The organism is Acetobacter sp., assembly GCF_052102375.1.
Lineage (GTDB): Bacteria > Pseudomonadota > Alphaproteobacteria > Acetobacterales > Acetobacteraceae > Acetobacter.
This window is the reverse complement of the sequence record NZ_JBQDXI010000020.1, coordinates 1-41,429: the sequence shown is the minus strand read 5'-3', so window position 1 is coordinate 41,429 and position 41,429 is coordinate 1. Positions and strand designations below refer to the sequence as shown.

38 protein-coding genes and 1 other RNA gene are annotated in these 41,429 nt (G+C 55.0%); 15 read left to right on the top strand and 24 right to left on the bottom strand.

The genetic code is table 11. The features are described from left to right. From ACTIDN_RS09630 to ACTIDN_RS09605, 6 genes are all read right to left on the bottom strand, one after another. On the bottom strand, positions 1-688 hold a 688-nt coding region (locus ACTIDN_RS09630), incomplete at its 3' end, for a hypothetical protein (protein WP_441376865.1). Between the two features lie 142 nt (positions 689-830). After that, entirely contained in the window at positions 831-2,165 is a 1,335-nt protein-coding gene (locus ACTIDN_RS09625; protein ID WP_441376864.1) for an autotransporter strand-loop-strand O-heptosyltransferase, read from the bottom strand. Positions 2,166-2,632: 467 nt separating this feature from the next. Beyond that, positions 2,633-3,619 carry a quinone oxidoreductase family protein gene (locus ACTIDN_RS09620; protein ID WP_441376863.1) on the bottom strand — a complete coding sequence of 329 codons (987 nt, stop codon included), beginning with the start codon at positions 3,617-3,619 and terminating at the stop codon, positions 2,633-2,635. A 27-nt stretch (positions 3,620-3,646) separates the two neighbouring features. After that, entirely contained in the window at positions 3,647-4,675 is a 1,029-nt protein-coding gene (locus tag ACTIDN_RS09615; RefSeq protein ID WP_441376868.1) for an FUSC family protein, read from the bottom strand. Positions 4,676-4,701: 26 nt separating this feature from the next. Further along, positions 4,702-6,276, bottom strand: a complete 1,575-nt coding sequence (locus ACTIDN_RS09610; protein WP_441376862.1) for a DegQ family serine endoprotease — start codon at positions 6,274-6,276, stop codon at positions 4,702-4,704. A 91-nt stretch (positions 6,277-6,367) separates the two neighbouring features. Further along, on the bottom strand, positions 6,368-7,531 hold the full coding sequence (locus tag ACTIDN_RS09605; protein ID WP_441376861.1) for an OpgC family protein: 1,164 nt from the start codon (positions 7,529-7,531) through the stop codon (positions 6,368-6,370). 241 nt (positions 7,532-7,772) lie between these two features. Here ACTIDN_RS09605 and ACTIDN_RS09600 point away from each other — a divergent pair, with 241 nt between their 5' ends. Further along, entirely contained in the window at positions 7,773-8,906 is a 1,134-nt protein-coding gene (locus ACTIDN_RS09600; protein ID WP_441376860.1) for a P-loop NTPase, read from the top strand. A 72-nt stretch (positions 8,907-8,978) separates the two neighbouring features. On the opposite strand, the gene ACTIDN_RS09595 is transcribed toward ACTIDN_RS09600, so the two are convergent. Further along, positions 8,979-9,200 (bottom strand): hypothetical protein, encoded by a 222-nt coding sequence (locus ACTIDN_RS09595; RefSeq protein WP_415508871.1) that lies wholly within the window; start codon positions 9,198-9,200, stop codon positions 8,979-8,981. Between the two features lie 335 nt (positions 9,201-9,535). On the opposite strand from ACTIDN_RS09595, the gene ACTIDN_RS09590 reads away from it, so the two are divergent. From ACTIDN_RS09590 to ACTIDN_RS09580, 3 genes are read left to right on the top strand one after another with little or no spacing between them, the layout of a single operon-like run. Then, positions 9,536-10,348, top strand: coding sequence for a MetQ/NlpA family ABC transporter substrate-binding protein (locus ACTIDN_RS09590; protein ID WP_441376859.1), 813 nt, complete (start codon positions 9,536-9,538; stop codon positions 10,346-10,348). Beyond that, the gene (locus tag ACTIDN_RS09585; protein ID WP_441376858.1) at positions 10,345-11,322 is read left to right on the top strand and encodes a methionine ABC transporter ATP-binding protein; all 978 of its coding nucleotides are present in this window, start codon (positions 10,345-10,347) and stop codon (positions 11,320-11,322) included. Before ACTIDN_RS09590 ends, ACTIDN_RS09585 begins: the two co-directional genes overlap by 4 nt. Continuing rightward, a complete protein-coding gene (locus ACTIDN_RS09580; RefSeq protein WP_441376857.1) occupies positions 11,303-11,962 on the top strand; it encodes a methionine ABC transporter permease in 660 nt (219 codons plus the stop codon). The genes ACTIDN_RS09585 and ACTIDN_RS09580 overlap by 20 nt, the downstream gene beginning before the upstream one ends. 5 nt (positions 11,963-11,967) lie before the next feature. Here ACTIDN_RS09580 and ACTIDN_RS09575 read toward each other — a convergent pair whose 3' ends face one another. Together ACTIDN_RS09575 and thyX are read right to left on the bottom strand one after the other, a co-directional pair. Then, a complete protein-coding gene (locus ACTIDN_RS09575) occupies positions 11,968-12,231 on the bottom strand; it encodes a hypothetical protein (protein WP_415508867.1) in 264 nt (87 codons plus the stop codon). Positions 12,232-12,259: 28 nt separating this feature from the next. After that, a complete protein-coding gene (gene thyX / locus ACTIDN_RS09570) occupies positions 12,260-13,168 on the bottom strand; it encodes an FAD-dependent thymidylate synthase (RefSeq protein ID WP_415508868.1) in 909 nt (302 codons plus the stop codon). 302 nt (positions 13,169-13,470) lie between these two features. Here thyX and ACTIDN_RS09565 point away from each other — a divergent pair, with 302 nt between their 5' ends. The 5 genes from ACTIDN_RS09565 to ACTIDN_RS09545 all read left to right on the top strand — a co-directional run bounded on the left by ACTIDN_RS09565 (position 13,471) and on the right by ACTIDN_RS09545 (position 17,315). After that, positions 13,471-14,100, top strand: a complete 630-nt coding sequence (locus ACTIDN_RS09565) for an HPP family protein (RefSeq protein WP_441376856.1) — start codon at positions 13,471-13,473, stop codon at positions 14,098-14,100. Continuing rightward, positions 14,088-14,419, top strand: a transfer-messenger RNA (tmRNA) gene (ssrA, locus tag ACTIDN_RS09560). The genes ACTIDN_RS09565 and ssrA overlap by 13 nt, the downstream gene beginning before the upstream one ends. A 196-nt stretch (positions 14,420-14,615) precedes the next feature. Continuing rightward, the gene (locus ACTIDN_RS09555) at positions 14,616-15,155 is read left to right on the top strand and encodes an SspB family protein (RefSeq protein WP_441376855.1); all 540 of its coding nucleotides are present in this window, start codon (positions 14,616-14,618) and stop codon (positions 15,153-15,155) included. A 50-nt stretch (positions 15,156-15,205) separates the two neighbouring features. Beyond that, a complete protein-coding gene (locus ACTIDN_RS09550; protein ID WP_441376854.1) occupies positions 15,206-16,861 on the top strand; it encodes a fumarate hydratase in 1,656 nt (551 codons plus the stop codon). 61 nt (positions 16,862-16,922) lie between these two features. After that, positions 16,923-17,315 carry a VOC family protein gene (locus ACTIDN_RS09545; RefSeq protein ID WP_415508681.1) on the top strand — a complete coding sequence of 131 codons (393 nt, stop codon included), beginning with the start codon at positions 16,923-16,925 and terminating at the stop codon, positions 17,313-17,315. A gap of 64 nt (positions 17,316-17,379) precedes the next feature. On the opposite strand, the gene ACTIDN_RS09540 is transcribed toward ACTIDN_RS09545, so the two are convergent. The 3 genes from ACTIDN_RS09540 to alr all read right to left on the bottom strand — a co-directional run bounded on the left by ACTIDN_RS09540 (position 17,380) and on the right by alr (position 21,581). Then, positions 17,380-18,960: a glucoamylase family protein gene (locus ACTIDN_RS09540; protein ID WP_441376853.1), complete on the bottom strand. Its 1,581-nt coding sequence runs from the start codon at positions 18,958-18,960 to the stop codon at positions 17,380-17,382. A gap of 195 nt (positions 18,961-19,155) precedes the next feature. Next, positions 19,156-20,415 (bottom strand): D-amino acid dehydrogenase, encoded by a 1,260-nt coding sequence (locus ACTIDN_RS09535; RefSeq protein ID WP_415508664.1) that lies wholly within the window; start codon positions 20,413-20,415, stop codon positions 19,156-19,158. Positions 20,416-20,444: 29 nt separating this feature from the next. After that, positions 20,445-21,581 carry an alanine racemase gene (gene alr, locus ACTIDN_RS09530; protein ID WP_441376852.1) on the bottom strand — a complete coding sequence of 379 codons (1,137 nt, stop codon included), beginning with the start codon at positions 21,579-21,581 and terminating at the stop codon, positions 20,445-20,447. 136 nt (positions 21,582-21,717) lie between these two features. On the opposite strand from alr, the gene ACTIDN_RS09525 reads away from it, so the two are divergent. Further along, positions 21,718-22,197, top strand: a complete 480-nt coding sequence (locus ACTIDN_RS09525) for an Lrp/AsnC family transcriptional regulator (RefSeq protein ID WP_441376851.1) — start codon at positions 21,718-21,720, stop codon at positions 22,195-22,197. A gap of 77 nt (positions 22,198-22,274) precedes the next feature. On the opposite strand, the gene rbfA is transcribed toward ACTIDN_RS09525, so the two are convergent. The 5 genes from rbfA to rimP are packed head-to-tail and all read right to left on the bottom strand — an operon-like array spanning position 22,275 to position 28,252. Further along, positions 22,275-22,748, bottom strand: a complete 474-nt coding sequence (gene rbfA, locus ACTIDN_RS09520; protein WP_048837587.1) for a 30S ribosome-binding factor RbfA — start codon at positions 22,746-22,748, stop codon at positions 22,275-22,277. Further along, entirely contained in the window at positions 22,745-25,426 is a 2,682-nt protein-coding gene (gene infB, locus ACTIDN_RS09515) for a translation initiation factor IF-2 (RefSeq protein WP_415508668.1), read from the bottom strand. The genes rbfA and infB overlap by 4 nt, the downstream gene beginning before the upstream one ends. Continuing rightward, the gene (locus ACTIDN_RS09510) at positions 25,423-26,079 is read right to left on the bottom strand and encodes an RNA-binding protein (protein WP_441376850.1); all 657 of its coding nucleotides are present in this window, start codon (positions 26,077-26,079) and stop codon (positions 25,423-25,425) included. Before ACTIDN_RS09510 ends, infB begins: the two co-directional genes overlap by 4 nt. A gap of 25 nt (positions 26,080-26,104) precedes the next feature. Further along, a complete protein-coding gene (nusA, locus tag ACTIDN_RS09505) occupies positions 26,105-27,637 on the bottom strand; it encodes a transcription termination factor NusA (protein ID WP_415508669.1) in 1,533 nt (510 codons plus the stop codon). Between the two features lie 30 nt (positions 27,638-27,667). Beyond that, positions 27,668-28,252 carry a ribosome maturation factor RimP gene (gene rimP / locus ACTIDN_RS09500; protein WP_415508670.1) on the bottom strand — a complete coding sequence of 195 codons (585 nt, stop codon included), beginning with the start codon at positions 28,250-28,252 and terminating at the stop codon, positions 27,668-27,670. Between the two features lie 225 nt (positions 28,253-28,477). Here rimP and ACTIDN_RS09495 point away from each other — a divergent pair, with 225 nt between their 5' ends. Genes ACTIDN_RS09495 through ACTIDN_RS09485 form a run of 3 tightly spaced genes read left to right on the top strand, consistent with a single transcriptional unit; the run spans position 28,478 to position 31,313 of the window. Further along, positions 28,478-29,065 (top strand): hypothetical protein, encoded by a 588-nt coding sequence (locus ACTIDN_RS09495; protein ID WP_441376849.1) that lies wholly within the window; start codon positions 28,478-28,480, stop codon positions 29,063-29,065. Next, entirely contained in the window at positions 29,062-30,342 is a 1,281-nt protein-coding gene (locus ACTIDN_RS09490) for an AAA family ATPase (RefSeq protein ID WP_415508672.1), read from the top strand. The genes ACTIDN_RS09495 and ACTIDN_RS09490 overlap by 4 nt, the downstream gene beginning before the upstream one ends. Before the next feature lie 11 nt (positions 30,343-30,353). Next, positions 30,354-31,313, top strand: a complete 960-nt coding sequence (locus tag ACTIDN_RS09485) for a hypothetical protein (RefSeq protein WP_415508673.1) — start codon at positions 30,354-30,356, stop codon at positions 31,311-31,313. 39 nt (positions 31,314-31,352) lie between these two features. Here the strand turns inward: ACTIDN_RS09485 and ACTIDN_RS09480 are convergent, their stop codons facing one another. From ACTIDN_RS09480 to acnA, 4 genes are all read right to left on the bottom strand, one after another. Next, complete coding sequence (locus ACTIDN_RS09480; RefSeq protein WP_048837595.1) at positions 31,353-32,255, bottom strand: LysR family transcriptional regulator; 903 nt, start codon at positions 32,253-32,255, stop codon at positions 31,353-31,355. A gap of 205 nt (positions 32,256-32,460) precedes the next feature. Beyond that, a complete protein-coding gene (locus ACTIDN_RS09475) occupies positions 32,461-33,939 on the bottom strand; it encodes an ABC transporter substrate-binding protein/permease (protein WP_441376867.1) in 1,479 nt (492 codons plus the stop codon). A 68-nt stretch (positions 33,940-34,007) separates the two neighbouring features. Next, complete coding sequence (locus tag ACTIDN_RS09470) at positions 34,008-34,751, bottom strand: amino acid ABC transporter ATP-binding protein (protein ID WP_048837596.1); 744 nt, start codon at positions 34,749-34,751, stop codon at positions 34,008-34,010. A gap of 85 nt (positions 34,752-34,836) precedes the next feature. Then, positions 34,837-37,530 (bottom strand): aconitate hydratase AcnA, encoded by a 2,694-nt coding sequence (gene acnA, locus ACTIDN_RS09465; protein ID WP_441376848.1) that lies wholly within the window; start codon positions 37,528-37,530, stop codon positions 34,837-34,839. A 282-nt stretch (positions 37,531-37,812) separates the two neighbouring features. On the opposite strand from acnA, the gene ccmA reads away from it, so the two are divergent. Both ccmA and ccmB read left to right on the top strand, forming a co-directional pair. After that, a complete protein-coding gene (ccmA, locus tag ACTIDN_RS09460; RefSeq protein ID WP_441376847.1) occupies positions 37,813-38,508 on the top strand; it encodes a heme ABC exporter ATP-binding protein CcmA in 696 nt (231 codons plus the stop codon). After that, a complete protein-coding gene (gene ccmB, locus ACTIDN_RS09455; RefSeq protein WP_415508676.1) occupies positions 38,505-39,173 on the top strand; it encodes a heme exporter protein CcmB in 669 nt (222 codons plus the stop codon). The genes ccmA and ccmB overlap by 4 nt, the downstream gene beginning before the upstream one ends. A gap of 32 nt (positions 39,174-39,205) precedes the next feature. On the opposite strand, the gene ACTIDN_RS09450 is transcribed toward ccmB, so the two are convergent. From ACTIDN_RS09450 to ACTIDN_RS09440, 3 genes are all read right to left on the bottom strand, one after another. Further along, positions 39,206-40,252 (bottom strand): aldo/keto reductase, encoded by a 1,047-nt coding sequence (locus ACTIDN_RS09450; RefSeq protein ID WP_441376846.1) that lies wholly within the window; start codon positions 40,250-40,252, stop codon positions 39,206-39,208. Between the two features lie 388 nt (positions 40,253-40,640). Next, entirely contained in the window at positions 40,641-41,021 is a 381-nt protein-coding gene (locus ACTIDN_RS09445) for an aspartate/glutamate racemase family protein (protein WP_441376866.1), read from the bottom strand. A gap of 28 nt (positions 41,022-41,049) precedes the next feature. Continuing rightward, positions 41,050-41,334, bottom strand: a complete 285-nt coding sequence (locus ACTIDN_RS09440) for an aspartate/glutamate racemase family protein (RefSeq protein ID WP_441376845.1) — start codon at positions 41,332-41,334, stop codon at positions 41,050-41,052. Positions 41,335-41,429 lie beyond the last annotated feature (95 nt).

Here is a 41,429-nt window from a genome sequence, read left to right as displayed (position 1 = left end):
CTGGAGCTGCTGGAGCTGCTGGAGCTGCTGGAGCTGCTGGAGCTGCTGGAGCTGCGCTATCAGACTGCACACCGGCTGCAACAGGATTCTGCGAAGCTACCGTATCGTTTTTGATAATATAAGAGATGGATTCCATCCGGGTAATATCAATAACGTCACCAACTTTCAGGGTGCTCAGGAAATCCCGCATCGCTTTGGTGCGCAGAACGGCCACGTGAGACGTATCGTCTTCTGTTACAAAGGAGACGGTATGTGTCGGCAGATCTATCGTTTCAATTTTTGCACGTTCACGACGGAAAGACGCGATAACACCACGAGGATGCCCATGCACATACCCACGAGCTGTTGTGAGCGTTGACTCTGGCAGCGGGCTACCCGGCTGCGCGAGGTCTGCACCCAGTGTTTCCACAAAACTGATGCTCAGCTTGTCGCCTGGATTTACGCGCGGCAGGTCCCGTACAGCAGAACCATATTCAATCGTAATCAGATGACCATTGGCTTCGCGCAGCAGAAGCTCGCGCGCATCGTGGTCGACAGTTTCCACCACAGCTTGGGCGGTCTGGTGCTTCAGGAGCACTGATGCCTGAGCATGAGCCTGCGTAGACAGCCCCACACCCCCTAAAGAAAGGGTGCAAACTGCTACGGAACCAGCGGCCAGAGAAGCAAGACGGGAGAGGAGAGACTGCAATGCCTTTTTCCTTTCTTAAAAAATGTCTGAACAGCTTACGGCGTCAGACACGAGAGTGAAGAACAGTCGGTTACTAAACTACAGCATAACACGGACTTAATGGTACGCATTGCTCTGTATCATTAACAACACACTCCAGCAGTTAGGCTTCCACAAATTTCTGAAGCTGGCCAATAACCTGCTGACCGGTAATCAGGCGCGAGCATTCAAACTGGCGGGGCGTGTTTTCATGCCGGGGGCACCACAGGAAATTATTGTGGTCAAACCGCACACGGGGGTCATTCCAGCAGGAATTACAGGTGTGCCAGTTCATAACCCGGTAGGGCGTATCAAACTCGTTGGTGGGATGCGTGAAGCCGGAGATCATGACAACCTTGGTGCCTGCACCCCATGCAAGCCATGCCTGACCGGAACTGACGCCAATAAAAGCCTCCGCATGTTTCAGCCACCGCACACGTTCGGATAAAGGCCGATTGCCTGTCTGGTCTTCTGCCCCATGCGGAATATGGTTCCAGACAATCCCCGTGCCATGCACTGGGCGCTGGTCAATACAGATAACCCTGTAACCATGCTGTTTGAGGTAGGTAATAACCTCAGCCCATCCGGTAGGGTTGTTCCAGTATTTGCACTGTGTGCTGGCCTGCACGGCAATGCAGATATATTTTTCTTCTATTGGTCGTGTGTCATCTTCTGCCGTCAGCCGTGTGGGTTCTTCCTGTGGGGAAACACCCAGAATATACCCTGCTGTGCGGTGAAGCCCTACAAAACGGAAGTCCGTTGGTTGCTGAATATTGGCTTCATCATCAAAAAACAGACCAATGCAGTAAGTGGCATAAGCTGTAGCGCAAACGCCTTCTTTCTCCGCATCGTCTGACGTCATGAGGCGTAGATGTGGGTAGTTATCTTTAAGCAGCGGTAAAATCAGCCCTGACAGCAGGCAGGTTACGCGTGCACCCCGTTCTTCTGCAAACCGGCTGACGTAAGGGAACCATGCCAGCGTGTCACCCAATGTTCCCACAGGAAGCTGAATGACAATCTCCTTGTCACGAGCATCATATTCATGGGTTAGGCAAACCGTTTCTGTGCCATCCGCCTTGATATCCACGACATCCAAAGCAAAACGGACATAATAACGTTTGGCTGAAGCAATGGTGGCTCCGGTATTCTCGTTCTGGAATAGAATATTGCCGGTATCGAGGTCACGCAGGGTAACGCGCCACTTTCCCTCTGTCCGCTGAGGCAGGAAAACCCGGGCACCTAAATTGAAGTCAAAGAAAATGCCGTTTCCGCCATCCTGAGTCGGCTTGTCTGGCGGACTAAGATAGGCAGGCTTACCTGTCGGTGCCACAGGCTGCTGGGCCTCCGGGGCTGCCTGCTGCTCAGGCGTAGCAGAACCAGATGGGGCAACCGCCGCATTGTCTGCCGTGGAAGGTGTGGTTGCTGATGGCGGCGGGCTTTGTACTTCGGTGGGGGCCAACGGATGCTCCTGAAGAAAAGCCCGCCCAGTTATACCAGGCAGGCTGTCACTTTATCTTTGGTGTTAACGTCTCTCACCAAATACAAATTTTGAATTGGGTCAACTGTTAGTTGCAGCACTTCTTTTTACGAAAGAAGTAAACCACCGTTGCCACCAGCCCGATAAGAATAAGGCCACGTGCACAAGGGGATTTAGGGCATTTTGAAAGACATTTTTTCATAGCTAACTATCCTTGTCATTCTGTCACGTTCCGAGAGGCCAGAACGTACTTGGCAAGCCTACCGCATCTGGACGCCCTCGTCATGTCCACACATGACATAATGGCAATACATCTGCTGCACCAGACCCCAGAGTGTTTTTAAAAGTTCAACACTAAGGTGCGGCCGGCACCCCTTGAGCCTTAACAGGCCGCTTTCAGGCACAATCAGACGCCCCTTACCAACCCAAGCACCTTTTGAGATAGCCTTTTACAGGGTCAGAATTGTGCTGCCTGTCGTTTTGCGCCCTTCAAGAGCTGCATGAGCCTGTGCCGTTTCCGCCAAGGCAAAATGCTGCCCAATAGTGGGTTTGAGAATACCCTTCGCCAGAACCTCAAACAGGGCTTTGGCGGAAGCCTGCAACTCCTGTGGCTTGGCAATATAGGTCATCAGGGTTGGGCGGGTCAGATACAGACTGCCGTGTGCGCTAAGGGCGGCAATATTAAAATTTTCAACCGGACCTGAGGCATTCCCATAACTAACCATAAGGCCGCGTGGCGCCAGACAGTTCAGGCTTGTTTCAAACGTGTCCCGCCCCACGCTGTCATAGACCACCGGAACCATGGCCCCGTTGGTGATACGCCGCACCTGCTCAGGCAGAGTATCCGTCCCGACAATAACGTCTGCCGCGCCACAGGCCCGTATAATGTCAGCCTTTTCTGGGCTGGATGTTACACCAATAACATGGGCACCCAGATGCCTGCCCCACTGGCACATAAGCTGCCCCACCCCTCCAGCAGCAGCATACACCAGAATGGGGTCTCCTTTTTTGACGTTATAGACCTGACGGAGCAGCATATGCGCTGACAAACCACGCAGCATAATGCCTGCCGCCAGTTCAAAACTGATGCTTTCTGGAATCTCAACCAAACGGTCCGCGGCAATCGTCCGGTAGTGTGCATAAGCACCCAGAACCCCTGCATAAGCCACACGCGCACCGGGCTTAAGGGTTGTTACCCCTTCCCCCACAGCTTCAACAATCCCAGCCCCTTCCATGCCCGGTATGGCTGGCAGAGTGGGAAATTTGTAGAGGCCGCTCCGGAAATAGGTATCAATAAAATTGACGCCCAGTGCCACCTGACGCAGCAACACTTCCCCTTTACCAGGCTGCGGTATTGGAAGTGTTTCAACCTGAAGAACCTCTGGCCCTCCGGTCTCGTGCACTCTTACAACTTGGTTGGCGGAAGCGGATGTCATGGCAAGCTCCTTACTGGTCTGTCTGGTTCAGCTACGTTCAGTATCATCATCCCCCAACAGCCTAATAAGGGCTATCAGGTCAGTACGCAGAATTGTGAGGACAAAACGAATAATCTCATCCGTCTGCCCATCCTCGGTTGGCAGGGCGCTGATAACCCCTGCGGCCACGCGGTATTCTTCACCAGACCGGGCAATGGCTTCTTTTTCACACCGGCTGATAATCCAGTCAAAAGCCCGGCGCATTGCAGCCCGCAGGGCCTCATTTGTGTCCTGCGTTATAACCTGATGCTCTGTTGGCGGGCTGCGCATAATGGCTCTGGCAACAATCAGCGTGTCCATCTGCAACTGGCGCAGTGTTTTGGGCAAGTCGGCCAGCATGGGGTCGCGTTGCTCAAGTGGCTTCCACCGCTCCCGGCGGGCTTCTTCTACCGCCGCCTGCACCTTGCGTAACGAGGCCGCACACTCATCATTCATGTCCTGAATAGCCGCCCAGTCACACGCGCCTGTGCGGGCCTGCTCAAGAATAGTGACAATCTTACGCACGGTAGCGGCTGCATTCCGGAAGGCCTCCCTCCGGGCCTGTTCATGCAACACGACGTAAGACACCAGCATGGATACGCTTACGCCGAACAGAATGGACAGCACACGTTCCACCGGCCGAAGATAGGGGTCATCCTGCGTAGGGAACAGAGTCGCTATCATCAATGTAACAAGCGCCATGCGCGTGTTAGGCCGCCATGATGCCAGCACTGCCAGCGGTATAAACACCACCCCAAAACTAAACCATAAGGGGAAACGAAACACGATCAGGGTAATCGTGATCACACTCACCACAGCCCCGATCAGTGTGCCAACAAGCTGATACCGCCCGCTGGACATGGTCTCGGTAATGCTGCTCTGGGTCACAATCACGGCGGTGATCAATGCCCAGCCGGGTTCCTGCAAATGGGCAAGCTGCGCCACCAGCCCTGCCAAAGCTACAGAAACCAGCAGGCGGATTGTCTGCCGTACCGTAGCATTACCCAGCCACGGCACGGAGAGCGAGAAAGTGGGAATACGCAACGCTTATGCGCTCCGCAGTGCTATTGCGCGTCATCCCCATTCAGCGGGAAGGGTACCCAACGCAGGCCATCAGCATCGTGCACCAGCAGCAGAACGGATTTCTTTTTTGCTTTCTGGGCAGCCTCAATCCGTTTTTTCAAATCTGCCGGAGTGGTCACTTCCGCCTGCTGCACCTCTGTCACCACGTCGCCTTCTTTCAGGCCACGGTCAGACGCCAGCCCACCATCCTTGACGGATGTAATGAGCACACCTTTCTGGGTTGCAGGCAGATTATATTTCTGGCGGGCTGCATCATCCAACTGGCCAGCGCTGAATCCTAGAGCCGCAAAGCTGACATCCTTGGCATTCTTTGCCGCTGGAGCCTCTTTCTTCTCTGGCTCAGCCGCAGCCTCTGGCAACGCGGCAATGGTCACTGGCAGATCCAGCACCTTGCCATGACGCCACACGCCAAGATGCGCCACCGCTCCCACCGGCAACTGTGCGGACAAGCGCGGTAGGGCTTTACCTTCAATGGCAACACCGTTCAGGGTCTGGATAACGTCCCCTGTCTGCAACTTGGCTTTGGCGGCAGGACCGTCCTTTTCAACCCCGGCAACAAGCGCACCGCGTGCAGGGGTCAGGTTCAGGCCTTCTGCAATCTCTTCCGTCACATTCTGGATACGTACACCCAGCCAGCCGCGAGAGACCTTACCGGTTTTGCGCAACTGGTCAATAATACCCTGTGCCTCGTTAGCGGGAATGGAAAAACCAATCCCGACCGAGCCACCGGAGGGGGAATAAATGGCGGTGTTCACACCAATAACATTGCCATCCATATCAAAAAGTGGGCCGCCGGAGTTGCCTTTATTGATGGGCGCATCTGTCTGGATAAAGTCATCATACGGGCCTTGGTCAATATTCCGCCCGCGGGAGGAAATAATGCCAGCCGTCACCGTACCGGAGAGACCAAACGGGTTACCAATAGCCAGTACCCAGTCCCCTACCCGGCGTTTGTCGCTATCCCCAAAATGCACGAAAGGCAGAGGTTTTTTGCTCTCTACTTTTAGCAAAGCAAGGTCTGTCCGGTCGTCATGCCCAATCTGTTTGGCAGTCAGAACCGTGTTGTCCTGTAGCGTTACTGTCACCTTATCTGCATGGCGAATAACGTGATTGTTTGTGACAATATAGCCGCTGGCATCAATGATGAAGCCTGACCCCAGCGCCTGCATCCGGCGTGGTGGCGCATCAGGGCTGCTCTGGCGGTTCATGAAGTCATGAAAAAACTTCTCAAAGGGTGAACCCTGCGGGAAATTCGGCATCTGGGGCAGCTGGTCATCCCCGCCTCCATCCTCATCGTCTTCATCATCCGTGCTGCCACTTTTAACTGTCTGAGTGGTAGACACATTAACGACCGCTGGAAGCAGACGGGCCGCTAGGTCAGCAAAGCTGTCTGGCACACCATGGCGCATACTGACAGCCGGCGCCGCAGCAGGTGGAGTGACCGCAGCAGGTGCAGCAGCGGAGTCTGAGGCCCAGGCCACGACCGGGCTGGCAACCCCTGCCAGCAGCAGGCAGGACAGGGACGCAGCGCAAAAAAGGCGAACGGGCAGACGCATGGGTGACATCACTCTCACTAATCCGGACACGATAGAAGCCTCCTCTATCGCACGATCTGGAGCAGACGTCAGCCTTTACCGCTTGAACGTATTACAGTTTAGCTGTTGCCACGTGTTTGCTGCGGCTACGCCGCTTGTCCAGCCACGCAGCCAAAGCAAACAGGATGGTCAGGCCTGTCACATTGACCAGCACCTGTAACAGAAGGCCGTCACCAAACGTGTTGAAGACAAGCCGAGCGTACAGATCAAGCAACGTCCCCACGACAAAAATTTCCAGCGAGTGCCGCCCAACCCGTGCCAGAATTTGCCCTGTGGCAGACTGGGCAGCCCATGCACGCGCCCTGTTTGACGACTGCACCAGATAGAAAATGGCCATGACATCCAGAAGCCGTAGGGGGGAAAGCCAGCTTTTTTCTGGGGTTGTCATCTGCCCAAAGGGGCGCAGGTCAGGCAGGTGCCACTGTGCCCACGGAAATGCCTGAAGCGCTGAAAAGACAAGATAGGTCCCACACAACCAGACCAGCGGCCTGATACGGGGAAAGTCCGCACCGCGCTGCTCTGTCTGGGCTGAGGCCGCCACTCCCAAGGCAAACAGGAACTGCCAGGCCAGCGGGTTGAAGTACCAGCCGTCCGGGTCAAGCCAGTTAGGAAAATTCAGCCCGGGGTCCAGATTAACCAGCATCCACAACGCACCTGACAGAAGCAAAGCCAAGGAACGCTGCGCACGCATCAGCAGGTAGAACACCGGAAAACCGCCCAGCAGCACAATATAAAGGGGTAAAATATTCAGGTTGCTTGGCAGGGCATCGAACATCATGACCCGCCAGACCCAACTAAGGCCGTGAGCAAGCTCTGGCTCCAAAAAATCAACCGGCACAGGGGTATAAGACCGCCATAACCGAATGCTGATAACGGACACGAACACCATAATAGCCTGCCCGATATAAAGCTGAAGGCAGCGCCGATAGATCCGTTTGAGGCACTCCACCGTGCCGTACTTCCTGAACCCACGGCCGTAAGCCAGCCATGACGCATAGCCCGCGAGCAGCACAAAAACCTCCGCTGCATCGGCAAACCCGACATTTCGCATGGTAAAACGGTTGAGCAGACTTTGGGGGATATGGTCCACAAACATCATCAGCAGCGCTACCCCCCGCACGGCGTCTATGCGGTGGTCCCGGCTGCTACTTACCGCAGGTTTGGCTGGTAGAGAGGGCTGTTGAGACGCAACTGGCGGGTGGTGCTGTACCGTCATGAACTTACGCGTTATCCCCAATGGTGCGTGGGCTACCTGCTGTTATACTCTGCCCGACACGGGGTGTCTGCCATATCGTGCAAAATCCTGCCGCTGTCTTTACGCTGTATGACTGGCAGTACAAAACTGGCAGAACCAAGGCAGTTGCTTACACCGCCTCTTGACGCAGGGGCCCTGTTGCTGTTGCCAACACTCTCCTTATCAAGTTGTGCCTCCCATTTTTCATCAGGACCTTCATACCGTGACCCAGACCCCACCTTCCCTGCATCATGATGATATCGCCAAGGTTCTGGATTCCGTACTGGACAACCAGACCGGCCATTCCCTGCTGGCCCTTGGCAAGCTGGAAGGCTTCCGTCTGGAAGAGGGCAAGCTGTCCGTAGCTCTCTCCGTTCCACGTGAAAAAGCAGCCGCCCTATCCCCCCTGTGCGATGAGGCAGCCCTCCGCCTGAAACAATTTCCCGGTGTGCAGGATGCAACACTGATCCTCACCGCACATCGTCCCGCAGGCCCGGCAGCCCCCACACCGGGGCGCACCGCCCCGGCGGCGGGCGGCGGGCATCGCCCCTTTGGCGGCGCCCCCCCGGCCGGCCCCAACGCACCGGTATTGCCGGACGTAAAAGCCATTATTGCCGTAGCATCCGGTAAGGGCGGAGTCGGGAAATCCACCACAGCGACAAATCTTGCCGTAGCACTCGCGCAGCAGGGGCTGAAAGTTGGCCTGCTGGATGCGGATATTTATGGCCCTTCATTGCACCGTATGTTGGGCACATCCAATAAACCTGTAGCGCTGCAAGGCCGTCTGCAACCCTTGGAGGTATGGGGCCTGAAAGCTGTTTCCATCGGCATGCTGGTTGATGAAAAACAGGCCATGATCTGGCGTGGCCCCATGGTTATGGGGGCCATCACCCAGTTTCTGACTGATGTGGATTGGGGACCACTGGATGTCATGGTTGTCGATATGCCGCCCGGTACGGGTGATGCCCAGCTCTCCCTTATGCAAAAAGTACCGCTGGCCGGGGCGGTTATTGTCTCCACCCCGCAGGACATTGCCCTGATTGATGCGCGCCGCGGTGTCAGCATGTTTGAGAAAATGAAGGTGCCTGTTCTCGGTCTGATTGAGAACATGTCCTACTTCTGCTGCCCCAACTGCGGGCATAATACGGAGCTATTCGGGCACGGCGGCGCCCGCAAGGAAGCTGAAGCCTTGCAAGTACCCTTTTTGGGAGAAGTCCCGCTTTTGGCATCCATCCGTTCAAGTGGTGATGACGGCACTCCTATCGTGGCGAGCGCACCAGAGAGTGATGCCGCGCAGGCATTCCGCCGCATTGCACAGGCTACAGCGGAAAGTTTGAAAGACCGCCTGACCCCCTGAGCGTAACCCTAAAAAAAACGCCGCTCCCGCTAGCCAGAAAGCTTAGCGAGAGCGGCGTTGGCAGAATGGGTGTTATTTGCCCGCTGTTTTTTTGCCGCTTGTGCCTTTGTCAAAAAAAGCACGGCATTTTGGGCTGAGCTTATCCTTCTTTTTTTCCATGCAACGGGTAATTTTTTCTTCGTTGGGAATGGCGAAGGTGCAGAGTTTGACGGCATCACCTTTACAGGCTGCTGTCTGCTTTGCACGCAGGCTGTCGTCCGCCTGTGCCGGGCTTACTGTTGCCAGAAGCCCCATAACTGCTGCCAGAGCCCCAACAGAGCGCACAGATACCTGTTTTAAAATAAGCATTCTCTCAATCCCACTCAAACCGTAATGGCATCTAACATATACCAGTCGTCAGTATTGTTTGCACGAAATGTTAAGGCATTTAACACGCGTTGGTTGCAGGCATCTGGCTACATGGCAAATATGTGAGGGGTGCACGGCCCCCTGAGTACGGCATTTTCCACTATTTTTTCCGTGTTATGATGATGTATTTTCTTTATATCGCTTGACATCGTTATTCTCTTACATTCAATCAAACGCCTTCGTTATATCTATACCCAATCCATCTCACAGGGCGGTACGTCATGTCCTTTTCTGTTCTTTCCCGTCGGTCAGCCCTTGCTCTGCTTGGGAGCGCACCATTGCTATGCCGTGCAGGACAGGCCGCCACCCCCCAGACCCTGCGTATTGGCATCATGTCCGGCGAAGATGAGGATGTGTGGCGCGTGGCCGCTGAAAATGCGGCCAAAGCGGGCCTCACGCTCAAAATCATTCCTTTCACAGACTATAATGCGCCGAATGAAGCCCTCTTTGAGCATGAGTTGGACGCCAATGCCTTCCAGCATGGGCCTTTTCTAAAAGCACAGAATGATGCCAAGAATTTTCATATTGTTCCTGTAGGCGACACCTATTTTACCCCTATCGGTCTTTATTCCCGCCGCTGGAAGAAGCTCGCTGCCCTGCCGCAGAACGCGACCATTGGCGTTCCCAATGACCCGAGCAATGAAGGCCGTGCGCTACTGCTCCTCCAAACGCTGGGCCTTCTCAAAATTTCAAAAGAGGCTGGCCTGACGCCCACCGCGTTGGATATTACCGAAAACCCGCGCAACATCACCATCAAGGAACTTGATGCCGGGGTGGTGGGACGCGCTCTGCCTGACTTGGATGGCGCCATTATCAACACCGACTGGGCCAAGAAGGCCGGGGTGGATGTGGAGAAAGAGCGCATTGGTCAGGAAAGTCTGGAGCACAACCCCTATGTTTGTTTCATAGCGGTTAATGAGGCTGACCAGAAAGCACCGTGGGTACAAACACTGGTAACGGCCTTTCACCAGCCCAACGTCCGCCAGTCCCTCATTGACGTATATCATGGGGCCATTGTGCCAGCCTGGTCATGAGCCTTCTTGTTGTTGAACAGATAAGCCGCCAATTTGGCGGCCAGACCGCCTTGCAGAATATCAGCTTTACTGTGCAGCGAGGCGACAGTCTGGGCATTATAGGCCGGTCCGGAGCGGGTAAATCCACCCTCCTGCGGTGCCTTAACGGGTTGGAACGCCCCGATAGCGGGCGCATCCTGTTTGAAGGGGAAGATCTGGCGGCCGTACCAGACAAAAAACTTGTTATGCTACGCCGAAAAATTGGTGTTGTTTTCCAGCATTTTAATCTTCTCTCCTCCCGTACAGTTGCCAGCAACATTGCCCTGCCGCTGGAAATTACCGGCACACCCGCCCCCCAGCGCAAAAAACGTGTTGCCGAACTTTTGGACCTTGTGGGGCTGAGCGACCACGCCAGCAAATATCCAGCCCTGCTCTCTGGCGGTCAAAAACAGCGTGTTGGTATTGCTCGCGCTCTGGCCGCCAACCCGGCCCTTCTGCTGTGTGATGAAGCCACATCTGCACTGGACCCAGAGACCACTAGTTCCATCCTCAAACTTTTATCAGACATCAACCAAACCCTTGGGCTGACACTGGTTTTCATTACGCATGAAATGGATGTAGTGCGGCAGTTGGGGCGTCATGTCGTCGTGCTGGAACATGGCCGTATCATTGCACGCGGCACGCCGGACAGCGTTTTGCAAAATGACCCTCCCCTGCGCCTGCCCGCCGCCCTGAGTTCGACCGCCCGCGCAGGCGACCATACCGTGTTACGGCTGACACTGGATACTCAGACCCTCCTAGGCCCTCTGCTGTCACACAGTGCCGCACACGCCGTGCAGGCAACCGTGCTTGATGCCCAGACACGCCAGACTGGCAGCACACAGGCACTCGAAGCCATCGTGCAGCTTTCCACCAGCACCCCGGATGCTCTCTCCCTTCTTCAGGCCACGGCGCAATCCGTTGAGGTTATTGGTTATGTCCCGTCTGATACTTGATCTTTTACTCCGCGCTACTGCCGAGACACTGGAAATGGTTCTGGCATCGGGTCTTCTCGCTGTCATAGGCGGCCTGCCTTTAGCTGTGCTTATGATGCTGACTGGCCCCTCCGGCCTCTGCCGTATGCCTTGGCTGTCCCGCCCGCTAGGGCTGCTGACAGATGCAGTTCGCGCCGTGCCTTTTATTATTCTGCTTGTTCTGCTCATCCCTTTTACACGCTATGTCGTTGGCACGTCCCTTGGCACAACTGCCGCAATTGTGCCGTTGGCCATTGCCGCCATTCCCTATTTTGCACGTATTGCAGAAGTATCCCTGCGGGAAGTTGACCCCGGCCTGATAGACGCAGTCCGCGCCATGGGGGGCACCCGCTGGATGGTTGTACGCTATGTACTGCTCCCTGAAAGCCTGCCCGGCCTTATTTCCGGCTTTACAGTAACACTTGTCACGCTGGTTGGCGCATCCGCCATGGCGGGGGCAATTGGTGCTGGCGGTCTGGGAGACCTTGCCATCCGCTATGGGTATCAGCGGTTTAATACACCCGTCATGCTCGGGGTCGTACTGGTACTTATAGTGCTGGTAACAGGGTTGCAGGCACTGGGTAATTTAGGCTCCCGCGTAGCGCGGCACGGTAGCCGGTAGGCTTTTTAGTCTACACAAACACCAGTGCTGCTTTGCGCGCTGCCCGCAGCGCAGAGATGAAAATGCTTAACAGGCTGATTTTTGGCGGTGCTGAGCCATAAGCCTAACCATGCAAGCACCAGCACCACAGCAACAACCACAAATGGGGTAAAACCCGGCAGGCGCGATGAGGGGGGAAGAATCTCCCCTTCCAGCACCGGCGGGTCATCCCGCAGCGCATCCAGCCCGACAGGGGAAGCAGACCCTTTGTCATCATGACGATGCGGCATTGCATCCCCTTCTGCCATAATGGCGTGCTCAGCCTTTGAGCGTTGCCATCATTTCATCCCATTCACGCTTGCTCAGCCCCGTGCCTTCACGCTCTACGGTTTCACCAGCCAGCATACGGCGCACAACCTTCATCATGCTGGCAGAGAATGTCACCGCACCACGGCGATATTCTTCAAACGCTGTTGCAGCTTGTGGCACCCACGCATGAAGAACCTGAAGCATGACTTCAGCATAGGCCCGAATTTCATACTGGGCATGGGGGTCAAGGCGGAGGGCTAGGAAGTGCATGAAGTTATGCAGGTCTATCTTCCAGTACCACTGCGTATACGTGTTCACGGTCAGGTTGATGCGGGCCAGCTCACGCGCCAGACCGGGGCCTTCTTCCGTATCCAGCATTTTTTCGTAATTGCTGTAGGTACGCATGGCGTCGCTACGCAGAATATCCAGCACCTCAGCCGCGGCCTGTGGGTCCAGCACATCACCACGGCCCTGCCGGTTCACTTCGCTCTGGGCTGCCATATGCTCTGGTGCAGGTAAATAGAACTCACTGTCCAGAATGGAGTAGCGGGCCGAATATTCATTCACGCTTGCCATACGATGGCGAATCCACTGCCGGGCAATGAAGATGGGCAATTTCACATGAAATTTGATTTCGCACATTTCAAACGGTGAAGAGTGGCGGTGCCGCATCAGGTAACGGATCAGGCCTGCATCTTCAGACACCTTGCGCGTACCGCGCCCGTAAGACACACGCGCTGCCTGCACAATTGCGGAGTCATCCCCCATATAGTCCACCACCCGCAGGAACCCATGGTCCAGCACCGGCTGGGCTTCATACAGCATGGCTTCAAGGGCAGGTACGGTAGGACGGCGCGTAGGGCTGGAGTCTTTGGCGTGCGCGGCTATTTCCGCACGCTGGGCATCAGTCAGTGGCATAGTGTTCCCCCTATCGCAAACGCAGGCAAATTAACGTCCCCTCCTATACACCGGGGCATTGCAGAAGCGGAAGGCGGGAAATCACTCCTCATAATTATTCTTTATTACATGATAATTTTTACTATTTGGACAGCTCTCTTGGCCTATGACATGTCATAGCATCAGGAAAGAAAGTTTACATTGCAGTTTCGATACTTTTTTTCTCGATGAAATTGTTTCTTTTCTTAAAATGGTCTTTTTCCTTGAGAAATATTCATAATTTTTCCTCTCTTTTAAAGAAAAAAACCTTACATTCTCCCCTCATGATTGCTGCGGGCCTTGGTGCATGTCTTGCCATTATCGTGGCTATGGCTGTTACGGGATGGGTAGTGCCCACATCTTTGCCAGCAATTGTCGCCCCTATCGGGGCTTCAAGTGTGCTGGTCTTTGCCATACCTGCCAGCCCGCTTGCCTCACCGCGTGCCGTGATTGGCGGCAATACGCTCTCAGCCCTGCTGGGCATTATGGTTGGCCTGTTGATCCCTAACCCCCTTCTGGCAGCCGGAGTAGCCGTTGGGCTGGCCATCATAGCCATGGCCGCCACTGGTACACTTCATCCGCCCGGCGGGGCAGCCGCACTCACTGCCGTCTTGCTCCATCCACAAACGCTGGATCTCCAAGCGGTCCTGACCTTTCCTTTTGTTCCCGTATGCCTGAACTCTGCCGTGCTGGTTGGGGTTGGCCTGCTGTTCCACCGCTTTTCAGGCCACTCCTACCCACATAAGGCAGCCCCTCTGCCGCCTCAGCCTCCTACTGGCCCCCATGTTCAGCGGGAGGATGTTCTCTCGGCTTTAGAAAACGCTGAGGATGTGTTTGACATTGCGGTGAGTGATCTTGAACGCCTGCTGGTTCTGGCCGAGCAGCATGCTCATGCAAGACAGGCCTTGCCATAACAGTGCTCGGCTCCTATATTTGTCGGTGCAGGAGGGGCTTGCCCCTTGGCTATGGCGATAAACGGAACGTGGAATAAGCGTAGTGGACCCGGGGGCAGTACCCGGCGTCTCCACCATAAAAATCCGGCTTTTGCGAGCATGGACAGATGGGGACGAAACAGGCTCGACACGCGTGGTAAAGACCTTCCTTTTGCCCGGTATTGTACCACCGTTATCGGGCTAAACTTACAAGTGCCAATGATAACACAAAGGTGCTCGCTGTCGCTGCATAAGCGATAAGCGCGGTTCGGGAGGGCACCGGGCAACAGAAGCCCTCCCACCTTATGTGATCTGCATTTTCCCCGCACCCTCCGTTGTTTTTTCTGTTTGTGCTTTTTTGTCAGCGCTGCTGTGCGAAGGCAAAGAATTGCGCCTCCATCCCTTGCACTTGCGCCGCCTTTCCCGCATGGCTGACACCAGATGTGTTACAGCAATGGCAGGGCAAACCCCCAGCCACGCAAACAAGGAGAGTCGGCATGGCAGACGACCACGACAACACCCCCGAAGACGGCGTTTTCCCACTGGAAAGCAAACTGCCTTACGAGAAGTGGCTGGAAGACGCCTACCGCACCGTCATGCTCAGCGCACTGGACCATGTCAGCCGCGAAGGGTTTGAAGGCGAGCATCACTTTTACCTGACCTTCCGGACCGACATGCCAGGCGTAAACATTCCTGCCCGGTTGAGTGCACAATACCCGCATGAGATGACCATTGTGCTGCAACACCAGTTCTGGGACCTCAAGGTTGACCGGGATGCTGGGACTGTCTCTGTTGGGCTGTCTTTCGGGGGCGTTGGCTCTATCCTGACCATACCCATCCGGGCCTTTACCGGCTTTGCTGACCCGGCCATCCACTTAAGTCTGCACTTCTCCGCCGGTGAGCCCGAAGAGGAGCTTGAGGCACCGGATACCACTCCGGAAGCAGCAGCCCCGGCGGACGATACAGCAGAAAGTGATGCCTCTTCTCAGGTGGTGAGTCTTGACGCTTTTCGTAAGAAAGGGCCATCACCCGGTTAAAGCCCCCGGCGCATGAACCAAGGGGGCGCGGCCATGGAGATGATGCACACATGAACAGCCAGCCCCCCCGCCCGCCTGTGCCTGCTTTTACCTACACGCCAGTTTTCCCGCTGGGAGAAGACACAACTACCTACCGCAAGGTGGATATTGAGGGCGTGAGCACATCGCACTTCGGTGGCAAAACCGTTTTGCACATTACGCCAGAAGCCCTGACAGAATTCACTGCGCAGGCGTTCCATGAGGTGGCGCACTATCTGCGTCCCAAGCATCTGGAACAGCTTGCCCGCATTCTCAAAGACCCAGAAGCTTCGGACAACGACCGCTTTGTAGCGCTAGACCTGCTCAAAAATGCGTGTATTGCGGCAGGGGGCGTGCTGCCCATGTGTCAGGATACCGGCACCGCCATTGTGTTTGGCAAAAAAGGCCAGCGCGTATGGGTGGAAGGGGACGAGGAAGTCGCCTTCTCCAAAGGTGTGTACGAAACCTACACCCGCACCAATTTGCGCTATTCGCAAATGGCACCGCTGAGCATGTTTGAAGAAAAGAACACCGGCACCAACCTGCCAGTACAATGCGATATTTTTGCAAGCCCTGCCACGCATCATGATGAACAGTTTGACCTGATGTTTGTGGCCAAGGGCGGTGGCTCTGCCAACAAAACCTTCCTGTTTCAGGAAACCCGCGCCCTGCTGGGGTCTGAACAGAAGTTGCTTGACTGGCTGGACGTAAAAATCAAGACACTCGGCACCTCAGCCTGCCCGCCTTACCATCTGGCCATTGTCGTTGGCGGCATGTCAGCCGAACAAACGCTAAAAACGGTCAAGCTGGCCTCTACCCACTGGTATGATAGCCTGCCAACCAGCGGCAGCCCGACCGGCCACGCCTTCCGTGATGTAGAAATGGAACAGAAAATTCTGGGCCTAACCCGCAAACTGGGTATTGGCGCACAGTTTGGTGGCAAATATTTCTGTCACGATGTGCGCGTTATTCGCCTGCCGCGCCACGGAGCCTCTCTGCCGGTGGGCATGGGAGTATCCTGCTCGGCTGACAGGCAGATCAAGGCCCGCATTACAGCAGATGGCTTCTTTTTAGAACAATTGGAGCATGACCCTGCACGCTTCCTGCCCGAAACCACGGACGAGCATCTGGACGGCGAGGCCGTGCAGATCAACCTCAACCGTCCGATGGATGAGATCCGCAAGGAGCTGTCTCGCTATCCTGTTAAAACCCGTCTGGCGCTGACCGGCACCGTTGTTGTTGCGCGTGATATTGCCCACGCCAAGTTCAAGGAACGGTTGGACCGGGGTGAAGGTCTGCCACAATACCTGAAAGACCATCCGGTTTATTATGCAGGCCCGGCCAAAACCCCGGAAGGCATGCCCACCGGCTCTTTTGGCCCGACCACCGCAGGCCGTATGGATTCCTACGTTGCTGAGCTTCAGGCCAACGGCGGGTCCTTTATCATGCTTGCCAAAGGCAACCGCTCCAAAGCCGTGAAGGATGCCTGCCAGACCTATGGCGGTTTTTACCTTGGCTCCGTTGGTGGCCCGGCAGCACGGTTGGCTCAGGACTGCATCCGCAAGGTAGAGGTGCTGGAATATCCTGAACTTGGTATGGAAGCCGTGTGGAAAATTGAGGTTGAGAACTTTCCTGCGTTTATTGTTATCGACGACAAGGGCAATGACTTCTACGCTGAATTAAGCTGAACCCGTCAGCAGCCTGACCGGGCTTATGCCCGGCAGGCCAACCAGAGGAGCCGTGCTGTTCATGCGCTTTACCGTTGACCGGATGGACCATGCTGTCCTGACCGTTAGGGACGTTGATATTTCCGCCTCTTGGTACCAGCGTGTGCTGGGCATGGAGCGCGAGGAATACGGGCGCAACAACCGCACCGCCCTACGTTTTGGGGGCCAGAAGCTTAACCTGCGCCCGCAGGATGCCTCCGGCTGGGATACAGCCGTACACGCCCTGCCCGGCGGCAATGACCTGTGTTTTGTCACGGCCGTCACCAGTGATGACGTGGTGGAACATTTAAAAAAATGTGGTGTCTCTCTGGTAGAAGGACCAGTCGCGCGCTTGGGCGCACTCGGCCCGATTACATCAGTCTATTGCCATGACCCTGACCAGAACCTGATAGAAATAGCGTCCTACCAAGGATAAGAAAAAAGGCCTGCCCGGCACTAAAACCCGGCAGGCCTTTTTCTTTTATGCTGCGCCCCTCAGCCTATCCGGCCTGATGGGCATCAGCAGCCTTATCAGTTGGGGCCGCAATTGGTGTGGCTGCCGCGGGGCCATTTCCCAGCCACCCGCCACGGAACCCTGCCCGCTCCAACCCATTCCGAATAGAGGCATTACGTTTCATGACAGACCAGACAAACCCGCTGCGTCTGTTTTCCAGCATAAGCAGGATTGGTCCCTGATCTATCCCCAGATACGCTGTGTCTGACCAGAGTTTCTGGTTGTTATGGTGGAAACTTGGGTTGAACGCATCCACAAACCCATATTGCCCGTAAATGCTTTTCCCATACCGACGCTTCATTTCCTTAAGGGCGGGAATTGCAATTTCCGGCGCAAACGCAACGGCGCCACCAGCTGCTGTTGGGGCAATGGTCCCGTCATCCTGCGTATAGTCACGACCAGCGCCACGTGCAGCATAAGAGAGGAAGTGGCGGGTTATGCCATTCTGCACTTCTGTCAGCTCGCCCGGCCCGTCACTGGCTGTCAGACCCCACACCTCTGGCCCGTAATCCTGCCATTTACCGGGATTGGCAATGGCGTAAGAGCGCTGCGCATACACCGCGCGGCGGCTATTTTCGAAATAATCAATGCCCTTTTCGCGGTTCCAGTCATCCTGAATACCCCGAAAATCAATCCATGAATGGCTGTATTGATGGCCAAACAAGGGTGCAAAATTCAGGAGGGTCTGACCATAGTACTCGCCCCACCGTTTATCGTTTGTGGTCAGCCACGCCTGCCAGGACGCGGGTTGCAGCGGATGTTTGGTTGAACCAAGGCCCAGAACATAGGCCATCATGCCCTCACTATAGCCTTCCCAGTAATTAGGAAGAAGCTGGTGCTCAGGAGACCACCCCATGCTCAGCCTCTGGTCTGGCCGACGCAACCAAGGCCAGTCCACATCCTGATACAGCGTGTTGGCCAGTGTGCGTATTTCACGCTCCTGCGCCGTATCTGCCGTATAATAGCTTTCCGTGAACAAGATACCCTGCATAAGCAAAGCCGTATCAATGCTGGACAGTTCAATATCCTTATTAAACCGCAGGCCCGTATTACGATCAAGGAAATGATAAAAGAAGCCGTGATATCCTGAAGCTTTGTCAGGCGTATCATTCTGCGGCAAACTGCTAAGATAACGCAGAGTGGTCAGTGTGCGCTCAACAGCCTGTGCATGGGTAATGTATCCGCGCTCAGCGCCTATGCCATAGGCTGTCAAACCAAAGCCAATGGATGCCACGCTGGCCTGCGTCTGGTCCGAGGGATAGCGGTCTGGCACCAAGCCTGTACGCGGGTCTCCTGCCTCCCAGAACCATTGAAATGTGCGGTGTTCCAGATCATCCAACAAAGCCATGTCAGACGATGTCAGAGCAAACTCATTTGCTGCTTTAACAACTGCATGGGGCTGCGGGGCGCTCTGTGGGGCTGTGGTTGCATGAGCATTCCCCACAACACCTGCCGCTAAAGCTGAAACAGCTACAAAAGAGCAACCAACACCCAAAGCCGAACCATAAAAACGCTGCCACAAACTATGAGACAGAACAGAGTGACTAAAGAAGCGCTGTTTTATCATATCGTGTGCCGCGTGCCTTTTCCTGAATGTCAGACCGTTCTTTCAGTCATAACATCATCATGCAAAGGAGGCATATCCATGACAGAGCGATAACCCTGTCAGGATACTGTTGTGCCGGTGCGCCTACACAAAACCAGTTACAGACACTGTGCCCACTTGGTTTTGCAGGCTCCAGCCACGGTAAAACGCCAGATATCAGGCGCGTGTGTACCGGAACACATTAAGATCTTCATAGGCAATATCAGGCTTTTTTCCAGACATAATGTCCGCCAGAACCCGGCCGGATCCACACGCCATCGTCCAACCCAGCGTACCATGACCCGTATTTAAAAACAGATTTTCAAGCTTTGTACGCCCGATAATAGGGGTGCCATCGGGGGTCATGGGCCGTAAACCCGTCCAGAATGTTGCGCCGGGCACATCGCAGCAATTCGGAAATAAATCTGTTACAGAGTGCTCAAGCGTATCACGCCGGGGTTTGCGCAACCGTTTGCTGAACCCTGCCAACTCCGCAGTACCCCCAACACGCACACGGTCACCAAGGCGGGTAATACCAATCTTGAAGGTTTCGTCCATAACGGTGGAGACTGGAGCACGGTCAGCATCCGTAATAGCAGCGGTCAAGGAATAGCCTTTTACCGGATAGATTGGCAGGTCCATTCCCAACGGTCGCGCCAGTTCAGGCGAGAAACTTCCCAAAGACAGCACGTAAGAGTCTGCTGTCATGACGCCACGGCTGGTTTCTACCGCCGTTACACGTCCCGTATCAGACAAAATTTGCTTTATTTTGGTATTATACAGGAACGTCACCCCTTCCTGTTCCGCCATAGCAGCCAGACGCTGCGTAAACAGGAAAGCATCCCCGGTTTCGTCACCGGGCAGGCGCAGACCGCCAACAATTTTCTGGGCAGCATCGGCCAGACCCGGCTCCGCCTTGATACAACCTTCACGGTCCAGCACCTCGTACGGCACCTGATATTGCTTCAGCACAGCAATATCCAACGCGGCACCGTCAAGCTGCTTTTGTGTACGGAAAACCTGCAATGTGCCCTGCTGGCGGTCATCATAATGGATGCCCACCTCTTTGCGTAAATCGCACATAACATCGCGGCTATATTCTGCCAGCCGCACCATACGGCCCTTGTTACGGTCATAGGCTGGAGTGGTGCAGTTTTCCAGCATCTGCATCAGCCATTTCCACAAATGTGGGTCTGGCATAGGCCAGAATACAAATGGCCTATGCGCCATTGACAGCCATTTTATGGCCTTAAGCGGCACACCCGGTCCGGCCCATGGCGCAGAATACCCCGGAGATACCTGCCCGGCATTGGCAAAGCTGGTTTCCATACCCGCTGCGGGCTGACGATCAATAACTGTCACCTCGTGTCCGGCTTTTGCCAGATACCAAGCAGACGTAACCCCAACAACACCACCACCAAGAACAAGAACTTTCATGCCTGTAGCGCCTATTTTATAATTATTAATCAGGAGATGGACGGTGTGTTCTGATAAACACGATGGTAGCGCCGCCCAAGGGAAGTCAGAACTTCGTACCCTATTGTGCCTTCTGCTGCGGCAACGTCATCCACGCCATACTGCTCGTTCAGCAGATCTACCAGCGTGTCTGCTCCCAGTGCGTCCTCAGAAAGAGCCGAGACATCAACTGTCATGGAATCCATTGAAATACGGCCAAGTATGGGCAGCCTGTGGCCCTTGAACCACGCACATCCGGTTGCAGCCCCTTGGCGCGCAAAACCATCTGCGTAGCCAGTGGCTAGTGTAGCAATCCGACACGGCCCCTCTGCCTGCCAACTCAGCCCATACCCTACGCGGTCCCTTTTTGAGAGGGTGCGTGTTTGCAGAACATGCGCCTGCAACCGCACAACAGGTCTGAGCGGGTTGGGCTGGTTCTGGTTAGGGGCAACGCCGTAAAGTGCAGCGCCAGGCCGTACCAGATTACGATGAAAAGCGTCCCCTATAAAAATACCAGAAGAGGCTGCAAGGCTCAGTGGGGCTTTGGGCAAAAGCGCAGCATAGGCTGTAAGACGTTCAAGCTGCTGGACATTGGCTTCATTATCCGGCGTGTCCGCACAGGCCAGATGGCTCATGATGAGCGAGAGCGAAATACCGTCAAGCAAACTTGGTTTTTCAGCCAGCAGTGCCACATCCTGCCCTGACAACCCGAAACGGGACATACCCGTATCCAGCTGTAAAACGGCATCCTGCCTCTGACCCGTCTGCTGCGCAAAAGCTTGAAGCTGCGCCACCTGCTCTAAAGAATTCAGTACAGGGCGCAAGCCCGCCGCCACACAGTCTTTCAATGCATGAGGCCGCGCACCATGCAAAACGGTAATCCGCACATGCGGAGAGACAAACGCTTTAAGCGCGAGTCCTTCATCAACATGGGCCACAAAAAATTCGCGTGCACCGGCTTGCTCAAGCACTGGGGCAACTTGTGCAGCCCCAAGGCCGTAAGCGTCTGCCTTCACCACCGCAGCACAGGTTGCGTTGCCCACTTTTTCCGCCAGAAACCGATAATTTGCAGCAATGGCTGCAAGATCAACTGTCAGGACAGCACCCGCTCTGGAGGCAGGCCACGATGCGGCAATGGATGAAGACATAAACGGTGCACTCACACTGTTTCGATTTAAAAACTTTAGCAGGAATAGTATGGCATATCCTGCCCATTTATCGCATAATCATGCACTATAAGGAAAATTTTTCGCATATTATGCGTAAAACGCCGAAAGTCACCTCATGATCTTCGACCGGGTTACAGACGCCATCATCCGCCATCTTCAGCACGATGGACGCATGAGCAATGCAGAGCTGGCCCAGAAGGTGGGTCTTTCCCCTTCCGCCTGTTTGCGGCGCGTCAAGCTGTTGGAAAAAAACGGAATTATTCAAGGTTATCGGGCGGTTGTAGACCGCAACGCAACCCGCGCCATGGCTACCGTAATTATCCAGATTACCGTGGAAAGACAGACAGAAGACTGCCTCCGCCGCTTTGAAAGCAGGGTTCGTGAGTGCCCGGACGTGAAAGAATGCTACCTGATGACAGGGGATGCAGACTACCTGCTGCGTGTTGAAGCGCAGGATATGTCAGATTATGAGCGCATTCATAAAGAAGAACTGTCCCGACTACCCGGTGTTGTACGTATCCAGAGTAATTTTGCCATTCGCCCCGTCGTGGCAGGTTGGAAAGGCACCATGACTCAGCCGCCGCGCGACTCATAAAAAAAAGCGGCTGATACGGCAGCATTATGCGCCATATCAGCCGCTTTATTCTAGGCTAGCTTTGAGAATAACCCCGCTTAGTGCTCGGAGTCGTCCTCAGCCTTGTTCTCTTCTGCCTCAAGATCTCTCTTCACGTCGGGAGACTTGAGAAGCGTATCCATATACATGGCATAATCAAGCGCTGTATCTGGCTGGAAATGCAGCTCTGGCGCTACGCGCAACCGCAGTTTATGCGACATTTGCGTCCGCAACCACGGCGCAACACGCTTCAAGCCGGGAAGAAGAACTTCAATATCACTCCGCCCCAACCGCGCGACGAAAACCGTGGCGTGTTTGAAGTCTGGTGAAAGCCGTACTTCTGTCACGGTAACACGTGCATCTGCCAGTTCCGGATCGCGAAAGGTGGTACGGGCAAACAACTCTGCCAGAACCCGCCTTACTTCTTCTCCAACCCGAAGCTGGCGCTGAGACGGCCCTGATGGTGAAAGACCGGCGAGATATCCCGCCGGTCCATTCAGTGCTGCCTTGCCTGATCCGTTGCGGCGGCTCATGCAGGCACCAGTTCACTTTCGAAGCACTCAACCACGTCGCCTTCGCGCAGGTCATTATACCCTGCAAAGGAAAGACCACATTCGTAGCCTTTAGCCACTTCTTTGACATCGTCTTTGAAGCGTTTGAGCTGGCTGAGGTCACCTTCGTGAATAACCACACCGTCACGCAGCAAGCGCACACCACAGCCGCGTTTGACAACGCCTTCCGTAATGTAGCAACCGGCCACTTTGCCAACCTTGGTGATGTTGAAAACCTGACGGATTTCTGCGTAACCAAGGAACTTTTCGCGGTGCTTCGGCGCAATCTTGCCACGGACAAGCTGCTCTACATCGTCCGTTACCTGATAGATAATGGAGTAGTAGCGAATTTCCACACCTTCGCGCTGGGCAAGGGTGCGGGCCTGAGCTGTTGCACGCACGTTAAAGGCGATGATGAGGGCATCAGATGCCTTGGCAAACTGCACATCACTTTCTGTGATCTGGCCTACCGTGGCGTTCAGAACGCGCACACCAACTTCTTCATGTGCCAGCTTGAGCACAGAGGCCTGCAATGCTTCTGCAGAACCCTGAACGTCAGCTTTGATAAGAACAGCAACTTCTTTCTGCACACCAGCCTGAATACGGGCCAGCATCTGGTCCAGCGTACCACGTGCAGCAACCTGCCCGGCAACCTGATGTTCTTTCAGCTTACGCTGACGGAACTCAGAAATTTCACGGGCGCGGTTTTCGTTCTCAACCACAACAAACGGTGCACCAGCAGAGGGCACGCCTGTAAGGCCAAGAATTTCCACCGGCATGGAAGGCGTTGCTTCTTCAACCTGACGGGCACGGTCATCAACCAGCGCACGAACACGGCCCCATTCAGCACCGGCAACAACAATGTCACCTTTACGCAGGGTCCCTTTCTGCACCAGTACAGACGCCACAGAACCACGACCGCGGTCCAGACGGCTTTCGATCACAGCACCTTCGGCAGAACGATCCGGGTTTGACTTCAGGTCCAGAATTTCAGCCTGAAGCAGGATTGCTTCTTCAAGCTTGTCGAGGCCTTCGCGTTTCTTTGCAGACACTTCAATGTCCTGCACGTCACCGCTCAGGGATTCCACAACAATATCGTGGCTCAACAGGTCCTGACGAACACGGTCCGGATTTGCACCAGGTTTGTCGATCTTGTTGATGGCAACAATAATCGGCGCATTAGCAGCCTTGGCATGCTTAATGGCTTCAATTGTCTGCGGCATGACGCCGTCATCAGCAGCAACAACCAGCACCACCACGTCTGTAATAGACGCGCCACGCGCACGCATGGACGTGAAGGCTTCATGTCCCGGCGTATCAAGGAAGGTGATTTTGGCACCAGAAGCCAGTGTTACCTGATAGGCACCAATATGCTGGGTAATACCACCGGCTTCGCCTGCTGCCACGTCTGTGGTGCGCAGTGCGTCAAGCAGAGAGGTTTTACCATGGTCAACATGTCCCATGATGGTAACAACGGGTGGCCGTGGCAGCAGTTCTTCGGGCTGATCTTCCACACCTTCAATGCCAAGCTCAACGTCACTTTCAGCAACACGGCGCACACGGTGGCCGAATTCTTCAATGATCAGTTCAGCCGTATCAGCATCAATGGTCTGAGTAACCGTTGCCATGACACCGTTTTTCATCAGTGCCTTGATAACTTCACCCTGACGGGCCGCCATACGGTTTGCCAGTTCCTGCACCGTGATGGTTTCAGGCAGGACCACATCACGCACAACGCGGACCTGATCAGCACGCAGGCGTTCAAGCTCAGCCTGACGACGTTCACGCTCACGCTGGCGACGGACAGAAGCGAGTGAACGCGTCTTGTCGTCATCACCTTCAATGGCGGCCTGCACGTCAATACGGCCTGTACGACGTCCACCACCATCAGCCTTGCGAGACCCGGCGTTTTTACGCGGGGGCACACCACTGTTGCCACCTGGGCGGCGAGCCGGACCACTGCTGCGACGCGGTTCATCTTCACCCTCTGCACCACGGCCACGCAGACGCAGAGTCTGGGCAGCGGCAGGTTCAGCGGCAGCAGCTTTAGGCTGCGGGCGTGGCGCTGCTGGCTTAAGGGGTTTGGCAGGCATGATAGCGCGTTCGGCCAGAGGCGTAAGGCGGCTAACAGGCGGTGCCAGCGTCACTTCACCAGGAATCGGCACGGAAGAAACAACCGGACCTTTTGATTCGATTGGCTTTATAGCGTCGATACGTTCTTTACGCTCAGCTTCATCTGCTGCAACTTTAGCTGCAGCAGCTTCTTCAGCGGCACGCTTTTCGTCTTCTTCACGACGGCGGGCTTCTTCAGCGGCGGAAAGAATTTGAATCTTTTCCTGCTCGCGCCGTTCAGCTTCACGCAGTTCGGCTTCTTCAGCCGCTTTTTTCTGTTCCTGCAGCACGCGCTGGCGAATTGCCAGCTCAGCAGCCGTCAGGGTGCGACCGCCCCCTGCACGTCCACCAGCGCCACGGCCATTTGCTCCACCGCCAGCGCCAGGGCCACGCTTTTTGCGCACCTCAACCTGCACGACCTTGGAGCGGCCATGGCTGAAACTCTGCCGCACGGACCCGGCATCAACCGTCCGTCCGACGTCCGTACGTCCTGCCGGCCGTAGGGACAAACGCCCCTTGCCCTGATCCTGATCCTTGCCTTCGCTCATTGACCCGCCTGTTCAAACCCATCCGCCGGAAAGGTCCGACGAACCCGAGAGCCACCTTGGGCAACCCCCGAAAAACGCTCATTCTCGCAGCACAGGCGGGAGGCCAGACCTCCTGGTACCAATGCTACGTTTACAACACGCTCCCGCCCAAAAACCTTTGACAGATCTTGAGCTGAAAGCACCTCAATCACAGGTAAATTCCTGGCACCCGACACCAGCCGGCCCAGCTCATCCCCGCTTCCATCCGATGCGTGAATGATAACAGCAGCCTGACGCCGCGTTACCAGTTCCCGCACCTTCATAAAACCGCTTACGGACTGCCCGGCACGCCGTGCCAGCCCTAAAACGTCTATCATGCGCCGGTGCAGACCGGCTTCTATCTGGGAGACCAGATCATCCGGCACCTGTACCTGACAGCGTGCAGCCCGCGCAAACACTCCGCGCGTGCGGGCCTGTTCTATCACATCCCGCTGGGCACTCAACCATATTCCCCGTCCGGGAAGTTTTGCATCCAGATCAGGGACAATAACAGAGGATGGTGATACCACGAAACGAACCATTTCAGTAGGCCTACCCTGCTGCCGTGTCACGGCACAACGCCGCTGGGGGCCTTTTTCATCGGTATCTGTTTCTGGCAAAAATTCACTATCCACTGTTCATCAGGCCTTTAAACTGGCCTTATTCTCCTTCCTTGGGGGAAGACTGACCCTCTTCGCCGTCAAACCAGTGAGCACGTGCTGCCATGATGATTTCATTGGCGGCATCTTCCTCAATGGCATCGGTGCCAAGAATCTCAACCAGCTCATCGCCAGCCAGATCTGCAAGGTCGTCCAGAGTTTTTACACCCTTTTCACCCAAAGTCACAAGCATCTGGTTGGTAAATACGCCCATGTCTGCAATGTCGTCAGACACGCCCAGCTCACAGCGCTTGGTATTCAGGTTTTCTTCCTGCTTCACCAAATAGGCTTCAGCGCGCTGTACCAGCTCACTTACCACCGATTCGTCAAATCCTTCAATACCAATCAGCTCATCGGGGTCTGCGTAAGCCAATTCCTCGACGGAATGGAAGCCTTCTGTCACCAGCAGGCTTGCAATAACATCATCAACGTCAAGTGCTTCAACAAACAGGTTGGTACGGCGGCGGAATTCTTCCTGACGGCGCTCGGATTCTTCCGCTTCCGTCAGAATATCAATATCCCAGCGCGTCAACTGGCTAGCCAGACGCACATTCTGCCCACGGCGGCCAATAGCAAGGGAAAGCTGCTCGTCAGGTACAACCACTTCCACGCGGCCAGCTTCTTCGTCCATCACAACCTTGCTGACTTCAGCAGGAGCCAGAGCGTTCACAACAAAGGTTGCTGCCTGTGGGCTCCAGGGAATGATGTCGATTTTCTCGCCCTGCAATTCTGCCACAACGGCCTGCACGCGGGAGCCGCGCATACCAACGCACGCCCCTACAGGGTCAATGGAGGCATCACGGGACACAACAGCCATTTTTGCACGGGACCCGGGGTCACGCGCCACAGCCTTGATTTCGATAATGCCATCATAAATTTCAGGCACTTCCTGCGCAAACAGCTTAGCCAAGAAGGCCGGATGCGTGCGGGACAGGAAGATCTGCGGGCCGCGCGGCTCGTCACGCACATCGTAGATGTAAGCGCGCACACGGTCAGAGTTACGGAAGGTCTCACGGGCAATCAGCTCATCGCGGCGCAGGAGCGCTTCGGTAGAGCCAATTTCAACCATAAGGTTACCGTACTCGGTCCGCTTGACGGTACCGTTTACAATCTCACCTACGCGATCTTTAAATTCGTTGTACTGGCGCTTGCGTTCATATTCACGCACGCGCTGCACAATAACCTGCTTGGCAGTCTGGGCCGCAATACGCCCGAAGTCGATTGGCGGCAGTGGGTCAACCAGATACTCGCCAGCCTTGATTTCGGGCTGGAACTTACGGGCGATTGCCAGAGGAATCTGAGTTTCCTCATTTTCCACAGCATCAACCACTTCCGTCCAGCGGGACAGGCGCACTTCGCCGCTGCGGCGGTCGATTGTAGCGCGAATATCCTTTTCATGCCCGTATTTGGCACGACCAGCCTTCTGGATGGCCTGCTCCATGGCTTCCAGCACTTCTTCGCGGTCGATTCCTTTCTCGCGCGAGACAGCGTCTGCAACCAGCAGCAGTTCAGGACGGGAAACAGAGGTATCCATACTCTCAGCTCTCCAAAGCAGGCGGCTTGATCAGTGTAACTTGCGCCCGGCGGGGTTTTCTGCCCCAGCCTTGCTCTCTTCATGTTCGCCCTCAGCGACAGGGCGGGGGCTTGGAGCACTCGCCTCTATCAGGGCATCTGTCAGCACCAGCCTTGCACGGCGGATTTCCGCCAGCGGCAAGACGGCCTCGGTCCCATCATCCAGCCGCATCCGGGCATTCTCGGTATCTGCGCCAAGCACAATACCGGCAAAGCGGCGGCGGCCATCAATGGGAACCAGAACTTCCGCCTTGGCCTGATGCCCGGCAAAGCGGTTCCAGTCTTTCGCACGGGTCAGGGGACGGTCTATCCCGGCTGAGGACACTTCAAGCGTCCACACACCAGGTATAGGGTCTTCCACATCAAGCACTGCGCCAACTGCACGGCTGATGCGTTCGCAGTCTTCTACACTGATGAGTGTTCCGTCTTTGCGGTCGGCCATGATCTGCACTGTCGGGCTTTCACGCCCCAGCACCGCCACGCGGACAATTTCATACCCCAGATCGTCCACGGTCGGGGCGATAAGGGCTATGAGCCGGGCCTCAAGGCCGGAATGAGCAGGCAGGTCAGCGTCCAATGCAAAAAAGGCGGCCCGTCAAGGCCACCCCCCAATTTTCTTATACGATGAAAGGATGATGTCTCATGTAGGATATACAGCACCGTGCTGCAAGACTTGAAACTGACCGCCTGTCTACTTTTATCCGATTCGTGAAAAAGAAATTACTTTATCATCCGTCATTTCAAGGCTTCTTTGCTGTTTCATGTCTTGCGCGCCCCTACCTGATATGCCTGACTGGACTCCATGAGCACACAGCCCGATCCTGCCTACAAGGCCGAGCTAGAAGAAGAGAACAAACCTTCTCATTTTCGCACGGCCTGTATCATTTTGGCCACCTGCACACTGCTGGCAGGTGCCGGAGTCCATTTTTCCGGCATTGGCGGAAAGTCCTCTGCCATTCCCGCCGCAGGATCAACACAGGGTGCTGACAGCACCGAGCAACGGATTGGGGTGCAGATGTCCCTGATCGCTCCGGAAAAAGCGGCGGAAGCCCTAGCCTCTTCCGGCTATTCCGAGAAAGAGCAGGCCGATATTCTGGCAGGCATAAAGCGCCGAGACCTCCGGCTGGTTGCCATGCCCGTCTTTGATGCGACCGGGGCCGGCGGGACCGTGACAATAGCCTGCGGAACAACACACCGCACCGTTAGCCTGACACCCACTCCTCAGGTTCTGGTTTTACCCATTACGGTAGCCGGAAATGTTGATATGGTGCCGGTGTCAGACCCGGGGGTAACGGGGATTGGTGCTGGTGTTGTCACCATGTTTGGCCCGGAAGCATTGCCAGTAATGCATCAGGGCGACTCTCTTGGTCTGACGGTGATTGCACAATGAAGGGTCTTCTTCCTGCCCTTAACCGGCTGATGCCGCTGATGATGGTGGTCTTTCTGGTGCTGGCCAGCATCCAGATGGCTATCAGCCTCCATCTTTCCTTAGGGTCACTGACGCATTTCATGGAATGGTGCGCACCCGCTTGGCCTGTTATTGCCGGACTGAGCGGCCTGCTCACCATTGGTGGCCTTCTTTTTGAAACACGCGCCGAGCGGCTTGCACGCAAAGGCTTACTACGCCGACGGGGGTGGATCATGGACGTTCTTGCCAGACTGACAAACCGCAATGCGCTGGAAGAAATGCTGGCGCGTGAACAGCGCGAAACAACAATCGATGCCGAGGAACTGGCCGCCAACCTGCGGGCCCGCGTTATTGGCCAGGACCAAGTGTGCGAAGATATTGCCATGCAGCTCCGCCGCCGTCTGGCCCTTCAGGTACGCGGCAAGCCTGTCGGGATCTTCCTGCTGGCTGGCCCGCCCGGCACCGGCAAGACCTATCTGGCCAAACAGATGGCCCGCCAGCTTGAACGCCCCCTGCTGCACTTTGACATGACGCAGATGAGCAGCCCGCATGCAGCAACCCAGCTTTTTGGCTCTCCCAAAGGTTATGTAGGGTCAGATACCTACGGCAAGCTGACGGGCGGCCTTAAAGAGAAGCCCGATGCCGTTGTGCTGCTGGACGAAATTGAAAAGGCGCACCCGGATGTCTTCAAGAAATTTCTGACCGCGTGGAACGATGGCCACGTAACCGAAGCCTCCACCGGCCAGCAGATTTCCACCGTACGCGCCATTTTTGTGCTGACCTCCAACATTGCCACAGAAGCGCTCACAGAAATTGCTGACCGCCTGCATGATGATCCTGACAGAATGCGCGCCGAGTCGGTTGAAGCCTTGCGCCAAGCTGGTTTTGCACCGGAAGTGCTGAACCGTCTGGACCGCATTTTTGTGTTCCGCGCTCTCAAGGGGCTGGATATTGCCCGCGTTTCTGCCCTTGAAATTGAGGCCATGATTGAAAGCTACGGCCTGAAGGTGGAAACCGGCGGTATTGATCCGGCCTTGCTGATTGATGTGATGCGCCGCCAGAGCCGCATGGGTGATGGTGCCTCGGCCCGCGACCTTGTCCGCTCCATTGAAGACATGATCAGTGAATCTCTGATTATTGCGCGACAGCAGGGTGCAACCATGGTCCGCATTACCAAGGATGAAGACGGGAATATTGCCGCCAAGGCCACTGATACCACCAGTGATGGTAACAGCCTTCATGCCCGCCTGACACCCTGAGGCCGCACAGCATGTCAGCTTTTACCCGCCTGTGGAGTCGTGCCCCGCTGTGGCGCACAACTTTGATCATGACTGGTGCCTGTGGTGTCTTCTCGCTCTTTTTCCCGGCACCTTGGCTTGGCAGAACCGTGCCCTATTATCAGACGGTTACAGACAAGTTAGGCCACCTGCTGGGCCGCGAAACACCAGCCCAGCAAGCCGCAAAAGAAGCAAGCCAAGGGCGACGGATGGTGTCTCAACCACCGTTGGATGCCCAGTTTGAAGGGGTAATTCCGTTTGCGGGGCGTCAACTTGCGCTCCCTGCCGGACGCTGGCACCCGGTCCTGAATTATCAGGACGACATTGCCCATGGTGAGGTGCTGACCTCTATTTTCGTGCGTTCCCAGCAGGGTACTGTTACCGGCTTTATCATTGCGCAGGCCACCACACAGTCCATTCCTGCCGCTGATACACAGCTGTTGCAGGATATGTGCCATAACGGCTTCAACTTTACATCTGGTGACTTGCCGCAGGATGGCAGTAAGACAGAATGCTGGCTCACCGCCCCCATTCATGTTGCCAATGGCCAGTTCATCACATCGAACGAGCCACTACAGGCTTTGGTCAGCAGTCCGCTCTTTATTCCACCAGCACTTCAGCGTCTGGGCCTTCTGGGGTTCAATCTGCCGCCTGTTCTGGTTGATGCGGGATGGACACATATTGAGAAAAGTAAATCTGGCACCGGTGTGGACTTTGCAACCATCCATACTTTTGTCAGCCCCGTACCAGCCGGGCAACACGCTGTACCCGGCTCCCCTGAAGATTGGTCACGTGCTGGCATGAATGACACACCAGACGTAGCCAGCTTTGTACAGCGGACGGATACGTGGCTTAAAGGATGGCTACCTATACTGCGCAAAGGCTATGCTGGCACATTGGAGGTTGGCACCCTGCCCTTGCAGAGCACTGCTGACCCCGGCTTTCATGGCTGAGAAACTTACCCGGCAGCTCAAAAGGCTGCCGGTCGCGTTTTAGCCGATATCATCCCGTAAAACATCGGACGATACATCAATTAGGAAATCCAGCACGGTGCGCGTCCGCAAGGGAAGCGTGCGTGGGCCAGTATGTACGGCGTAGAATGGTAGCACCGGAATATTCCAGTCAGAAAACAGCCTGACCAGCTTGCCTGCCTTAACGTCTTCCCGCACCAGAAACTCCGGCAGCAAACCAATGCCTATATCTGCCGACACAGCATAATAAACAGCTTCACTGCTATTGGCCCGGAAAACTGTAGACGGTGCGATAACGCTTTCTTCTTCCTCACGGTAGAAGTTCCAGTCGTGGCGGCCACCACCGTAGTTGTAAACAATAGCCGGATATTCGGGCAGTTCCTGCGGATGATCTGGTGTGCCACACCGCTTCAGGCAACCGGGGGATGCCACCAGCCACTTGCGTACGCCCCCAAGCTTACGGGCAATCAGGGAGCCTTCTGCAATATCCCCAACACGGACGGCCAGATCCAGCCCTTCCTCAACCAGATCCCCGAACGTGTCACGCATGACCAGTTCTACGGACAGGTCGGGATGGCGTTCCAGCAGTTCACCAAGGCGTTTGGTGAGGTACAACCCAAATGCCGTGGTCACCCCCAGCCGCACCAGCCCGGAAATGGAGGCACGCCTGCGCCCCAGCACGGTTTCTGCTGTTTCCAGAATTTCCAGCACTTCATAGGCGTGCGGCAGAAGGCTTCTGCCATCTTCCGTCATCATGAGGCTACGGGTTGTTCTGGCAAACAGCGTGGTGCCGTAATGCGCTTCTAGCAGCGCGATGTGCCGAGAGATGGTGGGTTGGCTAACACCAGTCTCACGCGAGACAGCGGAGAACGAGCCTGTGGCCGCCACGCGGACAAAGCTGTGTAAGGCAGAAAGAAGGTCCATCGGTTCCGGAACGGCTATAGTGAGGGCAAAAAAGGCTCTTTTTTCTAGTGTGCAGGGTGCAACTTAAAAAAGACAATTTCAAATGACCGTTGCAGCCACTCAACGGTATGTGACGCAAGCTGGTACCGCAGACAACTGACAGGAACAGTGCTCCGCCATGCCGTGCGTGCATCCAACGCACAAGCATGACAGAGCAGTCAGCCCCCTATTTCCGGCGTGTATGGGGCTGTGCCAGCTTTTTTTCTGCAATCCGAGCTAGCCTGACAAAGGGCAGGCCAAGCAGAAGATAGGCTCCCCCCACCATCAATCCGGTTCCAAAATAATCAAAATAGGTTGACGACAGACGAATATAAGTCTGGGTCAGTTCTGTCAGAGTAATAACACTGACCAGAGACGAATCTTTCAGCAGTGAAATAAAGTCATTGGTCATGACAGGCATAACCAACCGGAAGGCCTGTGGCACCACCACATAACGCAAGGCCTGAACATGGGTCATGTTCAAGGCCAGAGCCGCTTCCATCTGCCCGCGAGCAACAGACTGAAGCCCTGCCCGGTAGTTTTCAGCTTCATAGGCCGCGTAGTTCAGGCCAAGACCAATCACACCGGCCAAAAACGGACTGAGGTTAATACCAAACTGCGGCAAACCATAGAAAATAAGCAGAATCTGGATCAACAAGGGGGTGCCGCGCACCACTTCAACATACAACGCCGCAACAGCGGCCAGCTTCTGTGGCCCGTACAACCGTACCAGAGCTAAAGTCAGCCCAAGAGCGACAGCCAGAACCATGGCACAGAGCGAGACCAGAAGAGTCAGCACCGCGCCTTTAGCCAATAGCGGCAAAAACCCGACATAACGCCAGAAACGGGCCTGCCAGCTGGACGCACCTTGCAACGCATCCGTATAATGCTGCCATTCTGTTGGCGCGATATCTGGCTGCGTCTTGTCTTTGGTAAAGGCCGCCATTTCTGGCGTCCACAGGTTCCAGCGGGCCAGAACTGCGTGCAGGCTGCCATCCTGAATCATTGCGGCCAGAGCGGTATCGACCTTCTGCCGCAACTCTGCGCTTTTCCCTTTGGCAAAGGCTATGCCGTAGGACACCCGGCCAATCGGGTCGCCCACGACCTCAAGCGCTGGGTTGGTTGCGCCGTAATACTGGGCAATGGGACCATCAAGCAGCACGGCATCCGTGCGGCCATTCACCAGATCCATGAAGACATTGGTTTCTTCTTCATAGGTCCGCACCCGTACCTCTGGGTAGTCCGCCAGAATACGCTCTGCCTGTGTGGCCTTGATGGTCCCAACCGTATGGCCCTTAAGGTCCGTAACCCCCTCAAAAACCGGGCCACCACGCCGCACGACAATCCGTTCAGATGTCACATAATAGGGCGTGCTGAAATCCACCCCCTCCGTATGTTCCGGGGTAATTTCAATGCCGCAGATCACCATTTCATACAGGTTGCGCTGAAGGCCGGGAATCAGCCCATCCCAGTCATTCTGCACAAACTGCATGGGCGTATTCAAATGCCGCCCCAGTTCCTGCATCAGATCATATTCAAATCCGGTCAGGCGGGATTGATCTTTCAGGTCATGAAAGGTGTAGGGCACATCTGCCGAGGCATCGGCTGCCCACCGCAGGGGCGTTTGTGCCTGTGCCACCGGCCCTGTCAGCCCGGACATCACCATGGCCAGCACTGCCAGAAACAGTACCCGTGCCCTAACAAAACGCGCCACGGAGCGCCGCAGGCCGTGCTTCACAAAACTGTCCTTAAAAAACGCCGTGTCCGGTCATCTGCCGGATTGACACACAGGGTTTCCGGTGGCCCGGATTCAATAATATGGCCGCCATCCATGTAAACGATGTGGTCTGATGCCACCTGAGCAAACCGCATATCGTGCGTCACCACAATCTGGGTCATGCCCTCATCATCCAGCTTGCGCATAACGCCCAGTACTTCCTCAGCCACAATGGGGTCGAGGGCAGATGTGGGCTCATCGTAAAGCATAATCTCGGGGCGCATGGCCAGAGCACGCGCAATAGCCGCACGCTGCTGCTGCCCACCAGAAAGCGATGCCGGATAGCGTTGCGCAACACGCCCAAGGCCAACTTTTTCCAGCAGGGCCATAGCCTCATCCCGCTCGGTCTGGCTGTTATCGCGTTTGACCACACGGGGGCCAAGCAACACGTTATCCAGCACAGTCAGGTGTGGGAACAGGTTAAAGCTCTGAAACACCATCCCTACATGGGTGCGCAGTTTGTGCGCCATGTGCTCGTCAGCCTTACGCCACGGGCCACCTTGACGATCAATGGTCACACCCATGGCAGTAATGGTGCCACGGTCAGGAATTTCAAGAAAATTCATGCAGCGCAAAAAGGTGGATTTACCACACCCGGATGGGCCGATGATGGATATGAGTTCACCCTTGCGTACTTCCAGAGACACGCCACTCAGAATGGCGCCGTCTCCAAAACTTTTGTGCACATTCAGTGCACTCAGTACCACTGGGTCTTCTTCTACAGAAAAAGCCGACCCGGTGTTTACCGGGTCGGCGCTGTCATGTTCAGTCAGAACAGAACGGTTTTCAGGCAGCTTTAGTCATCCCGCGCAAGACATATTGGAGGATGCCACCATGCCGGTAATATTCCACTTCGTCCAGTGTATCGACACGGCACAGAAGGGGAACATCCTGCGTAGAACCGTCATGACGCGTAATTGTCATAATCACATCCATACGCGGCGTGATCGTCTCCAGCCCCTTGATGGTGATGGTTTCATCCCCTCGCAGGTTCAGGGTTTTGCGAGTTGTTCCGTCCTTGAACAGTAAGGGAAGAACACCCATGCCAACCAGATTGGAGCGGTGAATACGCTCAAAGCTTTCCGCAACCACAGCTTTAATGCCCAGCAGCAGAGTGCCTTTGGCTGCCCAGTCACGGGAAGACCCCATGCCGTATTCCTTGCCGCCAAAGACAACAAGCGGCGTGCCTTCTTTCTGATACTGCATGGAGACATCGTAAATGAAGCCTTCCTTGCCATCCGGGTAGTGCTTGGACAGGCCACCTTCGGTGCCCGGCAGCATTTCGTTTTTAATACGGATATTGGCAAAAGTACCGCGCACCATAACGCGGTCATTCCCGCGACGTGAGCCGTAGGAGTTGAAGTCACGCGGTTCAACACCATTCTCGATCAGGTATCGCCCGGCTGGGGAGTCCTTCTTGATGGCACCTGCCGGTGAGATATGGTCGGTCGTGATGTTATCACCCAGAATAGCCAGAATACGGGCATTCTCAATGCCACCCCGTGGCGTGGGTTCGGGCGTAATATCCTTGAAGTAGGGCGGGTCCTGCACATACGTGGACTTGGGATCCCACTGATAGGTTTCAGAACCGGTTGCGACCTTGAGATCCTGCCACTCCTTCGTGCCCTTAGTCACGTGTTTGTAGCGTTTGATGAATTCCTCACGATTGATGGACGACCCCATAAGATCAGCAATTTCTTTATTGGAAGGCCAGATATCCTTCAAATAAACCGGCTTGCCGTCCTTGGAGGTGCCAATCGGGTCTTTGGTAATGTCCTGCCGCATGGTGCCAAGAATGGAGTAAGCCACCACCAGAGGTGGGCTAGCCAGATAGTTGGCCCGTACGTTGGGGGAAATACGTCCCTCAAAGTTACGGTTACCGGACAGTACGGACACAGCTACCAGATTGTTGTTTTCAATGGCATCCACAATATGGGGGGGCAGCGGGCCTGAGTTACCAATGCAGGTTGTGCACCCATAACCAACCGTGTTGAAGCCCAATGCATCCAGATCTTCAGACAGTTCGGAACGGTCAAGGTAATCTGTCACAACCTGAGAACCAGGGGCCAGAGATGTCTTGACCCAAGGCTTGGGCGCCAGACCAAAAGCACGCGCCTTGCGGGCCACAAGCCCTGCCGCAATCATGACAGCCGGGTTGGATGTGTTGGTGCAGGAGGTAATGGCCGCAATGACAATGTCACCCTGACCAATCTCGTAATTGGTCCCTGCAACCGGCACTTTTTTGTTGGCGTCGTTTGCTGGCACGCCAAGAGAGGATGTCAGCTCTTTTTCAAATTCGGTCTTGGCTGCGGTCAGAACAACGCGGTCCTGCGGGCGTTTCGGGCCGGAGATGGACGGAGCAACCGTGCTTAGATCCAACTCAAGCACATCCGTAAAGACAGGCTCCGGTGTATCAGACGTGCGGAACATATCCTGCGCACGCAGATACGCTTCCGTCAGCTTGATGCGGTGTTCGTCACGGCCCGTTTCCCGCAGAAAATCCAGCGTCAGCATATCAACGGGGAAGAACCCACAGGTTGCCCCATATTCCGGGGCCATGTTGGCGATAGTCGCGCGGTCAGCCACTGGCAGGTGGTCAAGGGCGGGGCCAAAGAATTCAACAAACTTGCCCACAACGCCCTTTTTACGGAGCATCTGGGTCACCGTCAGTACCAGATCCGTTGCGGTAGAGCCTTCGGGCAGTTTGCCGATAAGCTTGAAGCCGATGACGTCCGGAATAAGCATGGCAATCGGCTGGCCCAGCATGGCGGCTTCAGCCTCAATACCCCCAACACCCCACCCCAGAACGCCAAGACCGTTAATCATGGTGGTGTGGCTGTCTGTACCATACAGGGTGTCAGGATAGACGTAGTCTTTCCCCTCCACGTTGGCGGTCCAAGCAACCTGCGCGATATATTCGAGGTTCACCTGATGGCAGATACCGGTATCTGGCGGCACGACGGAGAAGTTTTCAAACGCCTCCTGCCCCCAGCGCAGGAAGGCATAACGCTCACCATTCCGCTCAAATTCCAGCGTGATATTTTGCTGTAGCGCATCGGCCGAACCGTACACATCCACCATCACAGAGTGGTCAATCACAAGGTTGACTGGCACCAGCGGGTTAACCTTTTGGGGATCACCTTTCAGCTTCACAATCCCGTCGCGCATGGCGGCAAGATCCACCACCGCCGGAACACCCGTAAAGTCCTGCATCAGGATGCGGGAGGGTTTGAAAGGAACTTCCTTGATGCTGCTGCCCTGTGGCAGCCAGCCTGCAATGGCCTTGGCATCATCAATGCTGTAGGAGCGCCCATCTTCAAAGCGCAGCACGTTTTCAAGAAGCACTTTCAGAGAAACCGGCAGACGACTGACATCGCCGATGGTTTTAGCTGCTTCAGGAATTGAAAAATAATGATAGGCCTTGCCGTCAACTTCAAGCGTGCGGCCTGTTTTGAGTGAATCGTGCCCAACCGTCTTCATATGCTCATCTCCCCGATCACAGCCCGTGGCTGGTGATGCGTTCCGGAAGCCGTCATACCGTTCGGTACCGCGCTAGGCGCTCACCCGGTCTGCCGGGTGTTCGGCTTGCTATCCCGTTGGTGCTAGAACATACCGGCACACTGATAAGGCACAAGCAGGGGCGCGACCACGAGAGCGAGAGGCCCCTGCTTTGGCGGGTTTTGACAGGTAACAATAAGGAGAACACCTATCTCCGGGTCTTCCTTCACACAGCATACGGCACCGCAGAACTACGCGCCGCCTATGCCAAAGTCCGACGGCATACCGTTGTTAGAGGCTGAATCTATTTGTGTTTTTCGGGGTGACCGCCTTGTCCTGAAAGACGTAAGCCTGAGCTTGCATGCCGGTGAGGCCATGTTGCTGACAGGCCCTAACGGGGCTGGCAAATCGACCCTCCTGAGAGTGATGGCTGGCCTGCGCAGAGCAGATGCCGGGACTTTTTTATGGAATGGCCTCCCTGTGCAGGACGATCCCGCTGCCCATTCCAACCGCGTGGCGTATCTGGGGCATCAGGATTCGCTCAAGCCAAGCCTGACGGTGAGAGAGAACCTGAACCTCTTTGCCATGGCCGGGCACCTGAGCCTGAGGGATGCGCTACAGGCGGTAGATCTGCTGCCCTTGGCAGACCTGCCTGCCCGTCTGCTCTCTGCTGGGCAAAAAAGACGTACAGCACTTGCCCGCGTCCTACTGGCCAATGCACAGCTCTGGCTTCTGGATGAACCCAGCCTTGGGCTGGATGCTCATGCCATTACGCTATTAGGCCATGCCATTGCCCACCACCGTGCTCAGGGGGGTGCTATTATTGCCACCACCCATGTGCCGCTCCCGCTGGAAGATGTGCAGCATTTGGCATTACCCGCTGCCCCGGACCAAGGAGAGGGCATCTGGGCCACTCTGGATGACGACCCATGGGGCGACCTGACAGGAGCCACAGCATGATCCGGCTATTCTGGGCCATTGTACGCCGTGACCTAAAACTGGCCTTGCGGCATGGCGCAGACACACTGGGCGCTGTGCTGTTTTTTATCCTGACCGGCACACTGTTCCCTCTGGCGTTAGGGCCATCGCCCGAGCTGTTACGCCACATGGCACCCGGCATTATCTGGGTTTGCGCGCTGCTCGCCGCCTTGCTTCCACTCGACCGCCTGTTTGGTGCCGAACTGGAAGATGGCTCGCTGGATCAACTTCTGCTTCTCGGCCTGCCACCCGCTTTGGTCGCACTGGCCAAAATGACAGCACATTGGCTCACGACAGGCCTGCCCTTGTTACTAGCGGCAGTCCCTCTGGCCACCATGTTGGGCCTGCCGGGAAGTAGCCTTCCTGTTTTGCTGGCTGGATTGCTGCTTGGCTCGCTTGTTCTGTCCCTGATTGGGGGGATGGGAGCATCCATCGTGCTGGGTGCACGGCGAGGTGGGGTCCTGCTACCCCTTCTGGTGTTACCGCTCATCACGCCTGCCCTCATTTTTGGGGCAGCAGCCATTGATGCCGCCAGCACCGGGCTGCCTTGGGCACCAGACCTCGAACTGCTGGGGGCCTTTGTTGCCGGTGCCTTGCCATTGTGCCCACTCGCGGCAGGCGCTGGGCTACGCGCTGCCGTGGAATAGTGGGGGAGCGTTATCTCTCCCCCACTCTTACCTTACGGTGCCGGGTTGGAATGCACCTGATGAATAGCATTCAGCTTCGCTTCAAGCTCAGGCGTTATGGCAACGTCTGATGCGCCCAAGAGCGTTGCCAACTGTTCCGCGCTGGTTGCGCCAATAATGTTGGACGTGACAAAAGGCCGAGATGTCACAAACGCAACGGCAAGCTGTATGGGGTCAAGCCCCTCCTCCCGCGCCAAGGCATGATAAGCCTTGATGGCGTCATCCACACCCGGCTTCTGATACCTCTGGCCACGGTCAAATAAAGTGGTCCGTGCACCAGCAGGGCGCGCACCATCAAGATATTTTCCGGTCAGATACCCTTGCGCCAAAGGAGAATAGGCCAGAAGGCCAACCTTCTCACGCAGGGCCATTTCTGCCAGCCCTATCTCAAACGTCCTGTTGATAAGATTATAGGCATTCTGGATAGAGACGACACGCGGTGCGCCGTCCTTGGCACACGCAAGACTTTTGGCCACACCCCATGCCGTCTCATTCGAAAGGCCGACATGCCGAATTTTACCTTCGGCTACCAGATCTCCCAGAACCCCCAATGTCTCTTCCAATGGCATTTCGTCTGCATCAGCAAGAGCTGTGAAGGTCGTCCCCCCTTCCCCAAACAAGCCGATTTTGCGGTCTGGCCAATGCAGTTGGTAAAGATCAAGATAATCTGTTCCCAGCCGCCGCAATGACCCTTCCAGCGCGTAACGGATTTGCCGGGGTGTCAGGCGTGCTTCTTCTCCGTCCGGCCTAAACCATGGTGACGCACTACGCCCCACCACTTTGCTTGCCAGAACAATCTGGTCACGGCTACCGCGTGCCTTGAGCCAGTTCCCAATAATAGTTTCTGTCGCACCATACGTTTCCGCACGCGGGGGAATTGAATACAGTTCAGCCGTATCAATAAAATTGATACCGTGTGCCAAAGCCATATCAAGCTGGGCATGCCCCTCTGCTTCGGTGTTCTGCTGGCCAAATGTCATGGTACCAAGGCAGATTTCACTGACCATAAGACCCGTGCGGCCTAGTTCTCGTTTTTGCATCAACACCACCTGAGGGATAAAAAATACTCTCGAAACAAGCGCATGCACAGCACAACGCCATACTCCAGCTTAAATATTGGAACAGCCTGCCATGCACGCAAGATAAATCACGTACATTTCTTATTTTTATAAAAATAAGAAATTATTTATCCAGTTTTATCCCATATAATATTTCTGAAAATATACCGTTATTATATTACCATCTGATAGATTCTAAACAAAAATAAAACTATAATTTAAATTGTTTTATTTTTAGTGCTGAGACAAAAACATAGCATCGTTTCAAACACTATCGGGCGTGGCTCTAAACCCAGATTGATATGATTTTTATTACCACCAAAATTGTTTATCGCCACGATCATTTTAACCACCCTTCTGCTGAAGGGCGTTACAACTCCATAGCACGGAGCAATGCTTCTGCATGAATTTCAAGCGTATCCAGACAGGGTATCGGAAGCGTAATACCGTCAAACAGCAGCGGCAATTCTGTACACCCAAGGACAATAGCATCTATACCAGACTCAATAGTCATTCTTTGAATAATATTCAAAAATTCAGCCTGTGTCTCTGGTTTGACTATACCGTGCTCAAGTTCAACTGAAATTTTTTCGGCTACAAAATCAAAGTCGGGTCCGGTCGGACTCACCACCTCTATTCCAATTTCCCTAAAAGGTTTTTTGAAGAAGTCTTCTTCCATAGTGAAGCGCGTACCCAACAACCCTAATTTTTTCAAATCCCGCTTTTTTGCTTCATCCCGCGTTGTTTCGATAATACTTACAAGAGGTACAGAAGAGTGCTTACGTTAAGGCATCAAAAACAATATGTGGCGTATTTCCGGTAAGAGACACAATCTCACAACCCGCTGCTATGAGAGTGTTAATGCCGCCCATGAGGTAGCGTGTTAACCCATCATAATCTCTATCAGAGCAGTATTTGAGAACACTGAAAACATTCAGGCTTTCTATCGTCAGATTAGGAAAAAACCCTTTGCCAACATGCTTATTGGCTCCATATACAATTTTCTTATAATAAATAAGTGTGGATTCTGGACCTGTTCCACCAATCAAACCAAGTTTTTTCATCTTTCTTCCCCCCAATATCCCAATTTCTAATAACTATAGAGTTGTTGATTTTCACTGAGAACTGACCCGGGTAGGGCGGAAATTTTCATCGAGAT

Bases quoted from the DNA above. Each gene is read 5' to 3' on its own strand.
- ACTIDN_RS09495 (WP_441376849.1), top strand. From the start codon at position 28,478: ATGAGCACACAGCCCGATCCTGCCTACAAGGCCGAGCTAGAAGAAGAG.
- ACTIDN_RS09485 (WP_415508673.1), top strand. From the start codon at position 30,354: ATGTCAGCTTTTACCCGCCTGTGGAGTCGTGCCCCGCTGTGGCGCACA.
- ACTIDN_RS09585 (WP_441376858.1), top strand. From the start codon at position 10,345: ATGAGCCTTCTTGTTGTTGAACAGATAAGCCGCCAATTTGGCGGCCAG.
- ACTIDN_RS09525 (WP_441376851.1), top strand. From the start codon at position 21,718: ATGATCTTCGACCGGGTTACAGACGCCATCATCCGCCATCTTCAGCAC.
- ACTIDN_RS09440 (WP_441376845.1), bottom strand. From the start codon at position 41,334: ATGAAAAAACTTGGTTTGATTGGTGGAACAGGTCCAGAATCCACACTT.
- infB (WP_415508668.1), bottom strand. From the start codon at position 25,426: ATGAGCGAAGGCAAGGATCAGGATCAGGGCAAGGGGCGTTTGTCCCTA.
- ACTIDN_RS09540 (WP_441376853.1), bottom strand. From the start codon at position 18,960: ATGATAAAACAGCGCTTCTTTAGTCACTCTGTTCTGTCTCATAGTTTG.
- nusA (WP_415508669.1), bottom strand. From the start codon at position 27,637: ATGGATACCTCTGTTTCCCGTCCTGAACTGCTGCTGGTTGCAGACGCT.
- rbfA (WP_048837587.1), bottom strand. From the start codon at position 22,748: ATGAGCCGCCGCAACGGATCAGGCAAGGCAGCACTGAATGGACCGGCG.
- ACTIDN_RS09490 (WP_415508672.1), top strand. From the start codon at position 29,062: ATGAAGGGTCTTCTTCCTGCCCTTAACCGGCTGATGCCGCTGATGATG.
- ACTIDN_RS09545 (WP_415508681.1), top strand. From the start codon at position 16,923: ATGCGCTTTACCGTTGACCGGATGGACCATGCTGTCCTGACCGTTAGG.
- acnA (WP_441376848.1), bottom strand. From the start codon at position 37,530: ATGAAGACGGTTGGGCACGATTCACTCAAAACAGGCCGCACGCTTGAA.
- ACTIDN_RS09475 (WP_441376867.1), bottom strand. From the start codon at position 33,939: ATGGTGATGTCCGGGCTGACAGGGCCGGTGGCACAGGCACAAACGCCC.
- ccmA (WP_441376847.1), top strand. From the start codon at position 37,813: ATGCCAAAGTCCGACGGCATACCGTTGTTAGAGGCTGAATCTATTTGT.
- ACTIDN_RS09565 (WP_441376856.1), top strand. From the start codon at position 13,471: ATGATTGCTGCGGGCCTTGGTGCATGTCTTGCCATTATCGTGGCTATG.
- ccmB (WP_415508676.1), top strand. From the start codon at position 38,505: ATGATCCGGCTATTCTGGGCCATTGTACGCCGTGACCTAAAACTGGCC.
- ACTIDN_RS09555 (WP_441376855.1), top strand. From the start codon at position 14,616: ATGGCAGACGACCACGACAACACCCCCGAAGACGGCGTTTTCCCACTG.
- ACTIDN_RS09610 (WP_441376862.1), bottom strand. From the start codon at position 6,276: ATGCGTCTGCCCGTTCGCCTTTTTTGCGCTGCGTCCCTGTCCTGCCTG.
- ACTIDN_RS09535 (WP_415508664.1), bottom strand. From the start codon at position 20,415: ATGAAAGTTCTTGTTCTTGGTGGTGGTGTTGTTGGGGTTACGTCTGCT.
- ACTIDN_RS09595 (WP_415508871.1), bottom strand. From the start codon at position 9,200: ATGGGGCTTCTGGCAACAGTAAGCCCGGCACAGGCGGACGACAGCCTG.
- ACTIDN_RS09620 (WP_441376863.1), bottom strand. From the start codon at position 3,619: ATGACATCCGCTTCCGCCAACCAAGTTGTAAGAGTGCACGAGACCGGA.
- ACTIDN_RS09580 (WP_441376857.1), top strand. From the start codon at position 11,303: ATGTCCCGTCTGATACTTGATCTTTTACTCCGCGCTACTGCCGAGACA.
- ACTIDN_RS09550 (WP_441376854.1), top strand. From the start codon at position 15,206: ATGAACAGCCAGCCCCCCCGCCCGCCTGTGCCTGCTTTTACCTACACG.
- ACTIDN_RS09450 (WP_441376846.1), bottom strand. From the start codon at position 40,252: ATGCAAAAACGAGAACTAGGCCGCACGGGTCTTATGGTCAGTGAAATC.
- ACTIDN_RS09575 (WP_415508867.1), bottom strand. From the start codon at position 12,231: ATGCCGCATCGTCATGATGACAAAGGGTCTGCTTCCCCTGTCGGGCTG.
- alr (WP_441376852.1), bottom strand. From the start codon at position 21,581: ATGTCTTCATCCATTGCCGCATCGTGGCCTGCCTCCAGAGCGGGTGCT.
- ACTIDN_RS09605 (WP_441376861.1), bottom strand. From the start codon at position 7,531: ATGACGGTACAGCACCACCCGCCAGTTGCGTCTCAACAGCCCTCTCTA.
- ACTIDN_RS09480 (WP_048837595.1), bottom strand. From the start codon at position 32,255: ATGGACCTTCTTTCTGCCTTACACAGCTTTGTCCGCGTGGCGGCCACA.
- ACTIDN_RS09590 (WP_441376859.1), top strand. From the start codon at position 9,536: ATGTCCTTTTCTGTTCTTTCCCGTCGGTCAGCCCTTGCTCTGCTTGGG.
- thyX (WP_415508868.1), bottom strand. From the start codon at position 13,168: ATGCCACTGACTGATGCCCAGCGTGCGGAAATAGCCGCGCACGCCAAA.